Here is a 57,671-nt window from a genome sequence, read left to right as displayed (position 1 = left end):
ACCGATTCATAAACTTTCCATTTGGGTCTAACGAACGGCGAACCTCTTTAAAATCATTCCAATGTTCGTAATGCTTGGCGAAATCTTGAGCTTCCATGGTATTAAATTTCCCCCAATGAGGGCGACCATGATATTTTCGGAAGATCGGCTCAACTGCTTTAAATAACGGTAAGTGATCCTCTTGGAAAAAACGATGCACTGCAATTGAAGCAGTCTCACGACCATTAAACGGACTTAGCCAAGCATCATCCTGTTTCACATAACGAACTTCAAATGGAAAGAAAACACGAGGAAATTGCGTCTCGACCAGCTTACGAATTTCTTCAAACGCCGGAACAAGGTTTTCGCGTGGCAAGTGATATTCCATTTCATTAAAACGCACATTACGCTCACTGGCATAGTTCTGCCAACTGGCCGCTACCGTGACTTCATCAGGCAAGGTTTTAATATACGTACCTAATACTAACTCTCGTAACGTAGAGCTCCAGCTCAATAAATCCCGAGCGGTTTTCAAATCATTTGCGCCATCATTTTGATCGATTTTTTCCGTCACCGACACTGGCTCTTCCGTCACGTTTTGCACGTCAATGAACCCCATTCCAGTGAATGGAATGTAATAGAACTCATAATTGCGGTTATTCGAGGCTAACTGTTCGGTATTTGCCAAGATGTCTTCAATGGACATCCAAGAAGTCTCGCGTTTTAAACGATAAGGCTTTTGATTTTGTAAAGTCACTTGGGTGACGATACCTAAACTACCAAGACCAACTTTAGCAGCCTGAAATACGTCAGCGTTTTTTGTAGACGAACACTCCAACGTTTCTCCAGTTGAAGTGACCAATTGCATAGATGTTATAAAACTCGATAAACATCCTAATGACTCACCGGTACCGTGTGTAGCGGTTGCTAAAGAGCCTGCAAGTGTCTGTTCATCAATATCAGGCATGTTTTGTAGCGCTTGATTTTCTGCTGCTAAAGGCTCGCCTATGTCACCTAAACGCGTACCAGCCCAAATAGTCGCCGTTGTATTCGCTTGATCAACACTGACGATGCCGTTCAAACGGCTAAGCGTAATCATAGTATCATTAGTTGGCACCAACGGACTGAAACTATGGCCTGCTCCTACTGCTCTAATATTTCCTCGAGTAGCTTGGATAATTTGACTTAATTCGGCCACAGATGTCGGCGCCAAACGATTTTCTGGATAACAAACTTGTGATCCTGACCAATTCCTCCAAGGCAGTGGTTTTGCATGGGCTTGCTGCGTAACAGGTAACGCCATTGCTGATCCCGCTAGAACCAAGTTTTGCAAGAATGAACGCCTTTTCATTACTCTGCTACTCCCATTGGCTGCGCCATAAAATCAATGAGTGCCACAAAGTCTTGTTCTTGGCACTCCATACACAAGCCAAACGGTGGCATACCACCTTTACCATTAATAATGTTTTGCAATAGTAGGTCTTTTCCGTATTGATTAAGCAAGTCATGCCAAGTGGAGGTATCACCGGTAAGTGGAGCCCCCGTGTCCTTTAATGTATGACAGTTTTTGCAGCTAGACTGATAAATTTGCTTCAAGTGAGGATCTTGAGGGCTATATTGCTTTGCTTGTTGTGCTAATAAAGAGCGGTCGGGATGTGAATCACACGCAGCAATGAATAGCGCTATAGCGATAAAAGTAAATATATTGGTATGCATGGCCATTTTCTTTTTTATTTTCTTTTTTTATTGTTATCTTTGTTAGCGCATGAACCAACAAAGGTCATCTTAATACTGTCAATATTCCCAATAATTTGGGCTTGGTTCAATTGTCAATTTGGCCACTTTAGACATCATTGTTTGTTAGGTAGCGATATTGGAATATGAATCTGAACACTAAAACCTTCCCCTGTAATGGGAAATAGGAGCCTACCATTGAGTGATCGATTAGTAAGGTTGTAAATCATGTATAGCCCCAATCCGATATGACCATCCGGTCCCTTTTTAGTGGTAAAGAAAGGCTGACCTAGATCTTTAGCGGTTTCTCTATCAACCCCCTTACCGTTGTCAGTTACCGTTAAACTGATTCGAGAATCGTCCAATATTTCTACTCTAATCCAGATGGTCGGTGTGTCTTTTTTGTCAGCCTCACTATGGGCTAACGCATTGTCAATAAGCTGGATCAAGATGGCGCTGATTGCGCGCTTATAACTATAAATGGTTAGCTTCTCTGGACCATCAACATACACACGCCAACCAGCCATTTTCCAACGTTGGCCTTCCACTGTTTGATTAATTGCATTCACTAAGTTGAAGTGACTAGCGACGAGACCTATGTGCTGCGAGGCCACTTCCCTGAAGCGTTTGACGACTCGGATCACTCGCCTCTGGTTGCGAGAGGTCAATTGCAGTGACTGACGACAAATCTCTAACAGCTGCTCATAATCTTCAATTGTGGCTATGCCTTGCTGCTTCTTAGCATATAAGCTATCTAAACCTTCTTGTATAAAACCCGTAGCAGCAACATTTGAGCCTAAGGGTGTATCAATCTCCTCGGCCATCCCCAATGAGAATCGCTCCATAATATTTAATCGTTCTTGATCCAAATCTCTTCGTAGCTCGTCAGCAATCTTCCGTTCTGTTACATCTTGGATAGAACCTTCGTAGGTATCCCCTTCCGGCCAGTAACGCATATTAATACTCAACCATCGTTGCTTTCCGACGATGTCCTTAATTTTTATTTCGACATCTTTCTGCACGCCCTCTTTTCGGGTATCTCTTACTCGATCCTGAAAATATGAAAAATCGGAAATTAAATATTTTCGAATGTCTTTTACTTGCTCCAACATTTCTCTGGGATGATCAAACCCAAATAAACGGGCACAAGCAAGATTGACACTGGTAAGTTGGTATTGGCTGTTACTCTGAAAGTGACCAATGGGAGCGTTTTCATAAAGCTCTTGATATCGTTTTAAGACAGATAAATGCTGTTGCTGACTGTCTATTAATTTTTTTTCTGTTATACGCTTTGCAACATTGGCACTTTTAATACGTTCAGCCAGAGAAAACGCTAAGAATAAGGCAAGCATTAAAGAACCAATCAGGTAACCGTACTGGCTAACCCAGGATGTTTCCACCATGCCGAATCCACGGAAGTTGGCAAGCAATAGTCCACCCAAGAAAAATAACCACGCGATCGTAAAATAACGAGCTGGGGTAAAGCCTTGCCACCAACGGAATGCACCACTCACTACACCGGAAATCAAACCAGTAATGCCTGTGATAATAATTATTGGCGTAATCGTATGATAAGGCAGTGCCAATATAAGAACACTGTTGATTATTACGATCGCTTTTAAAACCAGTAAGTATTTATGCCAATTTGGATTATTCTGTCTTAGGCGCAAGAACACCGAAATAAACATCAAATTGATAAACTGATACAGACTGTAAAATAATGGAAACGCAATCGCATTAAATTCGGGATTACTTGGCCAAAACCAGGCGAATCCTCGGCCATCATAGGCCAGTTGCAATAAAACAAACGCAAACATGGAGGCTACATAAAAGATGTAGCCTGTCTCACGTACCACCAAAAAGATGAAAAGATGGTAAAGTGCGATAATGATCAACGCACCATAATAACCACCATAAATAATTTGATCGATGGCCAGACGCTCTGCGTACTCCTCCTCTCCCATCCAATGAATGGGCACCATCATGGTTCCCTGAGTCCGTACCCTAGCCACAAGGATATATTCCCTATCTGATTCCGCAGTAAAACCCGCAACAAAATCAGCCACTTTCACCGTTCGTTGATTAAATGGTCTTGCATCCCCCGTGTGCAGCTCTGTCACTATGTCCCGATTTTGGAGAACGTATAGATCAAGGTAATCTAAAAATGGATTCGGAATATGCACAACCCAATCGGACTTCATATTGAAATTAATGGTTTGCATGACCCAAAGTTCTTTTTGCAAGTAGCCAAAGTTGAGCTCCCCATTAACAACGGTCCATTGCGCCTCATGCATAACCTCAGTAAGGCTGATTTCACGTTCTTCCGGTGGTACCCAATAAAACAGGGGGGAAGTGTTCGCTGAAGGAGATTCTTGAGCCAACGCCACAGAGTTCACTAACACTAAAAACAACAACCAATATTTCAAATCATTCCATCCAATTTGGGCCTTTTATAAGCTTAGCAGGATTGAAAAAAGGGTCACCCGATACTAAGGTTTAAGTAAGAACTTGGCTTATTTCGGCGAATCGACCGTATCTGATTTTCGTATAGGTCTATGGGGAGTCTGGAAATAAGTACAAGGGATTATCGGCCATCAAATACTGGATGGTCTCCGCTTCTAAAAGCACTCGCTAGCATCAAGCCTTGTTTCCTTGATCGAGTGTCCAAACAAGAGGCGGAAAGCCGACGAATGCTTGCTAACGGGCACAACAAATGGGTGCACCCTCACTATCGTGAGTTTACACAGGCAACAATTTGGAGATGACTCCCCTTTTCCTCGCCTCACTTGGTCGCATCAATCCAAGTCACCGCGTACAGCGTAAAATGACTACTGCAACGGGTTACATGGAGCTGTGTCAGCATGGATAAAGAACAACTAGACGCCAAAGATAAATCAGACAAAAAAGCGCTGGCGATTGGTATTGTCGTGCTAGCTGTTTTGGTTATTATTGGTGTGACATTTCACGTCACTGACGACTCGCCCCCAATGGCTCAAAAGTTTTTTGAGAACCGCAAATCACCTGAGGACTACCACGAGTACCAAAAATCAGAGATGAGTAATAAAGAAAAAGCCGAACGCAATATCTTTCTGCAAGATTAACCGCTCTGGCGCATTAAACCTTCTTGGGCAACCGATACCATTAACTGCCCATCGCTATGATAGATATGGCCCATATTTAGACCTCTACCACCCGCGGCCGCAGGACTTCGCATACTATACAACATCCAATCATCAAGCCGTGGAGCATGATGGAACCAAAGCGCATGGTCCAAGCTAGCAACCTGCATCCCTTTAGTGGCAAACGATACACCGTGGGGCTGCAATGCGGTACCTACTAAATGGAAATCAGAACTATAAGCCAAGAGCGCATAATGCAAAGCCTGAGACTCTTTACTCCAATCATTAATGGGCTTAAACCACACGTCTTTTTCGGGATCGCGCTTGTCAGGCTGAAATACATTAATCGGATCAATAGGGCGACTTTCGATCGGCTTGTCCCTTGTAAACTTGTCTCGTACTTTCTCGGGGATCATCTCAGCATATTTGCGACTTATCTCAAGTTGACTGATAAGGCCGTCAGGGGCTTGGACATTAGGAATCGGATCCTGGTGCACAAAGCCAGATTCAGGGCGCTGAAAACTGGTATTTTGGGTTAGGATAATTTTACCATCTTGAATAGCATCCACCCTTAGTGAAGCGAAGCTTCTGCCTTGTCTTAAGATCTCTACTCGGTAGTCCACATGGGTGTTTACATGCCCAGGTAACAAAAAATACGCATGCAAACTATTAGGCAAATAGCCTTCTGGAGCCGCTTGTATCGCCGCATTCAGACTCTGCCCTAGGATTTGACCACCAAATAAGTTCTTAAAACCCAAGTCCTCGCATTCACCACGATATAGAAAGGTTTGCGGTCCCTCATGCAAAAATTGAACGTTCAGAAGCTCGCGCAGAGATTGGCTGACTGGATCCATTATCTGTTCCTTCATTACTGTAACCGTAAAAACACTATAATCTTTGAATAGAGCCCTAATTACCATAGATTCTAGCCCGTTGACCGTTCAACAGACAATTCCAGCACCCTCCTCGTAAATTGCCCGTTGATAAACTTTTGGCGGATAAGGGCCCATCATTTATAATTCGCACATATTTTCTAAACTAAGCTCACATATGTATCAGGCCCAAACCTCCGAATACTCGTCCCAACTTAACGAAAAAGTGACGCGTATCCACAAGCAATTCAGCTCTTTCGCGATCCCCAACATAGAAGTCTTCGAGAGTGTGCCTCAGCATTTTCGTCAAAGGGCCGAATTTCGCGTATGGCATGATGGTGATTCATGCTTTCATGCCATGTTTGAGCCTGGCAAAAAGAACGATCCCATCAAGATAGTGCATTTCGATATTGCCAGCGAAGCTATCTGCGAGCTGATGCCGAAAATGATGGAGCGCATCAACGATAGTCACCTGCTTAAGCATAAACTATTTCAAATTGAATACTTAGGCACCTCATCAGGCGATATGTTGGTAACCCTTATTTATCACAAGCCTATTACCGAAGAGTGGATTGAAAAAGCCAGTGCCATCAAAGATGAATTAGGCATTCATATCATTGGGCGTGCACGCAAGATGCGTGTGCCACTAGACCAAGACTTCGTTATTGAAACCCTCGAAGTAGACGGTAAGCCCATCCACTACAAACAAGTGGAAGCCAGCTTCACACAGCCAAACGCCTATATCAATCAGAAAATGCTGTCTTGGGCTCGCAAACAAAACTGTGATTCAGACAGAGACTTACTAGAGCTTTACTGTGGCAATGGCAATTTTTCGTTAGCTCTTGCCGATCGCTATCGTCGCGTCGTCGCAACCGAAATTAGCAAGACCAGTGTTAAAGCGGCGCTTGATGGCAAAGCGATGAATAACATCGACAATGTCGACTTCGCCCGCGTAAGTGCCGAGGAGTTTACCGAACACATGAAAGGCGGCAAACAAAGACGTCGGTTACAAGACATGGGGCTAGAAAGTGCTGATTTTGGAACTGTGTTAGTAGACCCACCAAGAGCAGGTTTAGACGAGGATAGTTGTCAACTGATCAGTGAGTACGACAATATCATTTATATTTCTTGTAATCCTGATACCTTGCAAGATAATTTAGAACAGCTTAGCAAAACCCATCATATTGAGAGCTTTGCCGTTTTTGATCAGTTTCCCTACACGCACCATATTGAGTGCGGGGTTTACCTGACTCGCCGGAACTAATCCATAGGTCCCTCCGCACTAGTTAGCTCCTGATGCTAACTAGTGCTTTTATTTCCCTGTATTCGTATATAAATGTATTAACGTTTTTTCTTCTTGCGTTTCTTGGCAAGGTAATCCTTAACGGGCGTTGCTTTATCAGGCAAAGCATTAGCAAAGCGTTCTGCCAATGCATCCACTTTTTCCTGTTTATCTTTATGACGCTTTTTCCAGCGCGCTTTATCCAGTGTTGTGACTTTACTATCAGGCATCACAGCGCTCTTCTTTCTAGCGAAAACCGTTACATTATCTCACTAGGTTTTTAAAGATGATAGTTGCTGATCAAGGCGCGCCATCTGTCGATCCAGTTCATCACTGGCTTCGTTACTCTCGTTAGCGAGAGCTGCTAGCGCTTGTGCAGCATCACCAATGACGGTCATGTTACGGCTGACTTCTTCACTAACAGCGCTTTGCTCTTCTGCAGCAGTGGCCACTTGCGCAATATGATCTGCAATATTAGTAATATCTTCTACCACACTGCTTAGAGAATCATAACTACCTTGGGTCTCTTCCATTGCAGTTTGTGCTTTACCCGTTCCCGATTCAATCACGGATACGGCTTGCTGCACGCCACTTTCTAGGCTTTGAATCATGTCGTTAATTTCTTCGGTGCTGCTTTGGGTTTTTGAGGCAAGACTACGTACCTCGTCTGCCACTACAGCGAAGCCACGGCCTTGTTCACCCGCGCGTGCAGCTTCTATCGCTGCGTTCAATGCAAGTAAGTTGGTTTGCTCGGCAATCGCCCGAATAACGTCCAAAATTCGATTGATATCTTCTGTTCTTGACGCCACTTCGGAAATCGAGTGACTGGCTTGCTGCATATCGTTTGTTAACTCTTGTACAGTTTGCACAGAACCTGATAACGATTTTTGCGAATCGGTTACTGTTGTACGGGCGCGCTTAGCATTGTCTGCTACTGCGACGGCCACTTGCGAAACTTCTGTTGCAGTAGCCGACATTTCATTGGTAGCTGTGACCACACTATCTATCTCCCGCTGCTGATCATTGGTTGCTTGCACGGTCTGGTCGTTAATCTGTTTACCCCGCTGTGAGGTGCCTTTTGCAGCGATACCAACTTCCTTCAGTTGATTCACTATATCTTTAAGCTTATTAATGAACTGACTGAAGCCAGCACTCAACTGAATAAGTTCTTGGTGGGTTTTAATGCGTACTTCTTGAGTTAAGTCGCCCTCTGCACTCGCTAAGTTGTTGACCGTTAAAATAAGTTCGCGAAGTGGTTTGGTGATCGAGCGAACTAATGCCACCACTACCGCAAGTATTAGCGCAGTCACAATAAGGGCGATCACAGTTGCACTGCTCATAATGCCAAGAATGTTGCTATCAATGGTATCTACCAGCTCATAGACGCTGGATTTGACTACGGATTCAGGCAGTTCCAACAATACCGACCATTGACTACCAGACGTCGTAATAGGGATAGTAGCCGCCACGTAATATGTGCCATCGTGTAATAGAATCGGTTTATCTTGCTGATGAAGGCTTAACAGCTTTCCGTCTAATGTGCTCCGGCTCTCGGACAGTGGCCGTGTTAGTTTTTGCGTATACTTACTAGATGCCGCGACCCAACCGCGTTCGCTTAATAACGTAATATCACTTTGGCCGTCATAAAGGCTTTTCACCATCTGATCAATACGTTTTTGAAATACGGGCAGATTAACATCGACCCCAACGACACCACGGAATCTGCCATTTGCCATAACGGGCACGACCAAACTGGTCATTAATTCTGAATAATCTTCACTAATCTCATAAAGATAGGGTTCCATCAGACAAGGCTGTCCTGAATCTTTAGAACACAGATACCATTCCGCGCTACGTATTCCAAATTCACCTACCGTGCTATCATTTTTCTCCGATGCATCTTCCACTAATTGCTGCTCTAACTGACCGCTTGGATCTCGCACCCAATAGATTTCTAATGTTCCCGCATCAGGTGTTGTGTGGATCGCGCCCGATCCAAAGTAGTCTGAATCCATACCATCGTAAGCATTCGCCTCAAACTGCGCATACATAGAGCTCACACTTTTGTGACGATCTAAGGTTGCCTCGACAAGCATGTTCACTTGATCTCGGTTTAACTGCTTGTCCGACTGCTCTATGGATGTTTGCAATTGTGCCGCAACCGTAAGCGGAATTCGAAATGCAGCAGAAATAAAGCCATCTATTTCATTACCAAGCTTTCGCGACTCGGATTGCAAACGACCTAAAATTTCCTGCTCCATGGTTTGTTCAGTCTGCGTCGCCAATTCTGATTTCATATTGTCGAGGCTAAACCATAAATTAAGGTTTAATATCACCACCAAAAGCAAGAATGCAAAGATGATGCTGCCTATCAGTTTGCGGCTAAGAGGCATGGTTTTTATGAAGGCGATCATAGGCTCCGTCCAAGAATGTAAGCGATCTCTTACAATTGAGTATAGACGGGGTTTTCCTGCATGCATGAGACAAGTTGAAAGATAAAAATATACTCTTGTTTTTGTATGAAAACTAAGAATAATGCACTGCATGAGTGCATATCCCATCTCCTCACATATTGATGACATCGCAAAATCCTTGGCAAATCATGGCCAAGTCATACTGGCAGCGCCACCGGGTACCGGTAAATCAACGGTTTTGCCTCTATCCCTCATGGAGCAGCCGTGGCTTGCACAGGGACAAATATGGCTTTTGGAACCACGACGCCTTGCTGCGAAACAAGTTGCCAAGCGACTATCTCAACAGTTATCTGAACCTCTGGGGCAAAGTATTGGCCTCATTACTGGCGAAGATGCCAAGACTTCAAATAGCAATAAAGTCGTCGTGATGACCGAGGGAATACTGACGCAAAAACTCATTCAAGAAAATGATATTAACAATTGCGCCTTAATCATTTTCGATGAATTTCATGAACGCAACCTTGCTACAGATTTAAACCTAGCGCTCATTCAGCAGTGCAGAGAAATACTTAGAGAGGATCTAAAGTGCCTAATCATGAGTGCCACTTTAGAGATCGACAGACTTAGCGAAGCCTTGCAAGCCCCACTCATTGAGGTCAACACTAAAATCCACGAATTGGATATTTTATACCAGATAAAGAACGCAAGTGATAACTTATCTCAACAAGTCAATCGAGCATGTCAAAGTCTTAATCAGTTCAAAGGAGACACTTTGGTCTTCCTACCAGGGTTGTCTGAAATTCAGCACGTTAAAAGTGCGCTAATAGAATCAGGCAAAAATCCTGATCACATTTTCATTTTGCATAGCAGCACCCCGCAAAAACAGCAGCAAGCGCTCTTTGAAGATACCGATTTTGAAAAAATTATTCTCGCATCCGATATCGCCAAGACAAGTTTAACCATTCCGAGCATAACCAAAGTTGTGGACTCGGGCTTAGAAAGAATAGCCCGATACAATGCCAACACAGGCATGGATGAACTCATTACTATTGAAGCCAGTAAAGCAACAATGCTTCAAAGAGCGGGTCGCGCCGGCCGAACACAACATGGCCGAGTCATTAGATTAGGAAGCGAAGATCAATTTTCTCGTCGCAGTGCTTTCTCCCCTATTGCCATCGAGCAAGAGGACTTAAGCGCTTTTGCCTTGGCTTTATCAACTTGGGGGAGTACGGAACTATCCGATTACTTATTGCTCAACAAGCCCAATTCACGCAATTATGATCAAGCGTTACAACTGTTACATAACTTGGACGCATTAGATGAACGTTTTCGAGTGACCGATCATGGTAAGCAACTTGCCATGAAGGGCATACACCCTCGCCTTTCTCACATGTTGCATCATTTCCATGATCAACCAGACATGCTCTCATTGGCTTGCATTATCGCCGCATTATTAACTGAGGGCGATTTTTTGCAAACGCCTGCATTAAATAGCGATCTACAACTGCGTATTGAGCTGATTACCGAACAACTACTGCACAATAAAACTCATGGCGGAAGGCTCGGACGTATTAACCAAGCTAACTTATCACGCATTATTAAGCGCTATAAAAAACTCGTAAAGCAATTCGAACACCAAACAAAGCAAGAAATACAATGGCATGATACGGACGTGGGTAGAGTATTAGCACAAGCTTATCCTGATCGTATCGCACAGCAACGTGGCCGCGGCTATCGCCTACAAAATGGTATGGGAGCAAGCATTCACACTAAAGATTCGGCCAAGCACTCAGACTACATGGTCATAGCAGCTACTGCTTCTAGCGCATATGACAATAACCAATTTATTAAACTGGCCACAGCCATCGAGAAGCAAACCATTGAAAATGAATTTGCTCATCACACCTCGCTCGATACTCACTTCTTGATGAAAGACAAACTATTTAAGGTAACAACTGAAAAGTTTGGTGAGTTGATCTTAAATACAACAACCAGTCCAGCCAACCCGGAAGACTTTAAGTTCTATATTCGCCAGGAGGTAATAAAAAACGGAATTGAGTATTTTGATTTCAATGACAGTCAGCAAGCATTACTGAATAAACTGAATTTAGCGCACTCGCTGTTCCCAGATAACTACCCTAGCTTTGCCGATGAGTGCTTGATCAATAGTATCGATGATTGGTTGCTGCCTTTCATCACGGATGTTCACCTTTGCAACATGGATTATCATAATGCGTTGCTCTCACGTATGGATTGGTCAAAGCAACAAGCGTTTAAGCAAGATTTTCCTCAAGAATTTACTTTGCCCTCAGGCCGTACGACTCAGATTCACTATGAAAAAGACAAGGCGATTGTTAAAGCAAAACTGCAAGAGTGCTTCGGTCTAACTGGCATACAAAAGATTGCTAAAAATCGGCTCCCCCTAGAGTTTCATTTGCTCAGTCCAGCTCAACGACCTTTGGCGCAGACCAAGGATTTCGATTTCTTTTGGAAGGAAGTTTATCCAGAAGTTCGCAAGGAAAATCGAGGTCGCTATGCCAAACACCCATGGCCAGAGGATCCACTATCCGCAATAGCCAGCCACAAAACTAAGCGACATATGTAAGCCAATGCTAGACTGTAATGATGATTAACGCTTTACGCTCAATGAATCTTGGTCGCCTATGAAACGTGCATTTTTATTACTGGTTTTTATATTAGTCTTAGCTTTAATTACGAGTTTCTATCAGAAAACCGAGCTTGTGCATCAGCATGATCATGCCCCACAACATCAAAGTGAAGCATCTCAGAAGCAGCAACAGGCTCCACATCCCAACGACAACCACGATGGTCATGATCATCAACATGGCTCTCACAAAACGGACGATCCGCAAGCGACAAGCTATGTGCCACTGGATCCGGAAATTCGTGAGGCATTGAAGCAACAGTTGCTTTTGGAAGGAGCAATGGAAACCCAAACCTTACCCGACGGCCGAGTTGTGTTACCTTCGAATGGCCGCACAACGCAGATGCCCGTCGCGATTCAACATCCAGATGGCACAATAGAAATACGCGAGTATTCAGTTGTTCCAAAAGAAGAAAAGCAGTAACGAACTGTTACGTAAAAACATATAAACGTGACCAATGTCTCAGTAAAAACGGCGTATCGTTAAGTGAGATGTGCAAAAGGGTCACGATATGTCTCGCTTAATCCTTCTAGTGGGTTTCCTAGTCACCATTTTACCTAATTCGGTCTCCGCCGCTGTATGCCCATCCTCTAGCAGTGCGGAAAGTACAGGCGCAAACAATGGTACGAGTTGTACTGTGAGCGGAACAGCCTCGACGATTAAACTGAATTTTATATCAGGCTTCACCGATAACACCATCGTCAGCGCCGAAGGGGGCAATAATGGTACTACAGTTGGTGCACAACGGAAGTTGAGCTTTATTAAAGCGGCCGAAATCGTCGCCGCTGAAATCGAATCAAATGTGGTCGTTGAAGTCGATGCTCAATTCGCTGGCCTTACCTGTAGTACTAACCAAGCTACCCTTGGCAGCGCAGGAGCCACTTCCAACTCTGGCTATGGTTCCCCCGCTCCTGGCGGGCTAAGAGACAATACGTTTTATCCCATTGGTTTGATGAATGCCATACTTGGCAGCGACCAAGACCCCAGCATCAGTGACATCACAGCGCAGTTCAATAGCAACATTGGGACAACAAACTGCCTAGAAAATAGTAATGGTTGGTATTATGGGTTTGACGCCCCGCCAAGCAATTATATCGGTTTCGTCACGGTTCTCTTGCATGAAATGACCCACGGTTTTGGCTTTGCAAGCCTGGTGAATAAAAGTACTGGAGCTAAAGCCAACGCATCTTTTGATGATATTTACAGCGTGTATTTATTCGATGATGTAACTGGACGCTCTTGGATGGATCCTAGTCAAAGCGATGCGGATCGCGCAGCATCAGCCATTAGCGGCAATCGGCTACTGTGGGATGGCACCAACGTGAACACCAATGCCGTTGCGTATACCAGCACAGGTTTTGCCGACAAAGATGGCTCAGGCACGTTTACGTCTGGCGATCTTATTCAGATGTATGCGCCCAACCCAGTAGAAGGCGGTTCTAGCGTAAGCCACTTTGATACAGCGGTTAGTCCTAATGAATTAATGGAGCCGCAATACACCGAAGGAACCTTGAGTTTAGGTTTAGCAAAATTCCTATTACAGGACATCGGTTGGAGCGTCTCGATTAACAACACCGCGCCTACGATCACAGCAGTGGATCAAACAACGAACGAAGATGTTGCAATTACAGGCTTAGACGCCAGTGGCTGGGGCAGCGATGTCGATGGTGATACATTGACTTATAGCATCACTAGTTGTCCGAGCAATGTCACTTGTGACATCAACGATGACGGCACGGGATTAACATTAACGCCAGCACAAAATTATTACGCTAATACCAATTCGGTAACGATCACAGTCACCGACGGACAAGGCGGTTCAGCTAGCGACAACTTCAACCTCACTATTAACCCAGTTAACGATGATCCCACTTGGTCAAACATTAGTGATCAATCCATCGTTGTAGGAAATACACTCAGCATAACGTTAACGAACTACGCAAGCGATGTGGAGGACGATACTCTTAGTTTTAGTATTAACCAATGCGGCGCTGCTCTCAGCTGTAACATAACCTCAAACACACTCGACATTACGGCCAATAGCAGCAGTGCTAGTGCACAAACCGTAGAAGTGATTGCTGACGATGGCAACAGTGGCACAGCCAATGTTAGCTTCGCTATCACCATAGAAGATAACCCAAGTATTACCGTAAACGGCGTACAATTGAACCCAAATGATACGGGTAGCATGGCGAGCACAAATGTCAGCATTGATATCAGCAACCTGAACAACAACTACAACTATGCTCTGTCACTGAATGGCATGAATCTAAACTCGCTTCTCGGCGTAAGTCCTTCCTTACTGCAAATCGGCTTACCCAGTTCGGGACAATTTGCGGGAACCTATACGTTAACGCTTACCAATAAATCGTCTGGTGCCAGCTACGATATCTATCTAGAGCGTGATCCAGTAATAAGCTTGAGCGCTTCTTCTTTGTTAGAGGGAACGAACACTCAAACGCTCACGGTCATAGGAGCTGCAGCCAACGACGTATTCAACTTAGTATCAAGTGAACAAGCATTGAGTTTCAAAGACATCAATGGTGCTGTAATTTCGGACGTAACCATTCAAAACGACGCCGATACGAACAACGCCACCAGTGTCCATTTAGATGTGGGAACCTTGTCATCAATTACACCTGTCAATATTCAGGTGGACAGTGGACTCAACATCAATGCCACCATGTTCCCTAGCCGACCTCACTCTATACAGATCAACAATGATCAAGGTAATGCGATTACAGATGCAACACTCACACTGGAAACATCCGCCCTTACCTCTTTCAATATAGAGTCTGTGTATCAAAGCAATGACAGTGGTTCTATCACCGTGACGCTACCGGACGATAGCACTGATTATTCAGCAAGCATCAGTGCCAGTGGTTACCAAACGCAATCAATTGATTTGCAATCTAGTGTCTTGCAGCAAACGGTACTGCTGCAAACTGGCGGCACTCTGCTCAGTATCCGCGGCCATATTGAAGCAACCGGTAGCTTGAATTTCGCGACTGATATCCCTGAATTAACCCTGATTCTGAGCGACGGATCTGAGGTCTCTGCAACCGTGAACGAAGTTTCCGATAATAAATCTTCATTCGACTACAGCTTCAATAATGCGCTTGGTGAGTTAGAAAGCTTACGCTTCAGTCACCCTGATGCTGAAACCTTAACGATCCAGTTTATTGAAGGCAGCAACTATCTTGTCTTTTTACAAAGCAAACGTGCTAGTGACGATACGATAACCGTCATTGGTAGTTCAGGAGGCGGAAGCTTAAGCTGGTTGCTTGTATTTGTAATCGCTTCATTGGTAACACCACGCTTCAATACCAAGCGTTGAGCCAATCGTGCCAATCACTTATGATTGGCACTCGTTTAAATAATAATAAATAGGTTGTCACTTGCTGTTTTTCGCTGGCTTTGCATTGGGCTGCCTTTGCATCTTGGGCATGATCATTTGCAGGGATTTTGGCCATCTTAACGTGGGCAAGGCCTTCGTGGCTGTATTATTCACAGGTGCAATGTTCCTGTTGCAACCAATGCTTCCCGAATGGTTATCAAAGATTGCTCGCGACATTTATACCATGGTGCCTGCGTTATTTTGGTTATTGTGCCAATTGGCTTTTGCTTATCGTCCAAAAATATTCAGCCTTGCTGGTGCCATCGCACTATACAGTTTTATTCCCCCCGCTATCGCCAACCATATTGGTATTAGCAACCAGCTCTATACAGAGTGGGTCTTTCTTGCATGGGTGTTACCCTCCTACTGTGAATACCTGTTAATCATTATGGGGCTGTGGACAGTGATAACAAATTGGTCCGATGATTTAGTGGAGTCCAGTCGGCAATTGCGAAGCGCTGTGATGGTGGGTGTCGGACTTAGCGTATTATTTGTGATTGTCCCCATGAATACCGGCTGGGTAGGAGTTTGGCTTCCTTACTTAAGTGTCTGTGTTATTTCATTAGTTTGCTCTTTCTTTCTATTGCATGGCCGCAAAGGCGTTCTCTTCGGACATGTTCATGGCGACTTACAAGATGAAAGTTCTGTCAAAGCCAGCCCTGAACGCATAGATATCTCTGAGAGTAATGAGGTTAAGTCACTTCATACTCTTATGGAGTCTGGGTTTTATAGAACAGAACACCTCACACTTAAGCAACTAGCGGACAGCCTAGGACTCCCTGAATACAAGACGCGAGCATTGATTAATCAAACCCTAGGGTATCGAAACTTTAACGATTACATCAATCGCCTACGGATTGAAGAGGCCTGCATGCGCCTTCAGCAAGAACCTGATACGGCAATCTTGAATATTTCTCTCGATGTGGGTTATCGAACTCTGAGTTCATTTAATCGAGCCTTTAAAGAACTGACTGGATTATCTCCCTCACAATATCGTCAACAGCAGACAAAAACGGCACATTGACGCAATCGAACCACGCAAATAGTGAAATTTCAATAATTCGTCAGCACCAAAATAATCTACATAACCATTTGTTTTTAAAAGATTTTTAGTTTTTGCATAGTACTTTTTGGTATTGCGAAACGGAAAAACTGGGGACTTCACGAACAGCCACTTAGAGTTACTCTTGTGATCGGTAAAATTATCGACGTCCGGATAAATCAATAACAATAAAGTGGTGACAATGATGAATATCAGTCAGATGAAACCCTGCGTTCGCGGCGAGAAAGTCATTGAAGAGATTGAACAAATACTAATCACCTCCATGGGTGATTTCCCGAACTTCCCAATGCTTGCTAGCGCTTTCAATATGAGTGGTCGTACTCTCCGCCGACAGTTAGCTAACATGGGAACCAGCTATCAAAAGCTATTGGATGATTTTCGAAGTGAACGGGCGAAATATTATCTGACGGACAGTCAATATACGACGGAAGAAATTGCAGACAAGTTAGGCTTTAGCGATGTGGCGAACTTCCGCCATGCATTTAAAAAATGGGTCGGAGTTTCACCGGCCGTTTATCGAAATACCCAGCACAGCACTGAGCTAGCCCAAGCAAGCTGAAACAAAAAAGGGCCCGATGGGCCCTTTTTCAATCAATGCTTACAGTACGTTTAGAAGTTCTACTTCAAATACTAAAACACTGTGTGGAGGAATAGCGCCTTGGCTACCCTGCGCACCATAAGCTAATTCACTTGGTACGGTTAGACGCCATTTGTCGCCTTCTTTCATCAGTTGAAGGGCTTCTGTCCAGCCTGCGATTACTCCACCTACAGGGAATTCAGCTGGCTCACCACGCTCAACTGAACTATCAAACATACGACCATCGATGAAGGTACCGTGATAATGTACACGCACTGTATTTTCTTTACTTGGCGTCGCGCCTGAACCTTCACTAATTACTTCATACTGAAGACCAGAGTCCGTTACTTGAACACCTTCTTTTTTGGCGTTTTCGGCTAGGAATTCGTCACCGACTGCTTTGGCTTGTTCTGCAGCTTCTGCTTGCATCTTTTCAAGCTCAGCTTGAATCACTTGATACGCCTCTTGGATTTCTTCTTGGCTAAACGGCATAGCTTCGCCCGCCATCGAATCCTGAATACCTTTCACTACGCCATCTAGTTCAAAGCCTGGGAATTGTGAACCTTTTAATTGATCACCCACTTGACGACCGATCAAGTAGCTCACTTTTTGCGCTGGAGTCTCAAATTTCATGATAGACCTATAAAACTGCCCAACTACTAACTAGTTAGGCTCATATGAATTCGAGGCGCACTTTATCACAGACAAAAAAAATTATCAGAATTAGGCTCCGATGATAAGCTTTATTCCCACTACCAGTGTTACCACTTCATAGACTCGCTTGATCCACGATGAACCCATTTTGATCGCATAGTGCGCACCTATGTAGCCACCGATTGACGAGCCCAGCACCAAGGCTGGTAACCAGTCCCATTGAATCTGTGCTAATAACCCCATCGTCAAGGCACCGCTAAAATTCCAGAATAAACCCACACTAATCAAGGTATGGCCCACTGCATGTTTATAATTTAAGCCAAACCATTTCACCAACCACATGGTGGCAAATAATCCGGTACCGGCTGATAAAGCGCCGTTAGTAAATCCAATGGCAAATAAGCCAATGCATCCAATCAGCAATCCCCAGCCAGTTTGATTGCGATGCTCTGGCACCAAACCAAGATTGGGTTTAACAATACTGTAAATACTCAAACTTAAGGTTAGCGCGCCCAATAATATTTCAGCGAGACGATCATCAATACCAATAATGGCATAAGCGCCCAATACAACACCCGGAATACCTGCTGCCAACATGATTAAATTAAAGCGCCAGCTAGTGTGGCCTTCTTTAATATTGCGAATGGTAGCACCTAATCCTAAAGCGACTGTGGCCACTTTGTGGGTAGCAAGAGCAATAGCGAAGGGCAAACCAAGAAAAATCAAGATAGGCAGTTGAATTAAACCCGCTCCGCCTCCAGCAAAGGCAGAGAAGATATTGGCCACGATGGCAATAAAAAACAGTATAATCTGATCTAACATGAAAGGATTACATCCTAAAAAGACTTTAATTCAGAGGTGACGTTATGCCTAAGCTGGCGCTTTATTATTATGACCAGTGCCCATTCTGCCAAATGGTTTTGTCTGTATTGAACAAAACTCAGCTAGAGGTAGAGATGAGAAACACCCTGACTAATCCCCAAAACCGCCAAGATCTTATCTCTGGCGGTGGTCGCAGCATGGTCCCTTGCCTACGAATAGAGCAAGACAATGGCGATGTACATTGGATGTATGAGTCCAGAGACATCGCACAATACCTCAAGAGCCTTAACTAAGCCCGCTCACAACAAATTACTGAATAAGACCTCGGTGCTGAAGTAGGCGCTCAACCGTGTCTACCAGTGCTTGGGTTTGACTATCAATTTCCAGATTAACGTGGGCACCCACTTCTAGCTCACCAAATGTGGTTATCGATAGCGTTTCAGGAATAAGATAAACACAGAATCGGGTCTGTTCGACTTTAGCGATAGTCAGACTACATCCGTTCAAACCTATGTAGCCTTTATCGAATATGTAAGGTCGATGGCTATCCTTTAGCTCAAACCAGATGATGCGATTGTTTTCTGGCGTTTCGATTTCAACAATAGATACAGTATCGTGAACATGACCACTTAATTGATGGCCACCGATATCATCACCGAAGCGCGCTGCGCGCTCTAGATTGACGATACTGCCTTGCTGTAAATCAGAAAGATTGGTTTGCTCAAGCGTGGCCATCATTACATCAAAGCTAACTCTTACACCTTCAATCTTGCATACAGTTAGACAAGCCCCGTTAATAGCGATACTGGCGCCAAGTTCCAATCCAGGCAGCATCTTTTCAGGCAAATCAACTTGTAGCTGCCATAAGCCAGTTTGTTTCTCTATGTGAGCGATCGCTTGCTTAGTTTGTACGATACCTGTAAACATGTGATAACTACTCTTAGCCCGTAAAATGCAGTGTATTATGAACTATACTGACGCTAGATGCTTGTTTGAACACAGAGTTTTATGACACGGACGCCTAACCCCACAAAAACTGGTCTTGTGCTTTCTGGCGGTGGCGCTCGCGCGGCCTATCAAGTTGGCGTATTAAAAGCCATTGCCCGCTTATTACCCAATGATTCACAAAACCCTTTTGATGTCATTAGTGGAACCAGTGCTGGTGCAATCAATTCCGTAGCACTTGCCAGCTATGCCAGTCATTATAAGCGCGGTATTCGACATCTTGAACGCATTTGGCAAAATTTCAGTTGTGATCAGATCTTTCGTACTGATTTACGTGGCTTAATCGGTTGGTCGAGCACATTTCTTCTTAATAGTTTCTTTGGTTTTAAATCAGGAGATCCAGTTTCCCTATTAGACAACCGCCCACTGGGAGAACTCCTTAATAAAGTAATTTTCTTTGAAAATATCCAAAAAGCCATCGATGCTGGTCATTTACATGCCATAGCCGTCACTGCCAGCGGTTATGCATCAGGAGAATCCGTTAGCTTCTTCCAAGCGAATAAGTCAGTCAAAAATTGGCAGCGTATGCGCCGTATTGGCGTGCGCTCAAGAATCAATGTAGACCACTTGTTAGCATCATCTGCCATCCCCACAGTGTTTCCTGCACAAAAGATTAATCGTGAATACTTCGGTGACGGTGCTGTTCGTCAGCTAGCGCCTATCAGCCCAGCACTGCATATGGGTGCTGAAAAGATTCTCGTAATTGGTGTAAGTGGTAGTGCACATCGGCGCAAAAATCGCACTCAAATGCAGGCCTATCCAAGCATGGCGAAAATCATGAACCATATGTTTAATGCGGCCTTCCTCGATAGTATGGAGACGGATGTGGAACGCTTAACACGAATTAATAATACGCTAAGTAAAATCCCAGCCGACGTAATTGAAGAAAACGGTATTGGTCTAAAACCAATTGATATATTGGAAATTAATCCCAGTGAAGCCATTGATGATATCGCTGCCCGCCATGCGAGAGAACTTCCCAAAGGCTTACGCTTCTTCTTAAAAGGCAGCGGCACAACAGGTAAAGGCGGTGCCGGTGTGTTAAGTTATTTACTGTTTGAAAGAGGGTTTTGTAGAGACTTAATTCAACATGGGTACGAAGATGCCATGCGACAAAAAGACGATATATTGGAGTTTTTTGGCTATGCTAGCCCACAGAAATCACTTGAGGCAAAACGCCAATCACTTTAGTATGAAAAATAAACTCTTGAATATGCTACTACGTTTCTTTCTTATAGTACTCTTTACCCCATCAGCATTGGCATTTCCCATCGAGAAATATGCAGGCCTTGCTTTTGGTATTACCTCTACTGAAGCTGACTTCAATGATCAAGTGAGAGAGTTTGGTAATACTCGCGAAGTCCCCTCTTACACAAATGTTGACAGTAGCAGCAATCCGTTTCAAATTTATTTTGGTTTTCGCTTTCATCCATATTATAGCGCCGAGATTTCATATATTGATTACGGCAGTATCAATTTTGAAAAAACACTCATAAATGAATCAACTACAGACAGTGTTACTACTCGCGCATCCAATACGCTGTCTGTGAGTGGCATATCTTTATCTCATGTTTTGACCTATCCACTTTTAGATTCGCTTATCTTACAAGGCAAATTGGGCTACCTCATTGGTAGTATATCCTCGACATCGGATGGCACCATTAATACTGTAAACACTTCTGAAGGACGAGAGCAAAATACATCTTTTTTTAATAGCAGCTCATCGTCATTAGATACAATCCAGCTCGCGGTCGGCGCTCTCTACCGCGTCAATGCTAATTGGTTAGTCAGATTGCAAGTAAATCAATTAGATTTTGAAATCGAATCGCAAAACGAAGAATATATGCAGTGGTTTACCAGTTTGAGTGCAGAATATGAATTTTAATCTTCCCCTGAAAATAGTTGTATTGATGACTATTCTATCTCTGTCCTTACTAACATCTGGTTGTGCCAGCATGATAAACGGACAACAACAAACCATTCATGTGAAAAGCCATGAGGACGCAACAATTTATATTGATGGCAGGTTTGCTGGACAGGGGATGGCACAACGAAAGGTAAGTCGAGATGAAAGTCATCAAATAATAGTAGAACTCAATGATTGTCAGATCCAATATGACACTGAATCACGCTTTAACAAAACAAGTTTACTCGGTTTATTATTAGACTTAGGACTCATCAGTATACCCACTGACTTTTTAACGGGCGCTGCTTGGCAAGTACATCCAAACAAAATTCAACTCATTCCAGAATGCAATTGACCTTGATGAATGCATGCCTAAACAACGCTGATCAACCGGAAAGAATTAAAAGTCCAACTCAGCTTGAGCAAGCAACGCCTTTACCGGTCCGAAGCTTTTTCGATAAATATCTGTAGGCCCATTTTCTTTCAATAACTGCAAATGAGCTTTAGTTGGGTAGCCTTTGTGTTTAGCCAATTCATATCCAGGATAGTGCTTATCTAACTCCACCATATCGTGATCCCGTTGAACTTTAGCCAGAACCGATGCAGCAGAAATCGCAGCCACAAGAGCATCTCCTTTTACCACCGGCGTTGCTTGGCAAGGTAGCCCTTGCGGCAATCGATTCCCGTCAATAAAAGCATGTTCAGGCAAACAAATTTCACCGTTTTGATCTCGCAAGCCTTTCACCGCACGCGTCATAGCTAGCATTCTTGCCTGAAGAATATTAATCTCATCGATTTCTTGCGGCGTGCAACGTGCAATGCAATAAGCCAAGGCCTTTTCTTTAATCTCAGGAAACAAGGCCTCTCGCTTTTTCTCACTAAGTTTCTTCGAATCATTCAACGAGTCTATGGGATTGTTTGGATCAAGTATGACCGCCGCTGCCACGACATCACCACATAAAGGCCCTGCCCCTGCTTCGTCGACGCCGCAATATAGTATTCCCGACTGTTTTAAGGATTGCTCCAATTGAAACCAGGCTTGCTGGCTATAGTCGATCGATTCGCTCACGATGCGCGAGCCTTAATGGTTTGAAGCACAGCATCCGCTGCCGCTTCATCAGCGTCCAAACGCAATGATAAATGCATTTCCATGAATTTATCTTTTAACTTTTGTGCCGCCGTTGGGTCTTGTACATATGTCAATACTGCTTCAGCCAGGTTTTCTGGTGTAGCTTGCTCTTGCAGTATTTCAGGTACCAACTGTTTTTTTGCTAATAAGTTGGGCAAAGACACGTAAGGCTGAGTTAACAATCGACGAACAATAAATGCAGTCAAACTGGATAGTTTATAAGACACCACCAAAGGTTTCTTCAACAACATACCCTCTAATGCAGCAGTCCCTGAAGCCATTAGCACTGTATCCGCCGCGGTCATGACATCTGTACTTTGCCCCAACACCAGTTTTACACGCAAATTCTCAAATGGCGCTAACAACTCTTGAAGCTGTTGCTTACGCTCTTTATTCGCAGCAGGAATCACAAATTGCACATCTGGCTTGTGGCGGCGCACAAGCTCTGCTGTTTGCAAAAATAATTCGCCCAAACGCGAAACTTCCCCTTGGCGCGATCCCGGTAATAAAGCTACCACAGGTCGATCCTGGTCCAGCTCTAAGAGTTCACGAGCAGCATGTGTATCTGGCTCAAGATCAATAGCATCTGCTAATGTATGGCCAACAAAGGTGGCAGGAACATTATGTTTTGAATAAAAATCGACTTCGAAAGGAAATAAACACAGAACTTGATCAACGCTCTCACGAATCTTTTTAACCCGTTTTTCACGCCAAGCCCACACACTCGGGCTTACATAGTGAATCGCAGTGATTCCCTTATCTTTGAGCATTCTTTCCAAGGTCAGATTAAAATCGGGGGCATCAATACCAATAAAAGCATCAGGCTGTATTTCTAAAAAGGTTTTATAGAGCTTTTTCCGAATACCAAGAAGTTCTGGCAAACGCCCCAGTACTTCAACCAAACCCATGACTGACAAACGCTCCATAGGGTACAAAGACTCAAATCCTTGTGCTTCCATCTTGGGACCGCCAATGCCCACAAAGCGAGCATCAGGGTAGCGTTTCTTTAAGGATTGAATAAGGCCTGCGCCTAGGATATCACCAGAGGCTTCCCCTGCGACCATGGCAAAGCACAGAGCCATTAGCGAATAATTCCTCGAGTTGAGGAATTCAAACTATCAATCAAAGTTTTTACTGAGTGCGTTTCGTCAGCGAGAGGCTTTAATTCTAATAGTGCTTCGTCAATAGTTAGACCTTGGCGATAAATAAATTTATAGGCTTTACGCAAATTACGAATGTCATCTTTGCTAAATCCGCGACGCTTCAATCCTTCAACATTAATGCCATGAGGCTTCGCAGAATTACCGTTTGCCATTACATATGCCGGAACATCTTTCAATACAATAGAACCGGTGCCGCACATACTATGATCGCCGATTTTCACAAACTGATGCACCTGCGAAGCGCCACCTAGTATGGCGTAGTCCCCAATATGCACATGGCCCGCAATATTCGTATCATTTGCAAAAATACAATGGTCAGCCACCATTACATCATGTGCGATGTGCACGTTCACCATAAATAGGTTATGGCTACCGATCTTGGTTAAGCTATTGTCTTGCACGGTGCCACGATGCACAGTACAGGCTTCACGAAAAATATTGTGGTCGCCAATTTCTAAACGCGTAGGCTCACCAGCAAACTTTTTGTCTTGGCAATCTTCACCAATGGAACAGAATTGAAAAATTCTATTAAATTTGCCGATATGAGTTGGTCCTTTTACCACAACATGGCTGGATATCTTAGTACCTTCTTCAATCACAACATCAGGACCAATAATGGTAAAAGGTCCAATTTCAACGTCATCGGCGATTTGCGCACTTGGATCGATGACCGCTCGAGAATCTATCACAACTTTATTTCCCTTTCTGCACACAGGATTTCAGCCTGACAGGCCAGCTTTCCATCGACCTTGGCTTCACATTCAAAGCGCCAGATTCCCCGTTTGTCGTTCACATAACGGGCTTCCATATCTAGACGATCGCCGGGTATCACTGGTTTCTTAAAACGAGCTGTATCCACTCCGGCAAAATAATAAACCGTATTTTCTGCTTTTTCTCGATCAATCGCATCTAACCCCAACAGGCCAGCCAATTGCGCGAGAGACTCTAAAATTAATACTCCAGGCATAATCGGATGCTTGGGGAAATGGCCTTGAAAAAAAGGCTCATTACTACTCACGTTTTTGTATCCAACAATACGTTGCTTGGTCTCTAACTCAGTTACACGATCAACCAACAGAAACGGATAACGATGGGGCAACAGATCAGTGATTCGCTGATAGTCCATGGTCGTCATGACATTATTCCTTCTCAGAGAGAACACGTTCGCATTGTTTTAAACGTTTGGCGATACTATCCAGCTGCCTAAATCGTGCCGCACTTTTACGCCATTCCGAGGTATTCGACATGGCGGTACCAGAAGAATAACTACCTGCTTCTGAAATATGATTCGTCACCAATGTCATTGCCGTTACGTGAACACCATCAGCGATCTTAAGGTGTCCGGCAATACCTACGCCACCGGCAATCGTACACCCTTTACCTATCTGCGTGCTGCCTGCGATCAGACAGCCGCCTGCCATAGCTGTTGCTTCACCAACAACCACGTTATGAGCGATTTGAATCTGATTGTCGAGTTTCACACCATCGTGTATCTGTGTATCGCTCATCGCACCACGGTCAATAGTCGAGTTAGCGCCAATCTCTACATGATCGCCTATTACCACGCCGCCAATTTGGGCAATTTTGACCCATGCTCCGCGATCAGGGGCAAAACCAAAGCCATCGCTACCAATAACGGCTCCACTATGAATAATGCAATCCGTACCGATAATGACATCATGATAGACAGAGACGTTTGAGTGCAAACGTGTACCCTCACCTATTCGGCTGTTATTACCGATAAAGCTACCACTGCCGATCACAGCATTTTTTGCAATCACTGCATTCGCTTCTACCACTGCATTAGCTCCAATACTTGCGGTAGTGTCTACTTGGGCAGACTCATGAATAACAGCACTACTGTGAATGCCCTTTTGAGCATCTGGTAACGTATTGAACAACTGAGAGGCCTTTGCATAACCAAGGTAGGGATTGTCCATGACCAAAGCCGTGCCTTTCACCTCATGCGCTTGCTTGGGGTGAACGATCACGGCTCCTGCCTGAGTAATTTGCAATTGATCTCGGTAAGCCATATTCGCAAGAAAGCTGAGTTCCGTAGGCCCTGCGTCAAGCAAAGTCGCAAGACCGTCAACACTTGATGAAGCATCACCTTCAACTCTGGCACCGATATGTTCCGCGATCGTTTGCAACTTGGGCATAGTTATTACTTCGCTTTCGCTTCAGATGCTTTGTTTAAAGCATTCAATAGCTTTTTAGTCAGATCAATATCAGGGGAAACATGAATAACCGCTTGGCCATTTAGTACGACATCGACTTTTTCGTCATCAATCAATTTACGTAAAATTTCTTGAATGCGTGGTAGATTTGCACGGAAGAACTGCTGACGCCATTCTTGTTCTGCTTTCTGTAGTTTACCTGCGAAGAACTGATATTCGCTTTGCTTTTCTTTAACAGTATTACGCATTTTACGTTGTTCTTCGTCGCTCATAATAGCGCCGTCTTTTTGCATCTTTTGCTGAATTTCGAGCATGTCTTTTTCAAGATCTTTCAGCTTCTCTAGATCATCACCAAATTGATCCTCAACCTGTTTGAAAGACGCTTTTGCTCCTTCGCTTTGAAACAATGCACGCTCCATATCAACAACAGCAATCTTGGTTTCTGCTGCTACAGTCATAGCTACAAACGCTAAAGAGGCGACAATAATCTTTACTAAATGTTTCATTGTGATTCCTAAGTTATTTTTTTATCCAAATGAATTAAATTAAAAAACCTGTCCCAGCGAGAACTCGAAACCTTCTGTTTCGTCTCCAGCTTTGCTATTCAAATCTCGTGCGAAGGTAAATGTGAGGGGCCCAATCGCCGTTACCCAAGTTAGGCTTACGCCAGCACCTACCCGCATTTCATCTGCATCAAAACCTTCGATACAGCCCGGATGCTCTTCACCGTCCGGTAATACTAAGCATTGTGTATCAAAAACGTTACCAGCATCAACAAACAATACGCTGCGCATACTGCGCTGATCTTCGATAAATGGCATTGGGAAAACAAGTTCGGCGCTAGCTTCTGTTAGTAAATTACCACCGATACTATTTGAGTCTTCTATGTAAATTGGATCACCTGTATTGCTATCAACACCATTACTAATAACACCTTTAGGTCCTAAAGAATTGGTAGAGAAACCCCTTACAGAACCAACACCGCCAGCACGGAAGTTTTGGAAGAATGGCAATTCATCAGTGTCACCATAACCATCACCATAACCCAGCTCTGAACGTAAACGGAATGTCCAATTACCATTGCTACTTAGCGGGAAGTATTTTTCAGCCTTATAAGTTGCACGGTAATATTCCAGCTCACTGCCGGGTACAGTGGCTTCTAAAGACAGTGTTTGACGAGCACCTGCAGTTGGGAACAGACCGCGGTTAAGTGTCGTCCACACCCATTGACTACCCAGTGTCAATTCTGTGAAGTTTTCACCTTGGGCATCAACAAACTCGCTGATTTCAAGAGGGGCAAACTGGCTGTACTCCATTTCAGTTTTACTCGCCTCAACGCTAAACGATAGACGTTCACGGCTATTGATAGGAAAACCAAAACTCATGCGTCCACCGTAGGTGTCCGTATTGTAATCACTCAGTGATAATTGTGAGAAATCAGTTTCTCTATAGAAAACGCTGAAACCGCGGCTAATTCCGTCAACGGTGTAATAAGGATTGCTGAATGATAGGTTCAGACTAGTCACTGCGTCAGTTTTATTAACACTGGTACTCATCTTATTACCTGTGCCCATAAAATTGTTCTGGCTGACGCTGGAACCTATGATGACACCATCTGCACTTGAGTAACCAATACTCAAATTTAGACTGCCACTGGGTTGTTCTTCAACATTGTAATTAACATCAACTAATTCATCAGAGCCCGGAACTTTTGGCGTTTCAACGCTCACGGTTTTAAAGAAGCCCAATTGCTCCAAACGAGTTTTACCTTGTTCGATTAGCTCGGTAGAGGCCCAACCCCCTTCCATTTGCAGCATCTCACGACGCAGGACTTCATCCATGGTGGACTCATTGCCAGCAAAATTTATACGGCGAACATAAGTACGCTTGCCTGGTTCGACAAAAAAGGTGATATCAACAGTTTTTTCTTCGTCGTTTATTTTGGGCACACCATTGACGCTGGCGAATGTAAAGCCTTCATTACCTAAACGGCGACTAATTAGATCCTGGGTGAACGTTACTTTGCGACGACTAAAAGTATCTTCAGTGTCTAACACAATGAGTTTTTCTAATTGCTCTTCTTCGACGATTAATTCACCTGCAAGAGATACGTCATTAACCTTATAAATATCACCTTCGTGGATATTCACAGTAATAAATACATCTTCTTTATTTGGAGAAAGTGAAACTTGTGTAGATTCTACATTGAAACGGATATAACCACGATCAAGATAAAAAGATCGTAAACGTTCTAAATCACCACTGAGCTTTTCACGAGCGTATTTATCGTCACTTTTATACCAAGACCACATATTGGTGGTTTTCAATTCAAACTGATCCAGCAATTCTTGTTTCGTAAAAGCTTTGTGACCCACAATGTTAATGTGACTGATAGAGGCAACCGAACCTTCATCGATTTTAATCGTTAACGCGACACGGTTACGTGGTAACTTTTCGACTTCTGTTTCGATATTCGCATCGTAACGACCCTGGCTAACGTATTGGCGCTCTAGCTCCAGCTCCAATCGTTCTAGTGTTGCTCTTTTAAAAACATAACCTTCTGCCAGACCTGCTTGCTTTAAGCCTTCTTTAAGCTGTTCCGTCTCAATAGCACTATTACCCTCTATTTCTAGTTGAGTAATGGTTGGTAATTCAATCACGTTAACAATCAATATATTGCCATCGCGCTGTAATTTAACATCATTGAAATAACCGGTTTTAAACAAACTGCGACTAGCCCCTGCTAACGTAGCGGTGTCCACCTTATCGCCAATGTTTACAGGAAATGCACTAAACACACTGCCTGCGCTAACACGTTGTAAACCATCCACCCGAATATCTTCTACAACAAATGATTTTGCCGAAGCCAAGGTGGATATAAACGCAAATACCAAACTGATAAGGGTGTACTTCATGCTTTCCTGAACTTATTCGTTAGACTCAAAGTCTTCGTGGTTATTATTAAAATATTCAATCAAAAAGGACTGATACTAGATCCGACTGATATCGTTGAAAATAGCGATAAACATGACGGTAAAAAGCAATAGCATGCCTATCTTTATGCCCATTATTTGTACTTTTTCTGATACAGGGCTGCCCTTTATGGCTTCAATTACGTAATACAAAAAGTGGCCACCATCCAAAACTGGAATCGGTAGTAAATTTACTATTGCGAGCATAATACTGATGTACGCGAGAAACCCGATAAATGCCTCAAAACCAGCCTCTGCGGAGGCGTTGGCTACTTTAGCAATGGTGATGGGTCCGCTCAAGTTTTTCACTGACAACAAGCCTTGAATCATTTTCCCTAAGGAGTCCAACGTCATAACAGACATCTGCCACGTTTTATCCAAAGCCATTGCAATACTCTCAATCAGACCGTATGTGTTTCGCACAATAAAATCTTGCGGTAACTCAGGCTGCTTAACGGCAATACCTGCGAATCCAATCTGCTGTTCATCACTCAATTGCTTACTACCAGGGATGAGCATCAAAGGTTGCTCATTTCCATCACGAGCAATAATCAGATCCACTGGTTGATTGGGATTAGACTTAATAATTTCTACTAATTGGCTCCAGTCTTCTATCTCTTGACCATTGGCAGAAGTAATCTCATCTCCAACCTTAATACCTGCCTGATCAGCCGCCAAGCCATCCTGAACCTGGTCGATTACAGCAGGTATACTTGGGCGAAAAGGGGCAATGCCGAGATGCTCGAGGGGGTAAGGTTCTTCAACGTCATGCAGCCATTTTTCTATATTGATACTACTTTGCTTGCTGCCGTTCAATTCAAGCATGACATCGCCGGTATCGCCAATACGGTCAATTAGGCGAAAATTCACTTGCTGCCAACTAGAAACGGTATTGCCATCAATGGCGGTAATAACATCTTCACTCTCAATACCTGCACTGATAGCCGGTTCCGTCACTACGCCAACAACAGGTTTAATACTGGTGACACCCGTCATAAACATGAGCCAATATGCAAAAATTGCGAATATAATATTGGCAGCAGGTCCTGCTAAAACGATGGCCATACGCTGCCACACAGTCTTGCGGTTAAAGGCGCTATCAAGCTCGTGCTCAGGTACTTCGCCTTCACGCTCATCAAGCATTTTGACATAGCCACCTAAGGGGATTGCAGCGATCGCAAATTCAGTTCCATGCTTATCAGTGCGGCTAAACAGCACTTTGCCAAACCCCACACTAAAGCGTAAAACCTTGACACCACAGCGTCTGGCAACCCAATAATGGCCATATTCATGAATAGTGACCAAAATACCAAGGGTCACAATCAAAGCTAAAATGCTGGTGATTACACTCATTAAGCAATCATCTCCTGAGCCCACTTTCGTGCCTTTTGATCGGCACTGAGTATGACTTCTAAATTCTTTGCTGGCTCGATTTCAATCGCGTCAAGACAACGTTCAACCAATTGTGAGATAGACAGAAAACTGATTTGTTCCCGAAGAAACGCTGAAACCGCCACTTCATTGGCCGCATTGAAAATGGCCGGTGCCGTGCCACCTGCCTCAAATGCTCTGGCGGCAAGTTTTAAAGCCGGAAATACATCATGCCTTGGTGCTTCAAAGTTTAATTGCTGTATGGACGAGAAATCCAGCGCTGGAACACCTGCATCGATGCGCTCCGGCCAAGCCATACCATAGGCGATGGGTGTACGCATATCTGGATTACCCATTTGATTAATCACTGAGCCATCTACATATTGCACCATGGAATGTACTACTGACTCGGGATGCACAACAACCTCAATGTCCTTGGGAGTAACACCAAATAACCAACAAGCTTCAATCAGCTCTAACCCCTTATTCATTAGGGTTGCACTATCGACAGAAATTTTCTGCCCCATAGACCAGTTGGGGTGTTTAACCGCCTGCGCGGGAGTTACACTTTTGAGTTCTTGCAATGTGGCGGCTCTAAATGGCCCGCCAGAGGCCGTAAGCAATATCTTTTGGACGCCCTGATGATTTTCACAGCCCACCAAGCTCTGAAAAATCGCGTTGTGTTCGCTATCAATAGGTAATAACTGAGCACCATTATCACGAACGGCATCCATGAATAGCTGCCCACTCATGACAAGCGCTTCTTTATTGGCCAGTAAAATGCGCTTTCCTGCTCGGGCCGCTGCAAGCGTCGGCAGTAAGCCTGCCGCTCCAACAATCGCAGCCATAACTTGATCTACTTGATCGTGGGATGCCACCCATTCAAGTTGCTCTGCGCCCCATAAAACTTCCGTTTTGTTGGCTTTATCAAGCAGCAATTGTTGCAATTTTTCGGCACTGCTTGCGTCAGCAACAACAGCATAAAGTGGTTGATGCTCTATACAATCTTGAGCCAGTTCATCAACCCGACTGTGAGCCGTAAGAGCAAACACCTGATAACGATCGTGATGGCGCGCAATGACATCCAATGTATTCTGACCAATTGAACCCGTCGCACCCAGCACGGTTACCCATTGCTTCATTTGATCAAGTTCCACCCAAACAGGCTTAACGCTAACGCGAAAACAGGTAGAGCTGCCGTCATGCTATCAATTCTATCCATGACTCCGCCGTGGCCGGGCAATAAATTACTCGAATCTTTCATGCCGCAATGACGCTTCATCATGCTTTCTAATAAGTCGCCAACAACAGAAACGATAGTGACAACAAATGTAATAGCAAACAGCATTAGCCACTGGTTTACATCAAGCTGGATATTGGTTTCAGACTGTAATAACTGCCCACCAAACCAAGCGATCAAGGCAGTCGTGAGCAATCCACCATAAACACCTTCCCATGTTTTACCTGGGCTCACTTTTGGCGCTAGCTTGTGCTTACCAAATGTGCGACCAGCAAAATAGGCACCAACATCTGCGCCCCATACCACCAACATCACAAATAAAATTAAGAAATTGCTGTATGGGTAGCTTTTGATTTGCACAAATCCAACCCACATAGGGATCAATACCAGCAATCCGATCAATAGTCTTACAGGCACACTCTGCCATACGCTTTCTAAGCGGGGATGAGTAATTACCAATATCAATGCTAATAACCACCAAACGGCAGCCACATAGAGCACGCTTTCTTCTTGAGTCTGATCAAACAAATAAATAGCAGCGATGAATCCGGCAATTAAACCGGCATACGCGATACGTCCCAAAGGTGCTTTTAAGCCAGACATTTTGGCCCACTCCCAGCCACCAATAGCCGTAATCAAACCAATGAACACCATAAACTCTGATAACGGTAAAAAGAATATACCGCCGATCATGATAGGCGCTAAAATAAGCGCCGTAATAATGCGTTGCTTAAGCACGTTTGCTGTCTTCCTTCAACTGTTCATCTGTGCGACCAAATCGACGCGTGCGGCTATTATATTCGGTTATTGCCGACCAGAAGTCTTGCTCATTAAAGTCAGGCCACAATGCGTCACTAAATACCAATTCAGTGTACGCAAACTGCCATAACATGAAGTTACTTAAGCGCACTTCTCCGCCCGTACGGATACAAAGATCCGGTGACGGCAAATCACTTAAGCTAGTATATTGATGAAATAATTCGGGGGTAATTTCGTTTTCGCTAAGCTCACCCTGCTTAACCTTACACGCTATTTTATAGGCTGCGTTTGCCATATCCCAGCGACCACCATAATTAGCAGCGATTACCAATTTTAGCCCCTGATTATTGGCCGTTAATGCTTCAGCTTCAGTGATGTGTTTTTGCAGAGTGTCACTAAAACGACTGGTATCACCTATGATAATAAGCCGAATGTCATGCTCGTGAAGCTTACTCACTTCTTTCTGCAGCGCATTTAAAAACAGCTGCATCAGAGCATTCACTTCTTTCTCTGGTCGCTGCCAGTTTTCGCTAGAAAACGCAAACAACGTGAGTGCCTCAACACCTAAACGCGCACTTTGTTCAATAACGGTTTTCACCGCTTTAACACCCGCTTTATGGCCCGCTACGCCTGGTAAATGACGTCGCTTTGCCCAACGGTTGTTGCCGTCCATTACAATGGCGACATGCTGAGGCAGCTTTTCAAATTTTGGAGGCTGAATTTCTGACATGAACTGGACCTAATATGAATCTGCCCAGCGAACTGGGCAGTACTGCTTCACGCTATGGATTAAACCTGCATTAGGTCTTTTTCTTTTTCTACTAGAAGAGAGTCCACGTCGGCGATGAATTTATCCGTCAGTTTTTGGATCTCGTTTTCAGCTTGACGCTCTTCATCTTCACTGATTTCTTTTTCTTTCAAAAGATCTTTAACGGAAGAATTAGCATCACGTCGTACGTTGCGGATAGAAACACGCCCTTTTTCAGCCTCTGCACGAGCTTGCTTAATAAAACCTTTACGCGTTTCTTCGGTCAGCATTGGCATAGGCACACGAATGGTTTCACCCGATGTAGCAGGTGTGATACCTAAGTCACTCTTCATGATGGCCTTTTCAATTTCAGGCACTAATGGCTTTTCCCATGGAGTAATCGCCAATGTACGTCCATCTTCAACATTCACGTTTGCTAGCTGATTAATTGGCGTAGGATTACCGTAATAGTCTACGTTAATGCCATCCAACAAAGATGGGTGAGCACGACCTGTACGAACCTTTTTAAAGGCTTCAATCATGGCCGCTAAGCTTTTTTTCATACGCTCTTCGGCGTCTTTCTGAATTTCATTAATCATCGTTTTCAACTCCACTAACTATGGTCGTACCTTCTTCACCGTCGACCATGATACGCGCCATGATACCTGGTTCTGCCATGTTGAAAACTCTCAATGGCATATCATGGTCACGAGCCAAGCATATCGCTGTTAAATCCATTACACCCAACTGACGTTCAAGTACTTCGTCATACGTCAACTGCGCGAATTTTTTGGCATCGGGATTCTTCTTCGGATCAGAATCATAAACACCATCAACGTTTGTCGCTTTTAACACGACATCCGCTTCAATTTCGATACCACGAAGACAAGCTGCGGAATCCGTCGTAAAGAATGGATTACCTGTACCTGCCGAAAAAATAACCACATCACCATTATTAAGATGACGTTGCGCTCGGCGACGATCATAGTGCTCTACGATACCACTCATAGGAATCGCAGACATCACGCGAGACTTGATATTACTGCGCTCTAACGCATCACGCATGGCTAAAGCATTCATTACAGTTGCCAACATTCCCATGTGATCGCCTGTTACGCGATCTAGACCAGCTTCACTTAACGCTGCTCCACGGAATAAGTTACCGCCGCCAATGACCAGTCCGACTTGAACACCAATTCCAACAAGCTGACCCACTTCCAATGCCATACGATCAAGCACTTTAGGATCAATACCAAAATCATGCTCACCCTGTAAGGCTTCACCGCTGAGTTTAAGTAGAATTCGCTTGTATTTAGGGCTTCGTTTTTCTGCCGGGGCCATTGCTCACCTCAATAATGTGTATCTGCGGTGCGGGATCAATTCCACACGCGGTTAATACAGATCCCAATATAATACTGCTTGTGGCAAATATATAGGGCTATACCATGTCTTTCACCACAAAACCCCGGTACTCAGTGGCTAAAAACCACTCAGTTCACCGGGGCCAGATGCACAAATGCCGAGTTAGGCTAACCTGAACTCGGCACTGCAATGGCTAGTATCAATTAGCCTTTAAGCTGAGCTGCAACTTCTGCTGCGAAATCAGTTTCGTCTTTCTCGATACCTTCACCTACTTCTAAGCGAACAAATGCAACAACTTCTGCACCTGCTTCTTTCGCTAGCTGACCAACGGTCTGCTCTGGGTTCTTAACGAAAGGCTGCTCTAGCAAGCTGTTCTCTTTTAGGAACTTCTTGATACGGCCACCCATCATCTTTTCAACGATTTCAGCTGGCTTACCTTCCATATCAGGCTGCGCCTTAATGATATCTTCTTCCTTCTGAACTTCTTCAGCAGGCATATCTTCTGGCGTCAACACACGAGGGTTAACAGCAGTTACGTGCATCGCAATGTCACGAGCGACGTCTTCGTTACCACCTTTCAGTGCAACAAGTGCTGCTAGACGGTTATTTGAGTGAACGTAACCAGCAACAATCTCACCTTCTGCTTCTACTGCACGACGAGGAGAGATATTTTCACCGATTTTTTGAACGATCGCTTCGCGATCTTCATTCAACAATCCTGCAACTTCAGTGTTCTTAGCTGCGAACGCTGCATCTGCAACATTGTTAGAAAATGCAACAAAATCTTCGTTTTTAGCAGCAAAGTCAGTTTCAGAGTTAACTTCTACGATCATACCGTAGCCGCCTTCTGTCTTAACAACAACGATACCTTCAGCTGCAGTACGACCTGCTTTCTTAGCTGCTTTTAGGCCAGAGTTCTTGCGTAGCTCTTCGATTGCTTTATCAACATCACCGCCCACTTCTTGAAGTGCTTTTTTGCACTCCATCATACCTAGGCCAGTACGCTCACGTAATTCTTTAACAGATGCTGCAGAAACAGCCATAGTCATCACCTAATTAAGTTGAATATTAATGTCATTCAAAAAAGGGGAGCGCACTCCCCTTTTTAACCACTGTGAGTTGCTACAACAATTACTCAGCAGCTTCTTCTTGCTTTTCTTCTGCCTGAGCAGGTGCAGGAGCTGCACCAGCTTCAGTTTTGCCTTCAATGCAAGCATCAGCAATAGCAGTGGTGAAGATTTCAATTGCACGAATCGCGTCGTCGTTACCTGGGATAACGTGATCAACGCCATCTGGGTTGCTGTTAGTATCAACGATACCGATTACAGGAATACCTAGCTTGTTCGCTTCTTGAATAGCAATGCGCTCGTGATCAACGTCGATTACGAATAGAGCGTCTGGAAGACCACCCATATCTTTGATACCACCAATAGAACGCTCTAGCTTGTCCATCTCACGGGTACGCATTAGCGCTTCTTTCTTAGTAAGCTGCTCAAAAGTACCGTCTTTCTGCTGTGCTTCTAGGTCACGTAGACGCTTGATTGATTGACGGATAGTTTTGTAGTTAGTCAACATACCACCCAACCAACGGTGAGCAACAAAAGGCTGACCTGCACGAGACGCTTGGTCTTGCATTACTTTAGATGCAGCACGCTTAGTACCAACAAAAAGGATTTTGTTGTTTTTAGCAGCCAAACCTTTTACTACGTTCAACGCTTCGTTGAATGCAGGAACAGTGTGCTCAAGGTTGATGATATGAATCTTGTTACGAGCACCGAAGATGTACTGAGACATTTTCGGGTTCCAATAACGAGTTTGGTGACCGAAGTGTACGCCTGCTTTTAGCAGGTCGCGCATGGATACTTGTGCCATATTAAATACCTATATTTTAAAGGGTTAAGCCTCCATATATCCCATTATCCAATCCTAAAAACTGAGTTTTTAAGACACCCTGAACAATGTGCCGATATATGTGCGGATTATGTATATTTTCTACTCTTTCACACTTGGATTTAGCTTCGCCAGACCCATAATGCGAAAAGCGCGCGCTTTATATCATATTTCACCCCCAAAAGGGAAGGTTTTAAGCCAACAAGAGCTAAAGGCGCACGACATTATTCATCTATGACGCGTAACAGCGTACAATGCTGCAATTAAAGTTTTATGACCATTGAGAAACCATGTCAGTAACCATTAAAACACCTGAAGAAATCGAAAAAATGCGCGTCGCAGGCCGCTTGGCTGCTGAAGTGCTAGAAATGATCGGCGAACACGTCAAACCTGGCGTCACCACTGGAGAGCTTGATCGCATCTGCCACGAGTACATCGTTAATCAGCAAGATGCCATACCTGCGCCACTAAACTATGGTAATCCGCCGTTCCCTAAATCTATCTGTACCTCTGTGAATCACGTCATTTGCCACGGTATTCCAAGTGAAGACAAGGTTTTGAAGAAAGGCGATAGCGTCAATATCGATGTGACCGTAATCAAAGATGGCTATCACGGCGATACCAGTAAAATGTTCTTCGTAGGCGAGCCGAAACCTGCTGACAAGCGCTTGGTCGAGGTAACTCAAGAGTGTATGTACAAGGGTATCGCATTAGTGAAGCCAGGTGCCCGCTTGGGCGACATTGGCCATGTTATCCAGCAACACGCAGAATCCAACTACTACAGCGTGGTTCGTGAATACTGCGGACACGGTATTGGCGCTGGCTTCCACGAGGAACCTCAGGTGATGCATTACGGCAAACCCGGAACTGGAATGGAGCTAGTAGAAGGCATGTGCTTCACCATCGAGCCTATGATCAACCAAGGTAAGGCTGCATCAAAACTTTTAGGTGATCATTGGACGGTCGTGACAAAAGACCGCAAGTTGAGTGCTCAATGGGAGCATACTTGCTTAGTGACTGCTGATGGCGTTGAGGTACTTACCCGCCGCAAGGAAGAAGTCTTTCCTTGGGAAGCCTAAGAGATTCCAACATGGTGTCTGAACTTGATTTGCAGATCTTTGACTATGATGCGTTTGTCCGAGAGTTAGATTCGGGCAAACCACCTATTCCATTATTCAAGGAAGCAATCAAACATGCGCAATCGATTATGCATGAGCATTTTCGAGCCACTTTGGATGCCAATACCCTAGTTCAAGCCCGTGCATTATTCATGGATCAGCTATTACAGGCTGCTTGGACACTCTATTTCCCTCACGATGCCAATAACATCGCGTTATTGGCGGTTGGCGGCTATGGCCGTGGTGAGCTTCACCCCCACTCCGATATCGACATTCTCCTGCTGAGTGAAGATGAATCCGCTTTCAGTGAGCACAGTGATGCGATGCAAGGCTTCATTACATTCATGTGGGACATTAAATTGGATGTAGGCCACGGTGTACGCACCATCGCAGATTGCCAAAACGAAGCTGAAAAAGACTTGACCATTGTTACCAATCTGATGGAAACCCGAACATTAGCGGGACCGGACAGTTTGCGCACCACGATGACCGCATTGACTGGACCAAAACACATTTGGCCAGTGGGAGAATTTTTCTTAGCCAAATGGCAAGAACAAATGGAACGTCATGACAAGCACCATGACACGGACAATAATCTCGAGCCAAATCTTAAGAAAAGCCAAGGCGGTTTACGCGATATTCACACCGTGGTTTGGGTGCTGCAGCGACACTTTGGCAATAAAGAACTAGAGAATCTATTCAGCCACGGTATTCTGACAGACTTTGAGTACAGCATGTTACTGCGTTGTCGAGAATTCTTATGGCAGCTACGCTATGCACTGCACATGGTCACAGGCCGCGAAGAAGATCAGCTACTGTTTGATTATCAAAAGGAAATTGCTGATATATTAGGTTTTGAAGACCAAGATGATAAGCTCGCAGTAGAAGCCATGATGCATCAATATTATCGATACGCATTGGCCCTTTCAGAATTAAATGATCTTCTCATGCTGCTCTTTAAAGAGCTTTTAATTGATAGCCAGCTACCTGAAGAGATTGAGGTAGTGAATCAGCACTTTCAGAAGCGTAATGGCTATCTAGAAATTCGTGATGCGAAACTATTTGAAGATTATCCAAACGCGATTCTAGAAGTGTTTTATCACATGGCCGCTGATACCAACTTAAAAGGCGTAAGGGCCAACACGATTCGCAGTATTCGTGATCACCGCCACGATATTGACGAGGCATTCCGTAGCGACCCAGATAATATACGTACATTCATGGCAATTATTCGTTGCAAGCACAATGTAGGCCGCGAGCTAGATCGAATGTTGCGTTATGGTGTTTTAGGTGCCTATATTCCTGAGTTTGGTGCCATCATTGGACACATGGAATACGACTTATTTCACAGCTACACCATAGATCAACACAGTTTACGTGCCATATTGTTTATGCGCCAATTGCGTCATGGCAAAGCCAAAGAACTATTCCCGTTGGCTAGCAAAGTCATTCACAGTATTCCTAAAAAAGAAATTTTGTACCTAGCTGCTCTACTGCATGATGTGGGAAAAGCATTACCAGGAGATCACGAGGTAACGGGCGCCGAAATAGCAGAGCAATTCTGCATTAAGCATGGCTTGAGCCAAAAAGATACGGACCTCGTAGTTTGGCTAGTGGCAAATCACTTAGTCTTTTCACAAAACAGTCAGCGTATTGATTTTGCCGATCCAGACGCCCTACATCACTTTGCTACGCAAATGCTCGATCGCCGTCATTTAGAGCATCTGTTCGTTTTCAGTACCGCCGATATTTACAGCACCAATAAAAAACTCTGGACCGGTTGGCGTGCCGAACAAATGCGACACTTGTTCCGCGAAACTCAGCGCGTCTTGCGCCGGGGTTTAGATACTCCCATTGATAAAGATGCTTGGGTACAAGAAACACAGCAAGAAGTAATCGAACGTCTTGCCGAATACGGTTACAACGAACAGGACGTCCACACCATGTGGAATGATCCAGGCGATGAATATTTCCTTCGTGAAAATGTCGATACGCTGGTATGGCATGCACTAGCGCTATTCAAACATGGTGACAGCGATAAACCACTCGTACTCATTGGAGAAACCAGTGACTTAGCTTTTGAAGGTGCGACACAAATATTCATCTACATGAAAGATCAACCCCATCTATTTGCGGCAATGACAGCCGCACTAGATCAACTTCATTTAAATATTCAGGATGCCCGCATTATTACTTCTGCCAACAATAATGCTTTGGACACGTATGTCGTCTTGGATGAGAATGGCGACTCGATTACTGATCCCCTGCGACTGGAAAAAATTCAAAGCACATTGGAGGAAGCTTTATCAAATCCGGAATCCTTCCCGAATTTAATTCAGCGCCGCACCTCAAGACAACTTAAGCAGTTTGAATTTGAACCTACGGCGTTCATTAGCAATGATCCTTACAGCAAACGTACTCTGCTAGAGGTAATTGCCCCCGATCGTCCTGGCCTCTTAGCACGCATGGGGAAGTTGTTTATGGATTACAACCTATCTCTAGAGACCGCAAAGATCATGACCGAGGTAGAGCGTATCGATGATATTTTTTACATTACCGATGCCAATGGCGATCCAATTAGTGACCCTGAGTTTTGTATGGAATTACAACAGGCTGTAGTCAACGCATTGAGCGATCAACTGGAGCTTCAAGCAAGCCTTTGAGCTGATAACAAAAAAGCTCAAAGGTACAAATTTAGCCCGCTCTCCTCTATAATCCGCTCCTCAATTTACAAGAGAAGCGGTTATGAATCCCAATTTGAAGCAATTGCAGCCCTACCCTTTTGAAAAGCTAACAGCACTCAAAGCCGCTGCAAAAATCAATTGCGATTTACCTCATATTGCCCTATCAATTGGTGAACCTAAGCATGAAAGCCCAAAATTTGTTTTGGATACCATGGCGCAAAACTTAGGTAAGCTAGCCAATTATCCAACAACAAAAGGCTTGCCTGAATTACGACAGACCATTAGCGATTGGGCCAAGCAACGCTTTTCTCTAAGCAGCCTCGACATCGAAACACAAGTTCTACCTGTGAACGGCACCCGTGAAGCCATTTTCTCCTTCACACAAGCCATGGTAGAAGGCAAAGATAACGCCCTCGTGGTTTGTCCCAATCCTTTTTATCAAATATACGAAGGGGCCACCTATCTGGCTGGCGCTGAACCACATTACTTACCGTGCCTAGAAGAAAATAGTTTTTTACCTGACTTCGACAAAGTCAGTGAAGAAATATGGCAGCGTACTCAGATTCTGTTTATTTGCTCTCCTGGGAACCCTACCGGGGCCGTTCATGATCAAGACACACTTAAAAAACTCATTCGCTTAGCCGATCAACATGATTTCATTATCGCCAGTGATGAATGCTATAGCGAAATCTATGTGGAGTCTGCCAAGCCACCTGTGGGCTTATTAGAAGTTTGCGCCGAAATGGGTCGCCATGACTATCAACGCTGCGTCGTGTTTCATAGCCTAAGCAAGCGTTCAAATTTACCAGGTTTGCGCAGTGGTTTTATCGCAGGTGATGCAACACTATTAAAGCCCTACTTTCAATACCGTACCTACCATGGCTGTGCCATGAGCATTCCCAATCAACTTGCTAGCATCAGCGCATGGCAAGATGAAAAGCACGTAGAAGAAAATCGTTGTCTCTATACCGAGAAATTTTCGGCAGTGTTAGACATTTTACAGCCCGTCATGGATGTGCAGCAAAGCGATGCGAGTTTTTATCTTTGGGCTAAAACCCCTATAAATGAAGAAGAATTTGCTCAGCGTTTATTTGCAGAACACCAAGTCACTGTACTGCCTGGCTCTTATCTATCAAGAACTGTCGATGGCATTAACCCGGGACAAAATAGAATTCGCATGGCGTTAGTTGCAGAAACCCATGAATGTGTTGAAGCAGCGAAACGCATCCGCAACTTGATTGAATCGCTTTAAGCGTGAGGAGTTTTACTATGAAAATGTATGGCATTAAAAACTGCGACACGATTAAAAAAGCGCAAAAGTGGTTGCAAGACGCAGGCATTGAATTTGAATTCCATGACTTCAAAAAACAAGGTATTGACGCTGAACTGGCTGAAACACTATTAAAAAACATCGATTATTCGATTTTAATTAACAAACGCGGTACCACGTGGCGACAGCTAGACGATGTCACCAAAAATAGCTTAGATGAAAGTCTTGCCAAGCAGCTAATGCTTGAAAACCCCAGTATTATCAAACGCCCTGTACTAGAGCATAACGGGCAATATATGGTTGGCTTCAAAGCCAACGACTATCAAAGTTTCACTCAATAATCTTTCTAAATAAGGATACAACTATGGCACTTGCATTTGCCCTTGGTGTGGGTACACAAAACAAAAACAATGAATGGCTTGAAGTGTTTTATCAAAAGCCTGTCTATCAGCCAAGCAAGGATCTTGTAGAAGCTGCCAAAACGGTAGGCTATCAAGGTGGCAACCAAGCGATTCAATTATCAAGCGCACAAGCTTCAGAACTAGCCAAATCGCTACCATCAGATCAAGCTGAAATCGCCAATAAGCTGAGCCAAAGTAAAAAGCCTATTGTGCTGGTTGTACTTGAAAGTGATGAGCAAGCATCAAGCACACCAGAGGTTTACCTAAAGCTTCAATTAATTTCCCACCGCTTAGTTAAGCCCCATGGCATTAATCTAGCGGGTATTTTTGGTCTTCTACCTAACGTAGCTTGGACCAATAAAGGTGCTATCGACCTTGAAGAACTAGCCGACGCGCAATTGGAAGCCCGCTTAAATGGCGAGCTACTTGAGGTAAATAGCGTTGATAAATTCCCGAAAATGACAGATTACGTGGTACCAAATGGTGTACGTATCGCTGACACATCACGCGTACGTCTGGGTGCATATGTGGGTGAAGGTACAACGGTAATGCATGAAGGTTTCATTAACTTTAATGCAGGTACTGGCGGCACCTCCATGATCGAAGGTCGTATTTCTGCTGGCGTATTCGTTGGCGAAGGTTCTGACCTAGGCGGTGGCTGTTCGACAATGGGCACTCTATCCGGTGGTGGCAACATCATTATTTCTGTTGGCGAGAACTGCTTATTAGGTGCCAATGCAGGTATTGGTATTCCGCTAGGCGATCGCTGCACCGTTGAATCAGGTCTTTACGTAACTGCGGGCACAAAAGTGAACGTACTAGACGAAGACAAAAACGTAGCCGAAGTAGTTAAAGCACGTGATCTTGCCGGCAAGTCTGACTTACTATTCCGTCGCAATTCTTTAAGTGGTGCGGTTGAATGTGTGACCAACAAAACAGCGATTGAGCTGAACCACGAGCTTCACGCCAACAACTAATCGCTTTAGTTGCAATCTACTAGGTCTACTAAGAAGCTCAAACGCATTCTTTGTAGACCTTTTAGCTATATAAATTTATTAAATAAAAACTTTCCAGCATATAAAACCGTTTCCTCTCCCCTATTTAGTGCACTCTGATACATTTTTTTGTGATGAGGTTCACAACACCGCACCAAGTCGAATTCATGCTTATACTTTTTTATACAAGTCTCAAATTACCGAAGTGAGAACTAAGTTCCATTTTTAAGGATAAAATCTTACTATGTCCTTCATCTGATCAAAATAACAAACAGAGAGTTTCATCCATGGAACAGGACATCCTCGATAAACCATTCCTCCCTCTGGATCGATTGCGCATCCTTAAGTACTTCAGTGTTTATAGCGTCATCATCACGCTGACTCTCGTTACTCTTTATTTCATGGAAATCGACATGGGCTTTTTGGGACAAAACGATCCTAAAGTTTACCCAATGATTCTTTCTCTACATGCCTCTTTAACCATTGTTTTTTTGGTATTGGCGTTTAGCTCAGGGCAAGCTCATTACGACCATTTATTAGCCTTTTTTCTTCTGGACATTACGCTGATCGGAGCGCTCATTTATTCAAGTGGCTCGGCAACCAGTTTAAGTTATCTAATGATCGTAGGCGTGGCCGTTGGAAATGCCCTTTTAAGTGGACAAAAAGGCCTATTAATCAGTGCTTGGGCAGCCATCTGTTTAATATTTGTCGAGCATCGTTTTTATATCGAGGGAGCTTCCTTTAATTACGTGAATGCTGGTGTACAGGGAATCATCTTTTTTGTAACCGCATTTGTGATTCAAGCATTAGTAAAGCGCTTGCACCTTTCTGTAGATATCAACCGACAGCAAGCAGACAGCCTACTCAGTATGGAACAGCTAACCAAGCTGGTATTAAAACGCCTTGATACAGGGGTGTTAGTATTGGACGAGCAAGAAAACATCATATTTCAAAACGTCGCAGCGCAAAGACTTCTCGGCTTCCCTGGACCAGTACGGGTATTACCAGATAAATTACAACATAGCCTCAACGAATATAAGAAATTCCCCAAATACAAACCAAACACCTTTAAAGCCGGCCCGACCACAGCGAAAGTACAACCTATGTTCGCGCCTCTCATGCCCGGCACTGAGCGTGGTACAGTCATTTTTATTGAAGATACCAATGTTGTATATCAGCAAGCACAACGTTTAAAGCAAGTAAGCCTAGGTAAACTTGCAGGCAGCATTGTTCGCGAAATTAAATATCCAATGCAGGGGATTTTCAAAATTGCTAAGGCCATTAGCCAAAAACATAGTGATGAGCGATACCAAAATGAGATTAAAGGGCATGCTCAGCATATCGAACGTATCATCAACAATGTTCAGAGTCTAAGTAATACAAAAGCGACGGAATTTACCAAACAACCCTTAGGCTCTTGGGCCGCACAAACTGTACAATCGCTCTCTTCTAGTGTTCTGAATGGCGCAAGAATTGAACTCAAAGTCAGTCGCTCAGAAATGCCTGTTTTCATGGATGCATCTCAGCTAAAACAGGCCGTTACCAATCTTATCGAAAACGCAGCGTATTATGCCCAACAAAAAAATTCGCAATTTGCCAAAGTCACTGTCCTAGTGGGTCGTAATAAGGTGAGCAAGCAAGGTATTATTGAAATTCAAGACAATGGCTATGGGGTCGGCCTTGATGATCTCGACCACATTTTTGAACCGTTTTACTCCTCCGAAGACAATAAATCAGGGCTAGGTTTGTACTTAGCTAAGCAATTCTGCGAAATGAATATGGCACGGCTCGATTATGTAGCTAGCCAAGAAGGGGCTCGATTCCGAATCACTTTCCCGACAGTGGAACAAGTAGAGCGTCACCTAGAGAAAAAAGAAGCATTCGACCTTAGAGACCGGCAGCGACAAGCAGCCAGTGCCTGAGTATCGAACCATTTGTGAATTCCAACTGGTTCACAGTTTCGCCCACAACAAAAATGCGTGGGCGTTTATTTCTCTTTTTATTTCAGCCACTTAAGCAATTTGGCAAAACGAGACTAGACTGATAACAGATGTGCTGTAGAAGACATCACAGTTCCTTGTCTTATAATCAGGCATAGTATCGCCAGAGCAATAATAAGGATTTCTCACCATGTCCATAGCCAATCTTATACCAGGCCAGCCTGTCCTGAGCTGGATCCTAGTTGTATTAGGAGCCATGCTGGTTCTGTACTTTATCCGTCATAGCGTTCATCAGCTGCTGGATAACCTAACTCGGCTTGTTATCACTAATCTCAAACTACTTAGCCGGGCCTTGCTGAATACCGCTCGAGTTGTGCGACATAGAAACAAAGAAGTCTTGCTGGACTATGGCAAGCAACAAGCCAAGCGTGAGTTGGAACGCCAATTCGTTAGACTCAGCGACATGGTTGCCAAAGACCTTGGTCGTTATCCAGAAGTGCAAAGAGATATCCAACAAAACATCGCACACATGGAAGACAAGCTAAAAGAAACCTCAGACGTTCCACCACCTATGCCTGAGTGGACAGAAGCAGTAGAGGCCATCGCGAAACTAAAAGACAGCACCAAAAACGATGCTGTTGTTGGCAAACTCTTGCAGTCCATTTATGAAGCATTTCATACGCAGCAAAAAGAAGTCATGACGCGCTATCGCGAAGATGTCAGTAAGCGTCATGGCATCCTCAAGTCTGCCATGCAACACTGGCGCGATGTGCTGAGTAAACTGGGCAACGTTGAAAGAAACTGGGAAAGTCTAAATGATTATGCCAACAAAATTGATACTCAAGTAGAGCGATTCGAGCAGCTCAATAAAGGCACAGACCATGCGCTACAAATACTAAAAGCATCCACAAGCACTCAGTTTTTTATCAGCGTGGTCGTCATGGTAATCGCTGGCTTTGGTGCTTTCGTGAACTACAACCTAATTGCTCTTCCCATGTCTGAACTTATGCCTGCCACAAGCCAAGTTGCAGGTTATGATGTCGCTGATATAGGCGCCGCCGTTATCATTATGCTGGAAATAACTGTGGGCCTCTTCTTTATGGAAGCAGTCGGAATTACACGTTTATTTCCTGTCATTCATTTCATGGAAGATAAAAAACGTATGATATGGGCAACCGTATGCATGGTATTTTTATTGTCCCTTTGTTTTGTGGAAGCAGGCCTTGCTTACATGCGAGAGATAATGGTGGAAGATAAGGCTATGCTGGCGAACTTTTTAGTCGGCGGCGAAGAAGGTGCTGCAGCACAAGCAACTCAAGAAACAAGTGCTATTCCTATGATAGGACAGATGATTCTTGGCTTTGTATTGCCATTGATTTTGATGTTCGTCGCCATTCCATTTGAAAGTTTTATTCATACAGGTCGTCACGTATTGGGCACTCTCACGGTACAAGTCTGTGTGTTTTTCAGCACTATATTGAGAAGTTTAGCCTTGGCATTTAAGCACTTTAGTGACGCGATTAAACAAGTTTATGACATCAGTTGTTTTCTACCAATCTGGATTGAACACTTGATTGAAAGTCGCCCAAGATCTGTAAAGAAAAACAATTCACCGGATGTCTCTGACACTATCGTTTCACCTGACGCGAACACCTTGTTAGAAAGTGATTCCGACAAGCCTAAATCATTAAAACAAGAGGCCTAATCAATGAAGCCATTGCTTTTAATTATCACACTTTTATTTCTCAGTGCTTGTACGCAACAAGCACCTACTACTGGGCTCTATTTGTTATTGGACACATCAGGGACATATACAAAGGAGCTTAAAAAGGCTCAGCAAATTATTCATTATTATTTGGCTGAGCTGAATCCAGGTGATAGCTTTGCTGTTGGCCGTATTGATAGCGCTAGTTTCAGTGAAAAAGATATTATTGCGAAAGTCACTTTTGATTTACGACCCAGTAAAGCCAATGAACAAAAACGCCAGTTTGCTCAACAAATTGCGGATTTTATTGATGAAGTGGAGAGCAGCGCCTATACAGATATAACCGGAGGCATGCTCATGGCCACCGAGTATTTAAATGAAGTCGGCAGTGCCCAAAAGAACATCCTTATCTTTAGTGATCTTCAAGAAGACCTGCCAAAGGGCTACAGTCGGGATGTCAATTTAAGCCTGAATGACTTTAATGTGATTGCATTGAACGTGACTAAGTTACGTAGTGACAACCAAGATCCTCAGCAGTATATGAACCGAATGAGCAATTGGCAGAATCGCATCGAAGATGCAGGTGGCCAGTGGCGCATCATTAATGATCTTGAACGCCAGGCAGCACTGAGTTTGCAGCAATAAGACTGTATGCATAAAAAAAGCAGCCCTTTCAGTGATGGAAGGGCTGCTTTTTTATAAGCGCTTATGTTACTTCTTGCCGTGGATTTTCAAATAAAGAGCGTGACTTCCAGCTAGTAACATCCTAAGTTCTAAGTTGAGCTTTTTAATCAATTGCTTGCGCTGTTCCGTATCCATTTCTAATGCTGCTACTCCTTGGTTAAACACCAGTAGCACCATCATTTCTGCTAACTCGGGAACATGAGCGAGAGGCTGGCGATCACGCTGCTCCTTGCTATTGAGATCATCCGTTAGCTCTTCTGCAAAGCGACGTGTCTCACGAATAATAGATTCCCGAAACGGTTTTGGACCAGATGCAATATCCGTATTCAGTAACCGAATCAAATTAGGGTAATTTTCCACGAACTCCATAAAGGTCTCAACAGAGGTATTTACAACCGAACCTTTAATTTTCACGCGTTGACGTGCTTGACGCATTAATTGACGCAAGATTAAGCTAACTTGATCAACCAGAGCCAAGCCTAAGTCCTCCATATCAACAAAATGCCGATAGAAGGTCGCAGGTGCGATTCCAGCTTGTCGAGTCACCTCTCGCAGACTTAACGCGGGGAAGCCTTTGTCTTTACTCAAATCAAGAGCGGCGTCGATAATTGACTGCCGAGTTTTTAACTTTTGTTCTGCACGGGTACTCATGAGTAATCCTTTTTCTAGACTGACATTGTACCCTGCTAAACATAAAAACCTAGTACTTACGCAGTCATAAACTGCACGAGTCAGGGATTAGTCAGTCACCGACAATGCCAATTGCTGCTTATCCAATTCTTCGGCGGTAGGGAAACAAAGCTTAAAATCAGGCACCTTTATCGCAGCCAAAACATGCTGCTTGCTTACAGGCGCCATTAAGGACGCCTCAATATTTATGTCTTGCACCTTAAGCCATTGCATTTTCCCACTTCCTGAAATCTGCGTTAACAAGCAGCGATCAGCATCATCAAACTGTATTAGTCGTTTAAATGCTTTGGGCAACAACGCCGTTGTAAATGGAACCCTAGGCCCCTTGGGTTTGAACTGAAAGCGACCTTTACTGCCCTCTTGTGAGGTCACTATGATCTCTTCGTAACCGGCTTTTTGTTCCATTTTGAATGTTGCCAATCGCTTGGGAATCCCCCAATTCTTACGACCATTATCGATTGAATCCTGACTGGAAACATAAATCTGTGGTATGTGAAAATAGCCGCGTCTATCTAACCTAAGCCGCCCAGGGATCAGCAATAGCTCTTGATACGGCCCCACATTACTTTGCTGATAATCCACCAGCATGAGTGTACCCAGCCCCCCATTGAAGGCCCTTAGTAAGCGCGGATCCATATGAGCATGGTTTTTAATAAACTCTTCGGAAAAGCGACAAAGCAAAATATACCCCGAACCTTCTAGGGACCACGGAGCAGGAGCGATTGAAGTCATAGCATCTTCCATTTTGATTTATTGTTATTTACTGACATTTATATCAATAACACATGGTGAGGTATAGGGACAAATAGCGCTGTTTATACGCTTGTGGTAGCATTGCGCCCTCGATTTTGCCTGATTTTAAACGGTATGAGCCACTCTTCTTTAAGTAACATTCGCATCGTCATGGTCCGTACTTGGCACCCTGGCAACATAGGCGCTGCTGCAAGAGCAATGAAAAACATGGGCCTAAGCGACCTGGTTTTAGTGGACCCTGTGGATTACCCAAGCGAGCAAGCTACGTCAATGGCAGCAGGTGCAACCGATTTGCTCGAATCAGCACGAGTGGTGAATTCCATTGATGTCGCTATCGAAGACTGCCAATTGGTCTTTGCAACAAGTGCGCGTAGCCGCAGTCACCCTTGGCCCATCAAAGAGGTACGAGAAGCCGCTGCGCACATCAACGACGAAATTCCCCAAGGTAAAGTTGCTATTATGTTTGGTCCAGAGCGCATGGGTTTAAACAATGAAGAATTACGCTTGGCCCAATTTCATATGGATATACCAGGTAACCCTGACTATCCAGTACTCAACGTGGCTCAAGCAGTGCAAGTCGTATGCTATGAATTGTTTATGGCTCAACGCTCACAACCGTCAATCGAAAGTAAAGAGTATCCGCAAGTAGCGGAGCTGAATAAATTCTATAGTCATTTGGAAAATACACTGACCCGTGCAGGTTTTATTATTAAAGCGCACCCAGGGCAAGCCATGTTGCGATTCAAACGCTTATTTAACCGAGCGCGCCCAGAAAAAATTGAACTAAACATGCTTAGAGGCGTATTAAGTAGTATCGATAAGCTACTCGAACGCCAATCAAACGAATCAAACCATCATTAAGAGAACACCATGAGCGATAGCCGCACCCTTGCCTTATCCATCGCCCTGATTGAACAAGCCTCAGTCACGCCAGACGATGCAGAATGTCAGCCAATGATGTGTGACATCCTTGAACCCTTGGGTTTTGAATGTGAAACAATGCAGTTCGAAGAAGTTAAAAATTTGTGGGCACGCAAAGGCACTGAAGGTCCGTTAGTGTGTTTCGCAGGACATACTGATGTGGTTCCCACTGGACCGGAAAGCAATTGGCAGCATCCGCCATTCGACGCCACCATCAAAGACGGCATGCTATATGGCCGTGGTGCAGCGGATATGAAAGGCTCTATCGCGGCGTTTTTAGCAGCGACAGAACGTTTCGTAAAAAACCATCCCGATCACAAAGGCTCTATCGCTTACTTGATTACCAGTGATGAAGAAGGCCCAGCAAAAAACGGTACTCGCAAAGTCATCAAAACATTAGAAGAACGTAACGAAAAGATCGACATGTGCATTGTGGGTGAGCCTTCAAGTACAAAACGTTGCGGTGATGTAATTAAAAACGGACGCCGTGGTTCTCTGGGCGCGGTGATGAAAGTCAAAGGCAAACAAGGTCATGTGGCCTATCCACATTTGGCCAAAAACCCAATTCATTTAGCGGCACCTGCATTGGCAGAATTAGCGCAAGAAGAATGGGATCAAGGTAATGACTTTTTCCCTGCAACCAGTTTTCAAATCAGTAACATTCAAGGTGGAACCGGAGCCACTAATGTCATTCCTGGCGTAGTAGAAATCGTATTTAACTTCCGTTTCTCCACTGAGCTCACTGCAGATGATCTTAAATACCGCACACAAGCAATTTTAGATAAGCATGGCTTAGACTACGAAATTGAATGGAACCTTAGTGGCGAACCCTTCCTAACGGACCATGGCTCATTAGTCGATGCTGCAGTTGAAGCAATAAAGCACGTCACGGATATAGAAACTGAATTATCCACCGCTGGCGGTACCAGCGATGGTCGCTTTATCGCTCCGACCGGTGCGCAAGTCGTTGAACTTGGTCCCATCAATGCAACGATTCATCAGGTAAATGAACACGTTAGCATTCACGACCTTGAGCAATTAAGCTTGGTTTATGAGCGCATCCTTGAAAACCTATTAACGGATAAAAACGCCTAATATGCTCATTTGTCCTGTTTGTCAGACCGCGCTGCAAAAGGAGCAGCGCAGCCTTCGCTGTGAGCAAGGTCATAGCTTTGATCAAGCGAAGCAAGGCTACTTTAATCTATTGCTCAACCCTAACAAGAAAAGCAAACAACCGGGCGATGGCGTGGAAATGGTAAAAGCTCGCCGTGCTTTCTTAGATGCTGGGCATTATCAAAGCATCAGTGATTGTATAAACCAACAAGTGATTGATTATTTATGGCAAGAATCACAGATCCAAGTCTTGGATCTGGGTTGTGGCGAGGGCTATTACACTGAACGTTTACATAATGTACTGAGTGATCATCAAATAGGCCATGACTTGTTTGGTTTAGATATCAGCAAAGACGCAATTAAGTCAGCTTGTAAACGCGATAGTGCTATCAATTGGCTCGTTGCCAACGGTAAGAGCGCGCCCTTCAGTGACCATAGCCAGCACCTCGTGCTTAATATATTTAATCGAATCATGCCTGAATCATTGCACCGTCTCTGTAACGAGCAAGGGTTAGTGATTATTGTATCAAGCGGTCAATATCATCTTATGGAGTTGAAACAAGCCATATATGATAATCCTAGATTCAATGCACTCGACGTAGAAACCATTATGTCGCCCTATTTTGACCACGAGAGACGTCAACAACTGGACTTCAGCATTGAACTCCCCCAGACTGATATTCAGCACCTACTTGCTATGACGCCTCATGTCTGGCGTTCAAGTGTTGAAACTCAAGAACAGCTGAAAGAACAGCGTTGTATTTCGTTACGAGTCCATGTCAATGTGGACTTATTCAAACCCAAGGCTCTATAGCAAAATGCCATGAAATGGTTTAAACAAAAACTATATCAATTTGCCCATCAAACTCAGCTCTCACTTATGCTGTTTTTGGCTGGGCTAGGCCTGTTTTATAGTGGTATCGCCCTATTCTATTACAGCGCAGAACTTATAGGTGTTTGGCATAGTTTGTCCTATTTAGCCGCACTGGCACTGGTTGCATTTGGATTCGTAGTTGCCCTATTCGCCTATTTCGCTTTAACTTATTACCGCTGGTTTAATTTATTCAACAAACCATCACGGCCAGTCTCTAAGGATAAAAACACAGACCATGAGTAACCCAGAACGCTATCCAGATATCGAAATCTACGCACTCGATATTACGTTCAAACAAATCGGTGATTGGCTGAAAACTCGCTTTTCTGAGGTTGAGCAAACCCAACTCGTAAAAAAGAAATCTGAGGCACGTGCCACTTGGAAAGCCGATGGCATGATAGTGACCGTTTTTGGTAATGCGGTCGGTGCATTCAGCAGTATCTGGTTTCAAACCAATGCAACCCCATGGGATACCGACTTAGAATGTGCACAGACAGCATCCCATGAGCTTAACACAGAGATTCGATGCTCAAATTCTGGCTGGTCAGAAGGTCAGCGCCCTGATACAAAATGGTGGCAAATCCTTCCGAATCAACAAGAAGCTCTCATTGATTGGCAAGAACAACAATAAAAAAGGCTCGACGGGAATCCGTCGAGCCTTTCCAATTCGTACTGTGTGATCGATTATTTCACAACAGAAACGTCTTCTGCCTGTAGACCTTTTTGACCATCCACCACACTAAACTTCACGTTTTGGCCCTCACTCAAAGAGCGGTGGCCAGTTCCACGGATAGAACGAAAGTGTACAAACACGTCTTCACCGTTATCTCGCGTAATAAAACCAAAGCCTTTTTTCACGTTGAACCACTTGACTAAGCCGCGCTCACGGCCATCGTCCACGTCGTTCTCAATTAAAGTGCCAGTACCACGACGCTTATAACGACCCTGAGGCTTAGATAAGCCAGATGCCATCAGAAGTAGAACAAATACGAATGCGACACAAATCAGATAACCGAGGACAGCACCAGGCTGTTGAACAAATAACGTAACTAAGTTTTCATTACTGGCTGCAGCCACAGGATCTGCAAAGGTAAAAACCTGACTACCGCCGATGAAATAGAACAAAGCTGCCATAATGGCGGGCGCTGGAATTGCAATTAATACATTCACCAACACTTTTTTAAACGATGAGTTTTGCATCTCAAACCTTCTCACATTAACCAAATGATCAGTAATTCACGAACTTGGTGTACAATTCAGCCAAGCAAGTGTATCTAATATGAATTAGCGTTAAAAATCAACACGATAGAAATTATGACTGATAACTCAGACGAACAAATCACCGATCTACAAATGCGAATCGCTTTTTTAGAAAACAATGTGGAAGAAATGAATCAAGTAATTACCCAGCAACAAGCGCAAATTACGCTGCTGGAGCGAGCATTGAAACACATTAATTCTCGCTTAGATGAAGTGGGAAGTTCCCAAATAAAGGGAGCGGACGAGGAAACGCCGCCCCCACACTATTGAGAAAAGACTCAAGCGGTTGCTTTAGCGACGCAAGCGCCATCGAGCAACAAGCCACACTAACAAAGTGAGTAAGACGGGTGCCACCGCAATATTCAGCACTTTAAGTTGCGTACCGAGAGTTTCAATATCTTTGTCCAGCTCATGACGAACATCCCTTAATGCCTTACGAATCGCCAGCTTTTCCTCTTGGAAAGCTGCAAGCGTGGCTTCTTGCTCTGGACTTAACATCATGGAATCCTGATTCCTTTGTTGCTCTAACTCTGCCATACGCTGTTCCGTTTCTTGCAACTGTTGCTGTAGTCGACGTTCGTTGTCTAGGTACTGCTCTTCTGCTTCAAGCTTTAAATCCTCTACAACGACGAAAGGTCGATGGAAGCGTCCTCGTGAGCGAATATCGATAAGATCAGCGCTACCTACAAATTGCTCAAGCATATTGCTAGTAAAAGCGCCATTGTCAGCCCATGGCTGCATCACACGCTGTCCAAAGAAATTTTCAACACTTACCCAAAGGCGATCAGTCAATACATCTGTATCGGCCACCACAATAGCGTTTAGCTTGTCAGTGCTGGCGATGTGATCGACTTTCGATTCAACCGCTTCAGGCGGTTGATCAAAGGCACTGGTCGCCTGACCACTGATGCGAGCAGCCAATACATAACTGTTTTCTTCGCTTTCTGGATCTTCCAACTTATCTGCCACTGCATTCATAATTTGGCGCGGATCTTTCAGCATTTTGTACTGATTTACGTCCATCGTATGCGCATAGGGACTCGACCATGCCAAAGCATCAAACTGAGTAGTCGCCTGCTCAGGGGCACTGAGCGTCCCTGCACTGGCGAAGTTAACCACTTCAAGATCAGCCGTCACCACTTCATTCGGGTTAAGGCTCTCCGGTTGCACACCCAACAATCCGAAATGGCGTACAGGCGGCAGCCCTTGGCCAACCGATACTGTTAGGCCATACGCTTTATCCACAACAATATCGTCGGGTAAATATTCTACTCCCCAAGCATCTAATAGCGGCGCCACAGCGTTTAACCCAAGCTGAGATGCAGCCGGATCCATCATGTGGCTCTGATCAGTCTCTGCATGAGGATCAACAAATAACACTATCTTTCCGCCATTCATAGCGTATTGATCAATTGCATATAAAGCCTGATCGTCAAGTTCTTTAGGTTGTACCAATACCAATAAGTCCAACTCATTACTGAGTTCATCCATTGATTCACTCAATAAACGCACGTCATAGAGTCGATCCATTTGCTCGTAAACAACCCAAGGAGGCAACTGACCGCCGCGCTGCATATCAAATCCCCCTGTCATATCTAGACTAGAATACAGACCGACCTTTGGGTTCATAGCTTGGCCTAAGCGATAAATCATTTCACTGAGTTCATATTCAAGAAAAGCTTCTCGGTCTGGCTGCAAGAACGCAATAATCGCTTCATTATTTCGAGTGTTTTTTGCGTGCAAACCGAAGTAAACATCATCTCCGGTGGCAATTGGCACTGCTTGTAAGCCTGCCTCTGCCGCTTGATCCTCAGCTTCCGAAAAAGGTTCTGGGTCAATAACGTCAAAACTAATTTTTCCATCAGCTAACAGCACATACTCTTCGAGTATTTCTTCAACACGGCTTGCATAACCACGCAAAGCGGTTAAGTCTTTACTTGCTTTATCGCTAAAATAAAGTGTTAGCTGAATGTCCTCTTCTAAGTCTGATAGTAAGCGTTCTGTACCACCACTCAGACTATAAACTTGTTCCTGTGTTAAATCCGCACGCCAGTTATCGAGACTCAACTGAGTAACGATCAATACCGCGACGAACAAAACCGCGGCGGCAATCACTTTTACAATATTAGACTTCATTCTTGATTCCTTAGCTTGCCTTGTTTCGCGTAATCACAACTTCCGTTAAAAACAACCAAAAAACCATCATGGCAATAAAATAGATAATATCTCGCACGTCCAGCACACCGCGAGCGATCGCATCGAATCGAGTTAAAAAGCTTAAACCAGCTACAAAATCAGTCACCCAACTTGGAGCCCAAGCAAAAGCATCTAAAACCATCGGCACGCCGGAAACCATAAAGACAAAACACACGACCACAGTAAAGATAAATGCAACTATTTGATTTTTTGTTGTAGCTGACATGCAACTGCCTATGGCCAAGAAACTGCCCGCCATTAGCCAACTACCGAAATAGCCAGCAATGATCACTCCTTGATCCGGTTCGCCCAAATAATTCACAGTCAACCAAATGGGAAAACTTAAGAGCAACGCCAGTCCTGCAAACAACCAAGCGGCAAAAAATTTACCCAGGACCGCGTTGCGCACTCCAATAGGTAATGTCATCAACAATTCAATAGTGCCTAGTTGACGTTCTGGCGCCCACAACCCCATAGCAATTGCAGGCAAAAAGAAGAGATATAACCAAGGGTGAAAATTAAAGAATGCACTGAGATCGGCTTGGCCTCGCTCGTAAAAATTACCCAGATAAAAGGTAAATACTCCCGCCAATACTAAAAAAATAAAAATAAATACATAGGCAATTGGGGTTGCAAAATAACTATGCAATTGCCGTTTTGCTAGTAACCACGTCATATTCATCAGTTACTCCTTAATCTTGTCCATGGTTATGGCGACTGGTCACCTGGCGGAAGACATCTTCCAAACGACCTTTTTCCAAATGCAGGTTTTCCACTGGCCATTTGTTTTCATCAAGAAAACGAACTAATTGAGGCAACTGCATACTGCCGTTTTCTGGAAATAACATATATTGGCGCTCTCCCAGCACTTCAACAGCATCAATTCCGGTAATTTGAGACAACTGATCCTCAGCCTCCTCTACGTCACTTTCTAGCTGCAGTTGTATAGCATTGTGATGACGACTTTCTCGCTCAAGAGTTTGCGGCTCACCATCTAAAAGCAATTTACCTTGGTTGATAATCACAGCACGAGTACAAACCGCACTGACCTCTTCCAAGATATGAGTAGAGATGATCACGATTTTATCTTTCGCCAGCCCTTTAATGAGCTCTCTAACCTGATGTTTCTGATTGGGATCCAACCCATCTGTCGGCTCATCTAAAATAAGCACCTGCGGATCGTGAATAATGGCCTGAGCCAGCCCCACTCGTCGGGCAAAACCTTTAGAGAGATTCTCTATCGGCTTATCTAGCACGCCACTCAATTCAACTTGATCAATAACTATATCCAAACGCTTTCGCTTTATTTCGCCCTGTAGTCCTCGGATATCAGCAATAAAATTGAGAAAACCCCGCACAGTCATTTCTTGATAGGCTGGCGCACCCTCAGGCAAATAACCAATCAGTTGCTGCGCTGCTTTAGGGTTTTGCAAAACGTCGATATCAAAAACTGAAATATTCCCACTGGTTGGCTTTAAAAACCCTGTTAACATTTTCATCGTCGTAGATTTACCCGCACCATTTGGCCCAAGAAAACCCAATACTTCCCCTGGCGATACGGATAAATCCAACTGATTCACAGCTTTGAATCCATCAAAGTCTTTCGTAAGTTTTTCCACACGAATCATGTTTTAACTCTCTTATAATCGGTCGTGCTGAAATATCAAAAAAGGTCGAGTTGCCCTGCTTGAGACGAGAACAAGCAAAACAAAAAAATGACCATTTTCAGTGAACAAAGTTCCACTGATACCCAGTCGTGGGCCGTTAAATATGCCCCCACCCTGTTATATTCGGCGTCAAACATAGCATAGATCCTAGTGGGTTTCATAAACACACGTCAGGATAAACATCATTCGTCATAAACAAGTGTTCACTTTCCCACCCCGAAAGGATTATGCCACTCGGTGCTGGCTCGCAAAATTACATCCAGATAGTTGGCTAACAGGAAAAGGCTGCTACAATCGGCGCTTCATCTATACTGAGTGTCATATTAATTGACCGAATGAGTGAATGAGGTAAAGGTTTTGCGCTCAATTATTGCTTTTTTAAATGGTATTTCGCGTCTTTTGTTAAAGATTTGGGTTCGTACAGAAGTTGTGGGCGCGAAAGACCTTACTCAAAATACTTCAGACAATCACGAAGATCGAGCGGACGATTCAGCCAAGCCTGATAAAGTGACTTTTTACGCTTTACCCCAACGTTCATACAGCGCCGCGCTGGTTGTGGACAGTGAAACTCGAAAACATGACTTGCCCCATGCGCTAGAGAGCTTCGAAATCGAAGGTAAACGCTTCAACAATCGCGTGATTTATTTATCTCGCAGCGAAGGCAACTGGTTCCGTCGTCGCAACATGCCTTACTTGCATCCTAATGTGCCCTTGATGTTCGAGCTCAATAAAGCGAATCCGAATCTAGATATCGAAATTATCCCTGTGAATGTATTCTGGGGGCGTTCACCAAACAAGGAAAAAAGCTTCCTGAAAATTTGGCTCGGAGATACCTGGTCAGTGACCGGCCCGTTTCGTCGCTTCGTCAGTATTCTATTAAATGGGCGCAATACCTTCGTCAACATGAGCCAACCAATCAATGTGACGCAGATGCAGGCAGAAAATAGCAAGCTTGATGAAGCTCGCTTCCTACGTAAATTAGGCCGTATCTTACGCGTACATTTCCGCCATATTCGCACAGCCGTGATCGGCCCTGATCTTAGCCACCGACGTACACTAGTACATAGACTGGTACGTAAACCCATGGTGAAAGCAGCCA

56 protein-coding genes (2 of these 56 running past the window's edge) are annotated in these 57,671 nt (G+C 44.2%); 26 read left to right on the top strand and 30 right to left on the bottom strand.

The window, feature by feature from the left end; all coding sequences use genetic code 11:
* The 3 genes from HF888_RS05250 to HF888_RS05240 form a co-directional block, all read right to left on the bottom strand.
* On the bottom strand, positions 1-1,330 hold the 5' portion of the coding sequence (locus HF888_RS05250; protein ID WP_007016287.1) for a D-arabinono-1,4-lactone oxidase. 26 nt of this gene lie to the left of the window's left edge; the window shows 1,330 of its 1,356 coding nt (coding positions 1-1,330); it begins with the start codon at positions 1,328-1,330; its stop codon lies beyond the left edge, outside the window.
* Complete coding sequence (locus tag HF888_RS05245; RefSeq protein ID WP_243469353.1) at positions 1,330-1,695, bottom strand: c-type cytochrome; 366 nt, start codon at positions 1,693-1,695, stop codon at positions 1,330-1,332. The genes HF888_RS05250 and HF888_RS05245 overlap by 1 nt, the downstream gene beginning before the upstream one ends.
* A gap of 134 nt (positions 1,696-1,829) precedes the next feature.
* A complete protein-coding gene (locus tag HF888_RS05240) occupies positions 1,830-4,139 on the bottom strand; it encodes a sensor histidine kinase (protein WP_040297356.1) in 2,310 nt (769 codons plus the stop codon).
* Positions 4,140-4,574: 435 nt separating this feature from the next.
* Between HF888_RS05240 and HF888_RS05235 the strand changes: the two genes are divergently transcribed.
* Complete coding sequence (locus HF888_RS05235; protein WP_007016284.1) at positions 4,575-4,814, top strand: hypothetical protein; 240 nt, start codon at positions 4,575-4,577, stop codon at positions 4,812-4,814.
* On the opposite strand, the gene HF888_RS05230 is transcribed toward HF888_RS05235, so the two are convergent.
* Positions 4,811-5,701, bottom strand: coding sequence for an acyl-CoA thioesterase (locus tag HF888_RS05230; RefSeq protein ID WP_243469352.1), 891 nt, complete (start codon positions 5,699-5,701; stop codon positions 4,811-4,813). The two genes, HF888_RS05235 and HF888_RS05230, sit on opposite strands and share 4 nt — an antisense overlap.
* Before the next feature lie 181 nt (positions 5,702-5,882).
* On the opposite strand from HF888_RS05230, the gene trmA reads away from it, so the two are divergent.
* Positions 5,883-6,968 (top strand): tRNA (uridine(54)-C5)-methyltransferase TrmA, encoded by a 1,086-nt coding sequence (trmA, locus tag HF888_RS05225; RefSeq protein ID WP_007016282.1) that lies wholly within the window; start codon positions 5,883-5,885, stop codon positions 6,966-6,968.
* 77 nt (positions 6,969-7,045) lie between these two features.
* Here the strand turns inward: trmA and HF888_RS05220 are convergent, their stop codons facing one another.
* Together HF888_RS05220 and HF888_RS05215 are read right to left on the bottom strand one after the other, a co-directional pair.
* Complete coding sequence (locus tag HF888_RS05220; RefSeq protein ID WP_007016281.1) at positions 7,046-7,216, bottom strand: hypothetical protein; 171 nt, start codon at positions 7,214-7,216, stop codon at positions 7,046-7,048.
* A 42-nt stretch (positions 7,217-7,258) separates the two neighbouring features.
* Positions 7,259-9,400: a methyl-accepting chemotaxis protein gene (locus HF888_RS05215; protein ID WP_007016280.1), complete on the bottom strand. Its 2,142-nt coding sequence runs from the start codon at positions 9,398-9,400 to the stop codon at positions 7,259-7,261.
* 130 nt (positions 9,401-9,530) lie between these two features.
* Between HF888_RS05215 and hrpB the strand changes: the two genes are divergently transcribed.
* From hrpB to HF888_RS05190, 5 genes are all read left to right on the top strand, one after another.
* Positions 9,531-12,005, top strand: coding sequence for an ATP-dependent helicase HrpB (gene hrpB / locus HF888_RS05210; protein WP_007016279.1), 2,475 nt, complete (start codon positions 9,531-9,533; stop codon positions 12,003-12,005).
* A 58-nt stretch (positions 12,006-12,063) separates the two neighbouring features.
* Positions 12,064-12,489 (top strand): hypothetical protein, encoded by a 426-nt coding sequence (locus tag HF888_RS05205; protein ID WP_007016278.1) that lies wholly within the window; start codon positions 12,064-12,066, stop codon positions 12,487-12,489.
* Positions 12,490-12,577: 88 nt separating this feature from the next.
* Positions 12,578-15,403, top strand: coding sequence for an Ig-like domain-containing protein (locus tag HF888_RS05200; protein WP_007016277.1), 2,826 nt, complete (start codon positions 12,578-12,580; stop codon positions 15,401-15,403).
* A gap of 157 nt (positions 15,404-15,560) precedes the next feature.
* Complete coding sequence (locus HF888_RS05195) at positions 15,561-16,487, top strand: helix-turn-helix domain-containing protein (protein WP_165836996.1); 927 nt, start codon at positions 15,561-15,563, stop codon at positions 16,485-16,487.
* Positions 16,488-16,707: 220 nt separating this feature from the next.
* Positions 16,708-17,085 carry a helix-turn-helix domain-containing protein gene (locus HF888_RS05190; RefSeq protein ID WP_007016275.1) on the top strand — a complete coding sequence of 126 codons (378 nt, stop codon included), beginning with the start codon at positions 16,708-16,710 and terminating at the stop codon, positions 17,083-17,085.
* A gap of 39 nt (positions 17,086-17,124) precedes the next feature.
* On the opposite strand, the gene bamJ is transcribed toward HF888_RS05190, so the two are convergent.
* Positions 17,125-17,736 (bottom strand): BamJ family beta-barrel-assembly machinery protein, encoded by a 612-nt coding sequence (gene bamJ, locus HF888_RS05185; RefSeq protein WP_007016274.1) that lies wholly within the window; start codon positions 17,734-17,736, stop codon positions 17,125-17,127.
* A gap of 90 nt (positions 17,737-17,826) precedes the next feature.
* Entirely contained in the window at positions 17,827-18,579 is a 753-nt protein-coding gene (locus HF888_RS05180) for a sulfite exporter TauE/SafE family protein (protein ID WP_007016273.1), read from the bottom strand.
* 44 nt (positions 18,580-18,623) lie between these two features.
* Between HF888_RS05180 and HF888_RS05175 the strand changes: the two genes are divergently transcribed.
* Positions 18,624-18,872, top strand: a complete 249-nt coding sequence (locus tag HF888_RS05175) for a glutaredoxin family protein (protein WP_007016272.1) — start codon at positions 18,624-18,626, stop codon at positions 18,870-18,872.
* Positions 18,873-18,888: 16 nt separating this feature from the next.
* Here HF888_RS05175 and HF888_RS05170 read toward each other — a convergent pair whose 3' ends face one another.
* The gene (locus tag HF888_RS05170; protein WP_007016271.1) at positions 18,889-19,506 is read right to left on the bottom strand and encodes a riboflavin synthase; all 618 of its coding nucleotides are present in this window, start codon (positions 19,504-19,506) and stop codon (positions 18,889-18,891) included.
* Between the two features lie 81 nt (positions 19,507-19,587).
* Here HF888_RS05170 and HF888_RS05165 point away from each other — a divergent pair, with 81 nt between their 5' ends.
* Genes HF888_RS05165 through HF888_RS05155 form a run of 3 tightly spaced genes read left to right on the top strand, consistent with a single transcriptional unit; the run spans position 19,588 to position 21,845 of the window.
* The gene (locus tag HF888_RS05165) at positions 19,588-20,775 is read left to right on the top strand and encodes a patatin-like phospholipase family protein (RefSeq protein WP_040297355.1); all 1,188 of its coding nucleotides are present in this window, start codon (positions 19,588-19,590) and stop codon (positions 20,773-20,775) included.
* A 1-nt stretch (position 20,776) separates the two neighbouring features.
* Positions 20,777-21,469, top strand: coding sequence for a porin family protein (locus HF888_RS05160; RefSeq protein ID WP_007016269.1), 693 nt, complete (start codon positions 20,777-20,779; stop codon positions 21,467-21,469).
* 25 nt (positions 21,470-21,494) lie between these two features.
* Positions 21,495-21,845 carry a hypothetical protein gene (locus tag HF888_RS05155; RefSeq protein WP_133308402.1) on the top strand — a complete coding sequence of 117 codons (351 nt, stop codon included), beginning with the start codon at positions 21,495-21,497 and terminating at the stop codon, positions 21,843-21,845.
* Positions 21,846-21,890: 45 nt separating this feature from the next.
* On the opposite strand, the gene rnhB is transcribed toward HF888_RS05155, so the two are convergent.
* The 15 genes from rnhB to rpsB all read right to left on the bottom strand — a co-directional run bounded on the left by rnhB (position 21,891) and on the right by rpsB (position 36,283).
* The gene (rnhB, locus tag HF888_RS05150) at positions 21,891-22,559 is read right to left on the bottom strand and encodes a ribonuclease HII (protein WP_007016267.1); all 669 of its coding nucleotides are present in this window, start codon (positions 22,557-22,559) and stop codon (positions 21,891-21,893) included.
* Positions 22,556-23,701 carry a lipid-A-disaccharide synthase gene (lpxB, locus tag HF888_RS05145; protein WP_007016266.1) on the bottom strand — a complete coding sequence of 382 codons (1,146 nt, stop codon included), beginning with the start codon at positions 23,699-23,701 and terminating at the stop codon, positions 22,556-22,558. The genes rnhB and lpxB overlap by 4 nt, the downstream gene beginning before the upstream one ends.
* Complete coding sequence (gene lpxA / locus HF888_RS05140; RefSeq protein WP_007016265.1) at positions 23,701-24,471, bottom strand: acyl-ACP--UDP-N-acetylglucosamine O-acyltransferase; 771 nt, start codon at positions 24,469-24,471, stop codon at positions 23,701-23,703. Before lpxA ends, lpxB begins: the two co-directional genes overlap by 1 nt.
* On the bottom strand, positions 24,468-24,908 hold the full coding sequence (fabZ, locus tag HF888_RS05135; RefSeq protein WP_040297369.1) for a 3-hydroxyacyl-ACP dehydratase FabZ: 441 nt from the start codon (positions 24,906-24,908) through the stop codon (positions 24,468-24,470). Before fabZ ends, lpxA begins: the two co-directional genes overlap by 4 nt.
* Positions 24,909-24,921: 13 nt before the next feature.
* On the bottom strand, positions 24,922-25,941 hold the full coding sequence (gene lpxD / locus HF888_RS05130) for a UDP-3-O-(3-hydroxymyristoyl)glucosamine N-acyltransferase (RefSeq protein WP_007016263.1): 1,020 nt from the start codon (positions 25,939-25,941) through the stop codon (positions 24,922-24,924).
* 5 nt (positions 25,942-25,946) lie between these two features.
* Entirely contained in the window at positions 25,947-26,465 is a 519-nt protein-coding gene (locus tag HF888_RS05125) for an OmpH/Skp family outer membrane protein (RefSeq protein WP_007016262.1), read from the bottom strand.
* A gap of 39 nt (positions 26,466-26,504) precedes the next feature.
* Entirely contained in the window at positions 26,505-28,874 is a 2,370-nt protein-coding gene (bamA, locus tag HF888_RS05120) for an outer membrane protein assembly factor BamA (protein ID WP_007016261.1), read from the bottom strand.
* Positions 28,875-28,949: 75 nt separating this feature from the next.
* Positions 28,950-30,284 (bottom strand): sigma E protease regulator RseP, encoded by a 1,335-nt coding sequence (gene rseP, locus HF888_RS05115; RefSeq protein ID WP_007016260.1) that lies wholly within the window; start codon positions 30,282-30,284, stop codon positions 28,950-28,952.
* On the bottom strand, positions 30,284-31,444 hold the full coding sequence (ispC, locus tag HF888_RS05110; RefSeq protein WP_007016259.1) for a 1-deoxy-D-xylulose-5-phosphate reductoisomerase: 1,161 nt from the start codon (positions 31,442-31,444) through the stop codon (positions 30,284-30,286). Before ispC ends, rseP begins: the two co-directional genes overlap by 1 nt.
* Positions 31,441-32,280, bottom strand: coding sequence for a CDP-archaeol synthase (locus tag HF888_RS05105; RefSeq protein ID WP_007016258.1), 840 nt, complete (start codon positions 32,278-32,280; stop codon positions 31,441-31,443). Before HF888_RS05105 ends, ispC begins: the two co-directional genes overlap by 4 nt.
* Positions 32,273-33,031, bottom strand: a complete 759-nt coding sequence (locus HF888_RS05100; protein WP_007016257.1) for an undecaprenyl pyrophosphate synthase — start codon at positions 33,029-33,031, stop codon at positions 32,273-32,275. The genes HF888_RS05105 and HF888_RS05100 overlap by 8 nt, the downstream gene beginning before the upstream one ends.
* Before the next feature lie 59 nt (positions 33,032-33,090).
* Positions 33,091-33,648, bottom strand: a complete 558-nt coding sequence (frr, locus tag HF888_RS05095) for a ribosome recycling factor (RefSeq protein WP_007016256.1) — start codon at positions 33,646-33,648, stop codon at positions 33,091-33,093.
* Positions 33,641-34,390 (bottom strand): UMP kinase, encoded by a 750-nt coding sequence (pyrH, locus tag HF888_RS05090; protein ID WP_007016255.1) that lies wholly within the window; start codon positions 34,388-34,390, stop codon positions 33,641-33,643. The genes frr and pyrH overlap by 8 nt, the downstream gene beginning before the upstream one ends.
* Positions 34,391-34,614: 224 nt before the next feature.
* Entirely contained in the window at positions 34,615-35,454 is an 840-nt protein-coding gene (gene tsf / locus HF888_RS05085) for a translation elongation factor Ts (RefSeq protein ID WP_007016254.1), read from the bottom strand.
* Positions 35,455-35,542: 88 nt separating this feature from the next.
* A complete protein-coding gene (gene rpsB / locus HF888_RS05080) occupies positions 35,543-36,283 on the bottom strand; it encodes a 30S ribosomal protein S2 (RefSeq protein WP_007016253.1) in 741 nt (246 codons plus the stop codon).
* Positions 36,284-36,591: 308 nt separating this feature from the next.
* Between rpsB and map the strand changes: the two genes are divergently transcribed.
* The 8 genes from map to HF888_RS05040 all read left to right on the top strand — a co-directional run bounded on the left by map (position 36,592) and on the right by HF888_RS05040 (position 47,059).
* Positions 36,592-37,380 carry a type I methionyl aminopeptidase gene (map, locus tag HF888_RS05075; RefSeq protein ID WP_007016252.1) on the top strand — a complete coding sequence of 263 codons (789 nt, stop codon included), beginning with the start codon at positions 36,592-36,594 and terminating at the stop codon, positions 37,378-37,380.
* Between the two features lie 11 nt (positions 37,381-37,391).
* Positions 37,392-40,082 (top strand): [protein-PII] uridylyltransferase, encoded by a 2,691-nt coding sequence (gene glnD / locus HF888_RS05070; protein ID WP_007016251.1) that lies wholly within the window; start codon positions 37,392-37,394, stop codon positions 40,080-40,082.
* Between the two features lie 82 nt (positions 40,083-40,164).
* Complete coding sequence (gene dapC, locus HF888_RS05065) at positions 40,165-41,355, top strand: succinyldiaminopimelate transaminase (RefSeq protein WP_007016250.1); 1,191 nt, start codon at positions 40,165-40,167, stop codon at positions 41,353-41,355.
* A 17-nt stretch (positions 41,356-41,372) separates the two neighbouring features.
* Positions 41,373-41,714: an ArsC family reductase gene (locus HF888_RS05060; protein WP_007016249.1), complete on the top strand. Its 342-nt coding sequence runs from the start codon at positions 41,373-41,375 to the stop codon at positions 41,712-41,714.
* A 23-nt stretch (positions 41,715-41,737) separates the two neighbouring features.
* Positions 41,738-42,751 (top strand): 2,3,4,5-tetrahydropyridine-2,6-dicarboxylate N-succinyltransferase, encoded by a 1,014-nt coding sequence (gene dapD / locus HF888_RS05055; protein WP_007016248.1) that lies wholly within the window; start codon positions 41,738-41,740, stop codon positions 42,749-42,751.
* A 305-nt stretch (positions 42,752-43,056) separates the two neighbouring features.
* Positions 43,057-44,691 (top strand): sensor histidine kinase, encoded by a 1,635-nt coding sequence (locus tag HF888_RS05050; protein WP_007016247.1) that lies wholly within the window; start codon positions 43,057-43,059, stop codon positions 44,689-44,691.
* A gap of 208 nt (positions 44,692-44,899) precedes the next feature.
* Complete coding sequence (locus HF888_RS05045; protein WP_007016246.1) at positions 44,900-46,414, top strand: hypothetical protein; 1,515 nt, start codon at positions 44,900-44,902, stop codon at positions 46,412-46,414.
* A 3-nt stretch (positions 46,415-46,417) separates the two neighbouring features.
* Positions 46,418-47,059 carry a vWA domain-containing protein gene (locus HF888_RS05040; protein WP_007016245.1) on the top strand — a complete coding sequence of 214 codons (642 nt, stop codon included), beginning with the start codon at positions 46,418-46,420 and terminating at the stop codon, positions 47,057-47,059.
* 66 nt (positions 47,060-47,125) lie between these two features.
* Here HF888_RS05040 and fabR read toward each other — a convergent pair whose 3' ends face one another.
* Together fabR and HF888_RS05030 are read right to left on the bottom strand one after the other, a co-directional pair.
* Entirely contained in the window at positions 47,126-47,749 is a 624-nt protein-coding gene (gene fabR, locus HF888_RS05035; RefSeq protein ID WP_007016244.1) for an HTH-type transcriptional repressor FabR, read from the bottom strand.
* Between the two features lie 87 nt (positions 47,750-47,836).
* A complete protein-coding gene (locus tag HF888_RS05030) occupies positions 47,837-48,520 on the bottom strand; it encodes an acetoacetate decarboxylase family protein (protein ID WP_165836994.1) in 684 nt (227 codons plus the stop codon).
* Positions 48,521-48,655: 135 nt separating this feature from the next.
* Here HF888_RS05030 and HF888_RS05025 point away from each other — a divergent pair, with 135 nt between their 5' ends.
* Genes HF888_RS05025 through HF888_RS05005 form a run of 5 tightly spaced genes read left to right on the top strand, consistent with a single transcriptional unit; the run spans position 48,656 to position 52,080 of the window.
* On the top strand, positions 48,656-49,402 hold the full coding sequence (locus HF888_RS05025; RefSeq protein ID WP_040297360.1) for an RNA methyltransferase: 747 nt from the start codon (positions 48,656-48,658) through the stop codon (positions 49,400-49,402).
* A 9-nt stretch (positions 49,403-49,411) separates the two neighbouring features.
* Positions 49,412-50,557 carry a succinyl-diaminopimelate desuccinylase gene (gene dapE, locus HF888_RS05020; RefSeq protein ID WP_007016241.1) on the top strand — a complete coding sequence of 382 codons (1,146 nt, stop codon included), beginning with the start codon at positions 49,412-49,414 and terminating at the stop codon, positions 50,555-50,557.
* Position 50,558: 1 nt separating this feature from the next.
* Complete coding sequence (locus tag HF888_RS05015; protein WP_007016240.1) at positions 50,559-51,389, top strand: putative RNA methyltransferase; 831 nt, start codon at positions 50,559-50,561, stop codon at positions 51,387-51,389.
* Positions 51,390-51,398: 9 nt separating this feature from the next.
* Positions 51,399-51,692 (top strand): hypothetical protein, encoded by a 294-nt coding sequence (locus HF888_RS05010; RefSeq protein ID WP_007016239.1) that lies wholly within the window; start codon positions 51,399-51,401, stop codon positions 51,690-51,692.
* Positions 51,685-52,080 carry a hypothetical protein gene (locus HF888_RS05005; protein ID WP_007016238.1) on the top strand — a complete coding sequence of 132 codons (396 nt, stop codon included), beginning with the start codon at positions 51,685-51,687 and terminating at the stop codon, positions 52,078-52,080. Before HF888_RS05010 ends, HF888_RS05005 begins: the two co-directional genes overlap by 8 nt.
* A 53-nt stretch (positions 52,081-52,133) precedes the next feature.
* Here the strand turns inward: HF888_RS05005 and HF888_RS16725 are convergent, their stop codons facing one another.
* Positions 52,134-52,649 (bottom strand): cold-shock protein, encoded by a 516-nt coding sequence (locus HF888_RS16725; protein ID WP_007016237.1) that lies wholly within the window; start codon positions 52,647-52,649, stop codon positions 52,134-52,136.
* A 114-nt stretch (positions 52,650-52,763) separates the two neighbouring features.
* Here HF888_RS16725 and HF888_RS04995 point away from each other — a divergent pair, with 114 nt between their 5' ends.
* Positions 52,764-52,979: a SlyX family protein gene (locus HF888_RS04995; RefSeq protein ID WP_007016236.1), complete on the top strand. Its 216-nt coding sequence runs from the start codon at positions 52,764-52,766 to the stop codon at positions 52,977-52,979.
* 21 nt (positions 52,980-53,000) lie between these two features.
* On the opposite strand, the gene HF888_RS04990 is transcribed toward HF888_RS04995, so the two are convergent.
* Genes HF888_RS04990 through HF888_RS04980 form a run of 3 tightly spaced genes read right to left on the bottom strand, consistent with a single transcriptional unit; the run spans position 53,001 to position 56,533 of the window.
* Complete coding sequence (locus HF888_RS04990; protein WP_007016235.1) at positions 53,001-54,845, bottom strand: GldG family protein; 1,845 nt, start codon at positions 54,843-54,845, stop codon at positions 53,001-53,003.
* A gap of 10 nt (positions 54,846-54,855) precedes the next feature.
* Positions 54,856-55,581: an ABC transporter permease gene (locus HF888_RS04985; protein ID WP_243469351.1), complete on the bottom strand. Its 726-nt coding sequence runs from the start codon at positions 55,579-55,581 to the stop codon at positions 54,856-54,858.
* 16 nt (positions 55,582-55,597) lie between these two features.
* Positions 55,598-56,533, bottom strand: coding sequence for an ABC transporter ATP-binding protein (locus HF888_RS04980; protein WP_007016233.1), 936 nt, complete (start codon positions 56,531-56,533; stop codon positions 55,598-55,600).
* Positions 56,534-56,929: 396 nt separating this feature from the next.
* On the opposite strand from HF888_RS04980, the gene plsB reads away from it, so the two are divergent.
* Positions 56,930-57,671, top strand: the 5' end (the start) of a protein-coding gene (gene plsB, locus HF888_RS04975) for a glycerol-3-phosphate 1-O-acyltransferase PlsB (protein WP_165836993.1). 1,748 nt of this gene lie beyond the right edge of the window; only the first 742 of its 2,490 coding nucleotides appear in the window; it begins with the start codon at positions 56,930-56,932; its stop codon lies off the right edge, out of view.

This window comes from Bermanella marisrubri (assembly GCF_012295615.1).
Lineage (GTDB): Bacteria > Pseudomonadota > Gammaproteobacteria > Pseudomonadales > Oceanobacteraceae > Bermanella > Bermanella marisrubri.
Note: the sequence above shows the minus strand (reverse complement) of the source record. Positions and strands in the feature narration are given on the sequence as shown.

Coding starts and splice junctions, on each gene's coding strand:
- HF888_RS05175 (WP_007016272.1), top strand. CDS start 18,624: ATGCCTAAGCTGGCGCTTTATTATTATGACCAGTGCCCATTCTGCCAA.
- HF888_RS05230 (WP_243469352.1), bottom strand. CDS start 5,701: ATGAAGGAACAGATAATGGATCCAGTCAGCCAATCTCTGCGCGAGCTT.
- HF888_RS04980 (WP_007016233.1), bottom strand. CDS start 56,533: ATGATTCGTGTGGAAAAACTTACGAAAGACTTTGATGGATTCAAAGCT.
- bamA (WP_007016261.1), bottom strand. CDS start 28,874: ATGAAGTACACCCTTATCAGTTTGGTATTTGCGTTTATATCCACCTTG.
- hrpB (WP_007016279.1), top strand. CDS start 9,531: ATGAGTGCATATCCCATCTCCTCACATATTGATGACATCGCAAAATCC.
- HF888_RS05005 (WP_007016238.1), top strand. CDS start 51,685: ATGAGTAACCCAGAACGCTATCCAGATATCGAAATCTACGCACTCGAT.
- HF888_RS05060 (WP_007016249.1), top strand. CDS start 41,373: ATGAAAATGTATGGCATTAAAAACTGCGACACGATTAAAAAAGCGCAA.
- HF888_RS05190 (WP_007016275.1), top strand. CDS start 16,708: ATGATGAATATCAGTCAGATGAAACCCTGCGTTCGCGGCGAGAAAGTC.
- HF888_RS05165 (WP_040297355.1), top strand. CDS start 19,588: ATGACACGGACGCCTAACCCCACAAAAACTGGTCTTGTGCTTTCTGGC.
- HF888_RS05010 (WP_007016239.1), top strand. CDS start 51,399: ATGAAATGGTTTAAACAAAAACTATATCAATTTGCCCATCAAACTCAG.
- HF888_RS05170 (WP_007016271.1), bottom strand. CDS start 19,506: ATGTTTACAGGTATCGTACAAACTAAGCAAGCGATCGCTCACATAGAG.
- ispC (WP_007016259.1), bottom strand. CDS start 31,444: ATGAAGCAATGGGTAACCGTGCTGGGTGCGACGGGTTCAATTGGTCAG.
- HF888_RS05220 (WP_007016281.1), bottom strand. CDS start 7,216: ATGCCTGATAGTAAAGTCACAACACTGGATAAAGCGCGCTGGAAAAAG.
- HF888_RS04985 (WP_243469351.1), bottom strand. CDS start 55,581: ATGACGTGGTTACTAGCAAAACGGCAATTGCATAGTTATTTTGCAACC.
- HF888_RS05245 (WP_243469353.1), bottom strand. CDS start 1,695: ATGCATACCAATATATTTACTTTTATCGCTATAGCGCTATTCATTGCT.
- bamJ (WP_007016274.1), bottom strand. CDS start 17,736: ATGAAATTTGAGACTCCAGCGCAAAAAGTGAGCTACTTGATCGGTCGT.
- tsf (WP_007016254.1), bottom strand. CDS start 35,454: ATGGCTGTTTCTGCAGCATCTGTTAAAGAATTACGTGAGCGTACTGGC.
- HF888_RS05100 (WP_007016257.1), bottom strand. CDS start 33,031: ATGTCAGAAATTCAGCCTCCAAAATTTGAAAAGCTGCCTCAGCATGTC.
- HF888_RS05205 (WP_007016278.1), top strand. CDS start 12,064: ATGAAACGTGCATTTTTATTACTGGTTTTTATATTAGTCTTAGCTTTA.
- HF888_RS05045 (WP_007016246.1), top strand. CDS start 44,900: ATGTCCATAGCCAATCTTATACCAGGCCAGCCTGTCCTGAGCTGGATC.
- HF888_RS05025 (WP_040297360.1), top strand. CDS start 48,656: ATGAGCCACTCTTCTTTAAGTAACATTCGCATCGTCATGGTCCGTACT.
- lpxD (WP_007016263.1), bottom strand. CDS start 25,941: ATGCCCAAGTTGCAAACGATCGCGGAACATATCGGTGCCAGAGTTGAA.
- HF888_RS05180 (WP_007016273.1), bottom strand. CDS start 18,579: ATGTTAGATCAGATTATACTGTTTTTTATTGCCATCGTGGCCAATATC.
- dapD (WP_007016248.1), top strand. CDS start 41,738: ATGGCACTTGCATTTGCCCTTGGTGTGGGTACACAAAACAAAAACAAT.
- glnD (WP_007016251.1), top strand. CDS start 37,392: ATGGTGTCTGAACTTGATTTGCAGATCTTTGACTATGATGCGTTTGTC.
- HF888_RS05050 (WP_007016247.1), top strand. CDS start 43,057: ATGGAACAGGACATCCTCGATAAACCATTCCTCCCTCTGGATCGATTG.
- lpxB (WP_007016266.1), bottom strand. CDS start 23,701: ATGGCTCTGTGCTTTGCCATGGTCGCAGGGGAAGCCTCTGGTGATATC.
- HF888_RS05215 (WP_007016280.1), bottom strand. CDS start 9,400: ATGATCGCCTTCATAAAAACCATGCCTCTTAGCCGCAAACTGATAGGC.
- trmA (WP_007016282.1), top strand. CDS start 5,883: ATGTATCAGGCCCAAACCTCCGAATACTCGTCCCAACTTAACGAAAAA.
- HF888_RS05200 (WP_007016277.1), top strand. CDS start 12,578: ATGTCTCGCTTAATCCTTCTAGTGGGTTTCCTAGTCACCATTTTACCT.
- HF888_RS16725 (WP_007016237.1), bottom strand. CDS start 52,649: ATGCAAAACTCATCGTTTAAAAAAGTGTTGGTGAATGTATTAATTGCA.
- dapE (WP_007016241.1), top strand. CDS start 49,412: ATGAGCGATAGCCGCACCCTTGCCTTATCCATCGCCCTGATTGAACAA.
- HF888_RS05235 (WP_007016284.1), top strand. CDS start 4,575: ATGGATAAAGAACAACTAGACGCCAAAGATAAATCAGACAAAAAAGCG.
- HF888_RS04995 (WP_007016236.1), top strand. CDS start 52,764: ATGACTGATAACTCAGACGAACAAATCACCGATCTACAAATGCGAATC.
- HF888_RS05030 (WP_165836994.1), bottom strand. CDS start 48,520: ATGACTTCAATCGCTCCTGCTCCGTGGTCCCTAGAAGGTTCGGGGTAT.
- HF888_RS05160 (WP_007016269.1), top strand. CDS start 20,777: ATGAAAAATAAACTCTTGAATATGCTACTACGTTTCTTTCTTATAGTA.
- dapC (WP_007016250.1), top strand. CDS start 40,165: ATGAATCCCAATTTGAAGCAATTGCAGCCCTACCCTTTTGAAAAGCTA.
- fabR (WP_007016244.1), bottom strand. CDS start 47,749: ATGAGTACCCGTGCAGAACAAAAGTTAAAAACTCGGCAGTCAATTATC.
- HF888_RS05015 (WP_007016240.1), top strand. CDS start 50,559: ATGCTCATTTGTCCTGTTTGTCAGACCGCGCTGCAAAAGGAGCAGCGC.
- HF888_RS05155 (WP_133308402.1), top strand. CDS start 21,495: ATGACTATTCTATCTCTGTCCTTACTAACATCTGGTTGTGCCAGCATG.
- fabZ (WP_040297369.1), bottom strand. CDS start 24,908: ATGGACTATCAGCGAATCACTGATCTGTTGCCCCATCGTTATCCGTTT.
- map (WP_007016252.1), top strand. CDS start 36,592: ATGTCAGTAACCATTAAAACACCTGAAGAAATCGAAAAAATGCGCGTC.
- pyrH (WP_007016255.1), bottom strand. CDS start 34,390: ATGGCCCCGGCAGAAAAACGAAGCCCTAAATACAAGCGAATTCTACTT.
- HF888_RS05125 (WP_007016262.1), bottom strand. CDS start 26,465: ATGAAACATTTAGTAAAGATTATTGTCGCCTCTTTAGCGTTTGTAGCT.
- HF888_RS05040 (WP_007016245.1), top strand. CDS start 46,418: ATGAAGCCATTGCTTTTAATTATCACACTTTTATTTCTCAGTGCTTGT.
- rpsB (WP_007016253.1), bottom strand. CDS start 36,283: ATGGCACAAGTATCCATGCGCGACCTGCTAAAAGCAGGCGTACACTTC.
- HF888_RS04990 (WP_007016235.1), bottom strand. CDS start 54,845: ATGAAGTCTAATATTGTAAAAGTGATTGCCGCCGCGGTTTTGTTCGTC.
- rseP (WP_007016260.1), bottom strand. CDS start 30,284: ATGAGTGTAATCACCAGCATTTTAGCTTTGATTGTGACCCTTGGTATT.
- frr (WP_007016256.1), bottom strand. CDS start 33,648: ATGATTAATGAAATTCAGAAAGACGCCGAAGAGCGTATGAAAAAAAGC.